This window comes from Rhizobium sp. CFBP 8752 (genome assembly GCF_014842035.1).
GTDB lineage: Bacteria > Pseudomonadota > Alphaproteobacteria > Rhizobiales > Rhizobiaceae > Neorhizobium > Neorhizobium soli.
The window spans coordinates 1-57,671 of the sequence record NZ_JACYUZ010000002.1; the positions used below are offsets into that span (position 1 = coordinate 1).

The 57,671-nt window shown below is 59.8% G+C and carries 43 protein-coding genes, 11 pseudogenes and 1 other annotated feature (1 of these 55 running past the window's edge); of the genes and pseudogenes, 29 read left to right on the top strand and 25 right to left on the bottom strand.

What is annotated here, in order from left to right; all coding sequences use genetic code 11:
• The first annotated feature begins 408 nt into the window (after window positions 1–408).
• On the top strand, window positions 409–579 hold the full coding sequence (locus tag IFT59_RS23115; RefSeq protein WP_249407590.1) for a hypothetical protein: 171 nt from the start codon (window positions 409–411) through the stop codon (window positions 577–579).
• Window positions 549–947, top strand: a pseudogene (locus tag IFT59_RS13255) (TRAP transporter large permease subunit); the annotation flags it as partial. The gene IFT59_RS23115 and the pseudogene IFT59_RS13255, both read left to right, overlap by 31 nt.
• Before the next feature lie 13 nt (window positions 948–960).
• On the opposite strand, the gene IFT59_RS13260 reads toward IFT59_RS13255, so the two are convergent.
• Together IFT59_RS13260 and IFT59_RS13265 are read right to left on the bottom strand one after the other, a co-directional pair.
• The gene (locus tag IFT59_RS13260) at window positions 961–1,872 is read right to left on the bottom strand and encodes a LysR substrate-binding domain-containing protein (RefSeq protein ID WP_192087174.1); all 912 of its coding nucleotides are present in this window, start codon (window positions 1,870–1,872) and stop codon (window positions 961–963) included.
• 886 nt (window positions 1,873–2,758) lie between these two features.
• Complete coding sequence (locus tag IFT59_RS13265) at window positions 2,759–4,354, bottom strand: FAD-binding oxidoreductase (RefSeq protein ID WP_197978106.1); 1,596 nt, start codon at window positions 4,352–4,354, stop codon at window positions 2,759–2,761.
• A gap of 272 nt (window positions 4,355–4,626) precedes the next feature.
• Between IFT59_RS13265 and IFT59_RS13270 the strand changes: the two genes are divergently transcribed.
• The 7 genes from IFT59_RS13270 to IFT59_RS13300 all read left to right on the top strand — a co-directional run bounded on the left by IFT59_RS13270 (window position 4,627) and on the right by IFT59_RS13300 (window position 11,941).
• Window positions 4,627–5,397 carry an IclR family transcriptional regulator gene (locus IFT59_RS13270; protein ID WP_192087175.1) on the top strand — a complete coding sequence of 257 codons (771 nt, stop codon included), beginning with the start codon at window positions 4,627–4,629 and terminating at the stop codon, window positions 5,395–5,397.
• 443 nt (window positions 5,398–5,840) lie between these two features.
• Window positions 5,841–7,010, top strand: coding sequence for an ABC transporter substrate-binding protein (locus IFT59_RS13275; protein WP_192087176.1), 1,170 nt, complete (start codon window positions 5,841–5,843; stop codon window positions 7,008–7,010).
• A 1-nt stretch (window position 7,011) separates the two neighbouring features.
• Complete coding sequence (locus tag IFT59_RS13280) at window positions 7,012–7,899, top strand: branched-chain amino acid ABC transporter permease (RefSeq protein WP_192087177.1); 888 nt, start codon at window positions 7,012–7,014, stop codon at window positions 7,897–7,899.
• Between the two features lie 2 nt (window positions 7,900–7,901).
• Complete coding sequence (locus IFT59_RS13285; protein WP_192087178.1) at window positions 7,902–8,786, top strand: branched-chain amino acid ABC transporter permease; 885 nt, start codon at window positions 7,902–7,904, stop codon at window positions 8,784–8,786.
• A complete protein-coding gene (locus IFT59_RS13290; protein ID WP_192087179.1) occupies window positions 8,779–9,588 on the top strand; it encodes an ABC transporter ATP-binding protein in 810 nt (269 codons plus the stop codon). Before IFT59_RS13285 ends, IFT59_RS13290 begins: the two co-directional genes overlap by 8 nt.
• Window positions 9,560–10,255 (top strand): ABC transporter ATP-binding protein, encoded by a 696-nt coding sequence (locus IFT59_RS13295; protein ID WP_192087180.1) that lies wholly within the window; start codon window positions 9,560–9,562, stop codon window positions 10,253–10,255. The genes IFT59_RS13290 and IFT59_RS13295 overlap by 29 nt, the downstream gene beginning before the upstream one ends.
• 57 nt (window positions 10,256–10,312) lie before the next feature.
• Entirely contained in the window at window positions 10,313–11,941 is a 1,629-nt protein-coding gene (locus tag IFT59_RS13300; protein ID WP_192087181.1) for an FAD-binding protein, read from the top strand.
• Window positions 11,942–12,004: 63 nt separating this feature from the next.
• Here the strand turns inward: IFT59_RS13300 and IFT59_RS13305 are convergent, their stop codons facing one another.
• The 5 genes from IFT59_RS13305 to IFT59_RS13325 form a co-directional block, all read right to left on the bottom strand.
• Window positions 12,005–13,600: an alpha/beta hydrolase gene (locus IFT59_RS13305; RefSeq protein ID WP_192087182.1), complete on the bottom strand. Its 1,596-nt coding sequence runs from the start codon at window positions 13,598–13,600 to the stop codon at window positions 12,005–12,007.
• A 119-nt stretch (window positions 13,601–13,719) separates the two neighbouring features.
• The gene (locus IFT59_RS13310; protein ID WP_192087183.1) at window positions 13,720–14,610 is read right to left on the bottom strand and encodes an isocitrate lyase/PEP mutase family protein; all 891 of its coding nucleotides are present in this window, start codon (window positions 14,608–14,610) and stop codon (window positions 13,720–13,722) included.
• Window positions 14,611–14,623: 13 nt separating this feature from the next.
• A complete protein-coding gene (locus tag IFT59_RS13315) occupies window positions 14,624–15,136 on the bottom strand; it encodes a 3-isopropylmalate dehydratase (RefSeq protein ID WP_192087184.1) in 513 nt (170 codons plus the stop codon).
• Between the two features lie 9 nt (window positions 15,137–15,145).
• Window positions 15,146–16,402 (bottom strand): aconitase family protein, encoded by a 1,257-nt coding sequence (locus IFT59_RS13320; protein WP_192087185.1) that lies wholly within the window; start codon window positions 16,400–16,402, stop codon window positions 15,146–15,148.
• 68 nt (window positions 16,403–16,470) lie between these two features.
• Window positions 16,471–17,394, bottom strand: a complete 924-nt coding sequence (locus tag IFT59_RS13325) for an MBL fold metallo-hydrolase (protein ID WP_192087186.1) — start codon at window positions 17,392–17,394, stop codon at window positions 16,471–16,473.
• Window positions 17,395–17,764: 370 nt separating this feature from the next.
• Between IFT59_RS13325 and IFT59_RS23430 the strand changes: the two are divergent.
• The 8 genes and pseudogenes from IFT59_RS23430 to IFT59_RS13365 form a co-directional block, all read left to right on the top strand.
• Window positions 17,765–17,980: pseudogene (locus IFT59_RS23430) on the top strand (AMP-binding protein); the annotation flags it as partial.
• A 14-nt stretch (window positions 17,981–17,994) separates the two neighbouring features.
• Window positions 17,995–18,662: pseudogene (locus IFT59_RS13335) on the top strand (carboxyl transferase domain-containing protein); the annotation flags it as partial.
• 143 nt (window positions 18,663–18,805) lie between these two features.
• A complete protein-coding gene (locus IFT59_RS13340; RefSeq protein ID WP_342366098.1) occupies window positions 18,806–20,401 on the top strand; it encodes a class I adenylate-forming enzyme family protein in 1,596 nt (531 codons plus the stop codon).
• Between the two features lie 47 nt (window positions 20,402–20,448).
• Window positions 20,449–21,225, top strand: a complete 777-nt coding sequence (locus IFT59_RS13345; RefSeq protein WP_192087187.1) for an SDR family oxidoreductase — start codon at window positions 20,449–20,451, stop codon at window positions 21,223–21,225.
• A 25-nt stretch (window positions 21,226–21,250) separates the two neighbouring features.
• Window positions 21,251–22,468 (top strand): acyl-CoA dehydrogenase family protein, encoded by a 1,218-nt coding sequence (locus tag IFT59_RS13350; protein WP_192087188.1) that lies wholly within the window; start codon window positions 21,251–21,253, stop codon window positions 22,466–22,468.
• The gene (locus IFT59_RS13355; protein WP_192087189.1) at window positions 22,465–23,541 is read left to right on the top strand and encodes a phosphotransferase; all 1,077 of its coding nucleotides are present in this window, start codon (window positions 22,465–22,467) and stop codon (window positions 23,539–23,541) included. The genes IFT59_RS13350 and IFT59_RS13355 overlap by 4 nt, the downstream gene beginning before the upstream one ends.
• Window positions 23,542–23,555: 14 nt before the next feature.
• A complete protein-coding gene (locus IFT59_RS13360; protein WP_192087190.1) occupies window positions 23,556–24,749 on the top strand; it encodes an acetyl-CoA C-acyltransferase family protein in 1,194 nt (397 codons plus the stop codon).
• A 40-nt stretch (window positions 24,750–24,789) separates the two neighbouring features.
• Window positions 24,790–26,565 carry an acyl-CoA dehydrogenase gene (locus tag IFT59_RS13365; RefSeq protein WP_192087191.1) on the top strand — a complete coding sequence of 592 codons (1,776 nt, stop codon included), beginning with the start codon at window positions 24,790–24,792 and terminating at the stop codon, window positions 26,563–26,565.
• Between the two features lie 368 nt (window positions 26,566–26,933).
• Here IFT59_RS13365 and IFT59_RS23435 read toward each other — a convergent pair.
• The 3 genes and pseudogenes from IFT59_RS23435 to istA all read right to left on the bottom strand — a co-directional run.
• Window positions 26,934–27,158, bottom strand: a pseudogene (locus IFT59_RS23435) (hypothetical protein); the annotation flags it as partial.
• A gap of 126 nt (window positions 27,159–27,284) precedes the next feature.
• Complete coding sequence (gene istB / locus IFT59_RS13370) at window positions 27,285–28,079, bottom strand: IS21-like element helper ATPase IstB (RefSeq protein ID WP_192087192.1); 795 nt, start codon at window positions 28,077–28,079, stop codon at window positions 27,285–27,287.
• Window positions 28,069–29,625, bottom strand: a pseudogene (istA, locus tag IFT59_RS13375) (IS21 family transposase). Before istA ends, istB (IFT59_RS13370) begins: the two are co-directional and overlap by 11 nt.
• A 113-nt stretch (window positions 29,626–29,738) precedes the next feature.
• On the opposite strand from istA, the pseudogene IFT59_RS13380 reads away from it, so the two are divergent.
• Window positions 29,739–30,179 (top strand): annotated as a pseudogene (locus IFT59_RS13380) (DUF1612 domain-containing protein); the annotation flags it as partial.
• Here IFT59_RS13380 and istB (IFT59_RS13385) read toward each other — a convergent pair.
• Window positions 30,115–30,968: pseudogene (gene istB / locus IFT59_RS13385) on the bottom strand (IS21-like element helper ATPase IstB). The pseudogenes IFT59_RS13380 and istB (IFT59_RS13385) sit on opposite strands and share 65 nt — an antisense overlap.
• Window positions 30,965–31,820: pseudogene (locus IFT59_RS13390) on the bottom strand (Mu transposase domain-containing protein). The pseudogenes istB (IFT59_RS13385) and IFT59_RS13390 overlap by 4 nt, the downstream one beginning before the upstream one ends.
• A 133-nt stretch (window positions 31,821–31,953) precedes the next feature.
• Here IFT59_RS13390 and IFT59_RS13395 point away from each other — a divergent pair.
• The 5 genes and pseudogenes from IFT59_RS13395 to IFT59_RS13415 form a co-directional block, all read left to right on the top strand.
• Window positions 31,954–32,377, top strand: a pseudogene (locus IFT59_RS13395) (integrase core domain-containing protein); the annotation flags it as partial.
• Between the two features lie 135 nt (window positions 32,378–32,512).
• Entirely contained in the window at window positions 32,513–34,042 is a 1,530-nt protein-coding gene (locus IFT59_RS13400) for a CDP-glycerol glycerophosphotransferase family protein (RefSeq protein ID WP_192087193.1), read from the top strand.
• Between the two features lies 1 nt (window position 34,043).
• Complete coding sequence (locus tag IFT59_RS13405; RefSeq protein ID WP_113167169.1) at window positions 34,044–34,724, top strand: HAD-IB family phosphatase; 681 nt, start codon at window positions 34,044–34,046, stop codon at window positions 34,722–34,724.
• Window positions 34,700–35,410, top strand: a complete 711-nt coding sequence (locus IFT59_RS13410; RefSeq protein ID WP_113167170.1) for a phosphocholine cytidylyltransferase family protein — start codon at window positions 34,700–34,702, stop codon at window positions 35,408–35,410. Before IFT59_RS13405 ends, IFT59_RS13410 begins: the two co-directional genes overlap by 25 nt.
• 13 nt (window positions 35,411–35,423) lie before the next feature.
• On the top strand, window positions 35,424–36,152 hold the full coding sequence (locus tag IFT59_RS13415) for a class I SAM-dependent methyltransferase (RefSeq protein ID WP_162734918.1): 729 nt from the start codon (window positions 35,424–35,426) through the stop codon (window positions 36,150–36,152).
• A 717-nt stretch (window positions 36,153–36,869) separates the two neighbouring features.
• Here IFT59_RS13415 and IFT59_RS13420 read toward each other — a convergent pair.
• The 8 genes and pseudogenes from IFT59_RS13420 to IFT59_RS13455 all read right to left on the bottom strand — a co-directional run bounded on the left by IFT59_RS13420 (window position 36,870) and on the right by IFT59_RS13455 (window position 44,760).
• Window positions 36,870–38,119: pseudogene (locus IFT59_RS13420) on the bottom strand (IS3 family transposase).
• Window positions 37,725–37,841: a sequence feature (AL1L pseudoknot), on the bottom strand. It overlaps the preceding pseudogene by 117 nt.
• A 180-nt stretch (window positions 38,120–38,299) precedes the next feature.
• Complete coding sequence (locus IFT59_RS13425) at window positions 38,300–39,313, bottom strand: acetamidase/formamidase family protein (protein WP_192087194.1); 1,014 nt, start codon at window positions 39,311–39,313, stop codon at window positions 38,300–38,302.
• 5 nt (window positions 39,314–39,318) lie between these two features.
• Entirely contained in the window at window positions 39,319–39,732 is a 414-nt protein-coding gene (locus tag IFT59_RS13430; protein WP_192087195.1) for a DUF3830 family protein, read from the bottom strand.
• A 67-nt stretch (window positions 39,733–39,799) separates the two neighbouring features.
• Window positions 39,800–40,576 (bottom strand): ABC transporter permease, encoded by a 777-nt coding sequence (locus IFT59_RS13435; RefSeq protein ID WP_192087196.1) that lies wholly within the window; start codon window positions 40,574–40,576, stop codon window positions 39,800–39,802.
• On the bottom strand, window positions 40,573–41,406 hold the full coding sequence (locus IFT59_RS13440) for an ABC transporter ATP-binding protein (RefSeq protein WP_113167175.1): 834 nt from the start codon (window positions 41,404–41,406) through the stop codon (window positions 40,573–40,575). The genes IFT59_RS13435 and IFT59_RS13440 overlap by 4 nt, the downstream gene beginning before the upstream one ends.
• A complete protein-coding gene (locus IFT59_RS13445; protein ID WP_192087197.1) occupies window positions 41,403–42,848 on the bottom strand; it encodes a dihydroorotase in 1,446 nt (481 codons plus the stop codon). Before IFT59_RS13445 ends, IFT59_RS13440 begins: the two co-directional genes overlap by 4 nt.
• A gap of 12 nt (window positions 42,849–42,860) precedes the next feature.
• Window positions 42,861–43,652 (bottom strand): SDR family NAD(P)-dependent oxidoreductase, encoded by a 792-nt coding sequence (locus IFT59_RS13450; protein WP_192087198.1) that lies wholly within the window; start codon window positions 43,650–43,652, stop codon window positions 42,861–42,863.
• A gap of 58 nt (window positions 43,653–43,710) precedes the next feature.
• Entirely contained in the window at window positions 43,711–44,760 is a 1,050-nt protein-coding gene (locus tag IFT59_RS13455; RefSeq protein WP_249407591.1) for an ABC transporter substrate-binding protein, read from the bottom strand.
• 148 nt (window positions 44,761–44,908) lie between these two features.
• Here IFT59_RS13455 and IFT59_RS13460 point away from each other — a divergent pair, with 148 nt between their 5' ends.
• Window positions 44,909–45,799: a LysR family transcriptional regulator gene (locus IFT59_RS13460; RefSeq protein WP_192087199.1), complete on the top strand. Its 891-nt coding sequence runs from the start codon at window positions 44,909–44,911 to the stop codon at window positions 45,797–45,799.
• Between the two features lie 22 nt (window positions 45,800–45,821).
• Here IFT59_RS13460 and IFT59_RS13465 read toward each other — a convergent pair whose 3' ends face one another.
• The 4 genes and pseudogenes from IFT59_RS13465 to IFT59_RS23365 form a co-directional block, all read right to left on the bottom strand.
• A complete protein-coding gene (locus IFT59_RS13465; RefSeq protein ID WP_192087200.1) occupies window positions 45,822–47,255 on the bottom strand; it encodes an amidohydrolase family protein in 1,434 nt (477 codons plus the stop codon).
• A gap of 57 nt (window positions 47,256–47,312) precedes the next feature.
• Window positions 47,313–48,257 carry an ABC transporter substrate-binding protein gene (locus tag IFT59_RS13470; protein WP_249407592.1) on the bottom strand — a complete coding sequence of 315 codons (945 nt, stop codon included), beginning with the start codon at window positions 48,255–48,257 and terminating at the stop codon, window positions 47,313–47,315.
• A gap of 406 nt (window positions 48,258–48,663) precedes the next feature.
• Window positions 48,664–48,935, bottom strand: a pseudogene (locus IFT59_RS23120) (allophanate hydrolase); the annotation flags it as partial.
• Window positions 48,936–49,445: 510 nt separating this feature from the next.
• Window positions 49,446–49,757 carry a gamma-glutamyltransferase gene (locus IFT59_RS23365; protein WP_342366099.1) on the bottom strand — a complete coding sequence of 104 codons (312 nt, stop codon included), beginning with the start codon at window positions 49,755–49,757 and terminating at the stop codon, window positions 49,446–49,448.
• A gap of 224 nt (window positions 49,758–49,981) precedes the next feature.
• On the opposite strand from IFT59_RS23365, the gene IFT59_RS13485 reads away from it, so the two are divergent.
• From IFT59_RS13485 to fhuB, 5 genes are all read left to right on the top strand, one after another.
• Complete coding sequence (locus IFT59_RS13485; RefSeq protein ID WP_192087202.1) at window positions 49,982–52,105, top strand: TonB-dependent siderophore receptor; 2,124 nt, start codon at window positions 49,982–49,984, stop codon at window positions 52,103–52,105.
• A 154-nt stretch (window positions 52,106–52,259) separates the two neighbouring features.
• The gene (locus IFT59_RS13490) at window positions 52,260–53,126 is read left to right on the top strand and encodes an alpha/beta hydrolase (RefSeq protein ID WP_192087203.1); all 867 of its coding nucleotides are present in this window, start codon (window positions 52,260–52,262) and stop codon (window positions 53,124–53,126) included.
• A 23-nt stretch (window positions 53,127–53,149) separates the two neighbouring features.
• Window positions 53,150–53,956 (top strand): ABC transporter ATP-binding protein, encoded by an 807-nt coding sequence (locus IFT59_RS13495; protein ID WP_446737837.1) that lies wholly within the window; start codon window positions 53,150–53,152, stop codon window positions 53,954–53,956.
• A 13-nt stretch (window positions 53,957–53,969) separates the two neighbouring features.
• Window positions 53,970–54,860: an ABC transporter substrate-binding protein gene (locus tag IFT59_RS13500; RefSeq protein ID WP_192087205.1), complete on the top strand. Its 891-nt coding sequence runs from the start codon at window positions 53,970–53,972 to the stop codon at window positions 54,858–54,860.
• A complete protein-coding gene (fhuB, locus tag IFT59_RS13505; protein ID WP_192087206.1) occupies window positions 54,857–56,827 on the top strand; it encodes a Fe(3+)-hydroxamate ABC transporter permease FhuB in 1,971 nt (656 codons plus the stop codon). The genes IFT59_RS13500 and fhuB overlap by 4 nt, the downstream gene beginning before the upstream one ends.
• 61 nt (window positions 56,828–56,888) lie before the next feature.
• Here the strand turns inward: fhuB and IFT59_RS13510 are convergent, their stop codons facing one another.
• A protein-coding gene (locus IFT59_RS13510) for a LacI family DNA-binding transcriptional regulator (protein ID WP_192087207.1) crosses the window boundary here: on the bottom strand, window positions 56,889–57,671 show its 3' portion. Its footprint extends 240 nt past the window's final position; the window shows 783 of its 1,023 coding nt (coding positions 241–1,023); its start codon lies off the right edge, out of view; the stop codon is at window positions 56,889–56,891.

Below are 57,671 nucleotides of genomic sequence, written 5' to 3' on the forward strand. Positions count from 1 at the left end.
GCAGCCCGGTAGCTCGTCAGGCTCATAACCTGAAGGCCGCAGGTTCAAATCCTGCCCCCGCAACCACTGAAACTTGTAACAGCATCCATTGCTGCTCACGCTCGGCCAGCAAGGCTGACGGCCGAAATGACAATTCATGGTCGCCTCGCCGCCATTCTGGCCACCCAGGAAGCCGGGCATGAAGTCCCCCGTGAACTGCGGAACCAACAATATTTGGAGTCCGAACAGCTGGGCCATCCACGCCATGGCGAACGCAACGTCCTCTATATACCGCTTCATTGCGATCACTGCGAGGCTTGCCGGGCCGGCGATACGCAGATGTGCCTCTAGGTCTCCAGTCTGATCGGCTGGAACCGGCCGGGCGGTTATGCCGAATATGTGCCGGTGCCGGAAAACTGCCTGCTCCCCGTGCCCGATGATATCGAAGACGACCTCCCGCCGCTGCTGCTCGATACGATCGGCACGTCCGCCCACGCAGTGCTGTTCGCCATGCCGCTCGTCCCGCCGGAAGAAAACGCGCCTATCCTGGTCATGGGGCAGCGCCGGTCGGCCTCGCGGTCGTCCTTGCGATGTTCCTGAATGCGATAAGCACGGGACCAACCATGGCGCTGGTGTTGATCTTCCTGTTCCTGATCGTGGTTGGCATGTTCATGGATGCCATCGCCGCGATGTTCATCCTGATACCTGTGCTTCTACCCCCGGCGGTTTCGATTGGTGTCGATCCCATCCATTTCTTGATCGTCATGGTCGTTACGCTGACGTTGGGTCAGGTCACGCCGCCGGTGGGTGTATGTCTCTTCGCCGTGGCGCAGGTTGCGAAGATGTCGATCGAAGACGTCATTAAGGGCTCGCTCGCGCCGATGTCGATCCTTGTGGGCGCTATCCTTGCGCTCGTGCTCTTCCCGCAGCTGACCTTGACGCCGATCCGGCTTCTGGGTCTCTACTGAGCGAACGGAAAGCTCAGGCCGTCATGGCACCGAGCGGGTGCGCCAATTGCCACGTTTCCCGCTCGGCCCGCAGCCAGTCGAGAAACAGTCGCACCTTCTTCTGGCGCAGATGATCGCGGGGGCAGACGATCCATTGCGTCACGATCCGGACCACCGGGGGTGAGGCGACCGGGCAGACAAGCCGTCCGCTTTTCAATTCCTCTCCCATCATCAGCGTGCTTTCGAGCGCGATCCCCATGCCGCGCACGGCAGCATCGATCGCCATATGGCTGCGATCGAAGAGCACCCTGCGCCAGCGTTCTTGCGGCGTGATCCCGGCCAACGGAAACCAGGTCGTCCACTGCGCCTGCGATTTGGCTGAATGGATGAGGCGCCGCTTCAGCAGATCGTCCGGCGCCTGGCTGCCAGCTTCCGCATAGTCGGGAGAGCAGACGGGATAGAACTGTTCTTCGGCGATCCCCTCGACAAAGAGACCCGGCCAGCGGCCGTCCCCATGGCGCAGCTCGAGATCGACCAGTTCCTGGTTGAAGTCGGTCGGTTCATTCGTGCCGTCCAAACGAATTTCCATATCGGGATGACGGTCGAGAAAATCACCCAGCCGCGGCAGCAGCCATTTGTTGGAAAGCGTCGGCGTGGCACGGATGGTCAGGGTCTCAACCGAGCGAAAGCCGCGGATCGTGCCAGTGGCCTCCTCAATATGCTCGATCTGGTCCGCGATCATAGAGAAATAGCGTTCGCCGGCCTCCGTCAGCGCAATGCCGCGGCCTGCCTTCGCGAGAAGACTGAAACCTAGCTGAACTTCAAGGACCTGGATCTGCTGGCTGACGGCGGATGACGTAACACTCAGTTCTGCAGCGGCGTGCGAAATACTGCCAGTGCGTGCCGCCGTGTGGAAGACCAGAATTGCCTTGATTGGAAGCTGCATACTCGTCCACTGCGGTTTGGCCCGGAACCAGATCTTTACCTGGACGAAACGAAACGATCACGTCAATATCCGAACCAGCGTGAACATTTCGTGGTGTCACTAAATGAGACGGACTATGAGCTCAACGGGTTGCAGTTGCCACTGAGTGGCCTGCCAACCTATCTCACACCCTTTCCTCGAAGAATAAGACAGACCATTGACGTTTTCGTGGCTGTAAGTCGCTGCTTCAGCCTCGGCCCTAGTCCTCAAGACTCAGGGATTGACTGATGGCCGATTTCTGCGTGGCAGGTTCATGCGGCTGACAGTCTGATCCCGATCCCCTCACGCGAATGAATTGCGCTATTCGCCTTCTTTTCCCCGCTGCCCGATAACCGTCACCATCAGACGGAGCGGAGGCGATGAAACGTTCTTACGGCCAATCGCTGCGATCGAGACGGGAGCAGAGCAAGCATTTCCTCGGAGGAGACGATTTTCATCCAAAAAGCGGTTGAACTAATGGTCGGCGGTTCGTATCCCATCAAGGCGGGGGAGTGACATGGTCCACACAGGCACTACGGCGGGCGGGACTTAGAACTCTGCCCTGGCGGCTTCCGCAAGGATCATCTTGTCCGGGTCAGATCAGAAACTGCCCCGTTGGGGCGAGCGTTCTCGGTTTCCAGCTCTTTCAGAAGCTTCACCGGATCGCCCTTCAAGCACCGTATTCTGCCCGCCAGTGCTAATATGTAACTTCCGTCACGCCTATCGACCGGATCGCCTCCGCATCGATTTACCCCTCGCATTCATGCGGTGGAGAAGCGGCCGCCGGCAGTCAGCTGGCAATGAGGGGGCGCTTTCTCAAACCGTCGCACCGGCGCCGTGATCGGGCGCCGGCCAGTTGCCTTGCGGTCTACCTTGCCAGGCCGAGCGAGCCCGGGTTCATCAGGCCCCTTGGATCGACCGCTTTCTTGATATCTTGCGCCAGTGACCAGGTCTCGGGCGTCAGGATGGTTTCGAACGGATAATCCCTTGCAACCTGCCAGCTCGTGCCGCCAAGCCCCGCATACAGTTCCTGGCAGCCGCGCCTGAGTTCGACCACAGCATTACGCGCTTCGGGGTTGGCCGGGCGGTCAAGCCATGGCTTGACGACGTCGGCACCAACGCTTGCCGCATGCAGCGGCGTGATCTCGTCGGTCCAATAAAAGGCGGGCTCGATAAAGAACTCGTTGCCGACGGTCATGCTCATCACGGAATAGAGGATGCCGTGCTTCTGCATGAATTCTGCCTTTTCGGCAAAATAGGCGTCGTTTGCTGCGACAACCTTCTGCGCGTCACTCAACGCGAAAACCGCATGGATCGGTACCCAGCGTTCGCCGTTAAGGCCAAGCATTCCGCGAACCGGCGAGAACGGCTTTGATCGCATCACTCTCGGGACGGTGTTTTCTATCTCCGTGCCATGCCGGTTTCCGATCGCCGTCAAGGTTGCCAACCCCGCCTTTAGCCCTTCAGGGGAACTTGCTTCGGTGACAATATGGAGCGTGAAATTGTGTGCTTTCAGGAAGGCCGTGCCGGCGGCGGCGACGTTTGCAGCGTCCTTGAGCCCCTGAAGCATCGATTTGCCGGCTCTCGCAACATTGCCAAGCGTCTTCAACCCGTCCGAAATGCGGTTGACGCTGGCGGAATGGCTGGCCTTGTTGCGGTCAATTCCGAAACCTTCCGACACCAGCCGCGTCCGAGCCATCTCGACCTGTGCTGCCGCCATCGCACCCATGGTCTTAAAACCGAACGAGAGAAAACCGGTCTCGGCCGGTCGTGGCGCAAGCCGCAGGGTGGCGCTGACCTTGATTCCGAACGCGCCGTTGTCGCCCAGGAACATGCCCGTCAGGTCCGGACCGCCGAAGCGGGTGAACGGCTTGGCGTTCTTGCGCCCGCCGGAACCCGTTGTCACCGTGCGGCCGTCGGCAAGCACCACCGTAACGCCCAGCACGCTGTCTGCAACCGTTCCGTTGAGCGCGGAGCCAAAGAAGGCGCTGTTTTGCGACAAGGCACCGCCAATGGTCGCGTTGACACCTGATAGCGGCCCCCAGTATCCGCTGCGCAGGCCCGTCTCTTCCAGAGCCTTGTTGAGCATGTCCCAGGTGCAGCCTGCCTCTACCGTGACATACAGATCGTCGGCATTGATCTCGACGATGCGGTTGATCTTCCGGGTATCGATGACGACGGAATCGGCGCGGTCCGGCAGATAGCCCTTGGTATAGGACATGCCGCCGCCGCGCGGAACGATGGCGAGGCCATGATCTGTCGCCAGCCGGACGGCCTGCGCAAGCTCCTCGCGGGTATGGGGAAGGACGACGGCGAGCGGCGGAATGCCCGGCTGCCAGAAAACATCGTTCGCGTAATAGTCGCGGGTGGCTGCGTCGGCCAGAACACGGTCGTCGCCGAGGCTGCGTTGCAGAGCATCGACGGCCAGCAAGTCGTCGGCGCGGACATGGGATGTCATGGTCATCTTGTTTTTCCCCCCAATCTTCATGTTGATAACGGAAAGGCTACGGCGCCGCTGGGCGGATCGCTGAGGCGGGTGCGAACACCCCGTCGTCTTCTCCAGAGCGTGTCGGCTGGACTGACGCAGTCAAAGGAAACACTGTTCATTGGTTATGTCAACGAACAACTTGAAGATCATCAGGTAACACGGTAGGCTTATAGAGCTGCGAAACAGTGGTTGCAAGTGCGCCGCGGTGCAGTCATAAGACGAGATCGATCGATACGGGCAGCGAAAGCATGACGGAAAAGACCAACACTACGCAAAACGTTCGCGCGGTAACCCGTGCGCTGGCTATCCTCAACTCTTTCGCCGGCAAGGGTCTGCAATCGCTCGCCGAGGTGACGCAGGGTACGGGCCTCGACAAGGGAACAACCCGAAGGCTGCTGCTGACGCTGATGGAAAGCGGCTTTATCGCGCAAGATCCAACAACTCAGCACTACCGGCTCGGGCGTGCCGTCCGCGATCTTGCCGCAAACGTAGCCGACGATCTCGATCTGCGTGGCATCGCGCTACCGGTGATGGCGGAGCTCGCCGCCGACCTGCACATCACCGCTTTCATTTCGGTTTATAACGAGGGCGATGTCGTCTGCGTCGAGCGCATCCACGACATGAAAGGCATCGAAGTGCACTGGTGGGCAGTTGGAGGCACCTTGCCCTACAATTGCGGCGGTGCGCCGAAACTGCTTCTGGCGTATCAGCCGGCCCAGGAGATCAACCGCGTGCTGAAGCGCGTGCCGGTGGCCATGACGCCAAAGAGCGTCACCGATGTCGAGGAGTTGAGAGACCAGCTCGAAAAAATCCGCAGACGCGGCTGGGAATGCGCCGTCGATGACGTCTCTCTGGGGCTGACGGCGCTGGCGGTGCCGGTGCGAGATCGCAACGGCGAAATCGTCTGCTGCATCAGCATGGCGGGCCTGACGCCGCAGATGATCAGCAGGGGGCGACCAGTGCATTTAGCGCGGCTTCAGTCCGCTGCCGAGCAGATCGAGCGCCGGCTGAAACGCTAGGGTTTTCTCCGGCGCGCATCGCTGTTGCCTGGCCTCCGCAGTCTCCCACTCCAGCCGAAACGGCTCGACCCAGAGGTTCATCTAATGAAATGCGTTTTGTGTATTGACAGCCCATTCATACTAGACCTAACTTGATTGTCAGGAGGAGCAGGCAAATCATCAGACCGTCGGAGGAGCTTCGGTCCTGGGTTTGGCCTGTCACATCACCTAACGTGTCTATCCGGTAACCGGCCGTGTAAACGTCCGGTGAGGCGGATCCGTGTCACCGATCCCGGAAAACGGGTGAGTGCTGATGGAGCTGCGGGGACCGTCTGGTCCGCAGAATAGACGTTGGAAGGTGATGGTGGGTTGCGGACGCAAGCGGCCTTTCATCAGGTTGCCCGTCAGCCCCGGCTTCAAACATATTCTGGTCAACGTGACAAATCCTGGGGAGGAAAAGCAAAATGAGACAGTGGACGACAGGCCCGAAGGCTATCCGGGAGACACTTCTTGCGCTGTCATGCAGCGCTATCGCCCTGGCTCCGGCCAGCGCCATGGCTGCACCCGCAGCGGGTGAATATTCCATCGGTTTCGTCACCGAAAGTACCGGCCCCCTTGCGGCGGCGGGCATTTCCTATCAGCGCGGCGCACAGTTCGCGGTCGAGGAAATTAACGGCAAGAGCTGGGTCGGCGAGGGGGTCAAGCTCAAGCTTTCCGAAAAGGAAAGCGGTTCTGACGCGGCCCGCGCCGTACAGGCGTTGACGCAGTTCTCCGCAGACCGCAACATCCTGGCTGTAACCTGTTGCATCCTTTCGCCAGTCGCGGGTGCCGTGCGCCCGGTGGCGACAAATTCCAAGATCCCGCTGGTCCTTTACGGCGCAACCATGCCGGGCCTGCCGCAACTGCCTTACGTGACCTCGATCGTCGCGCTTCCTGGACCGCAGGAAGTGAAGATGACGAAAATGATGGCCGAAAAGCTGAAGCCGAAGAGCGTCGCCTATTTCGTCAATGCCGATAACGAAGGTTTCCAAGGCCGCTTCAAGTCCGCTCAGAAGGTTATGGAAGAGGCTGGCATTAAGACGGCCGGCGTCGTCAGCATCCTCTCGGCCGATACCGATTTCACCGCGCCTGCGACCCAGGCGATGGGTCTCAAACCAGACATGATCATGGTGTGGACCACACAGACCCCTGCGGCCGGCATCATCGCCGCGCTGCGCAATCGCGGGTTCGAGGGCATGATCACGGCCTCCGACGTCATTTCGCCGGCACCGGTGTTCAAGAAGATCGGTGAACCTCTGGCAGGCGTTCCATTCCCTGTCGCGTTCGCGCCGGAAATCTCCGACACGCCGGAAGCCAAGAGCTTCATTGCCGGTTACCAGGCAAAGTTCAAGGACCTGCCAGATACCTACGCCGCGCAGGGCTACACAGCCGCCTACTACATCGCTCAGGGTCTGAAATCGCTGGAGGGCAAGCCCACCCGTCAGGACCTTGCCGAAGCCCTGGCTAAGATCACTAGCATCGAACCGAACATCTATGGCGGCCTGCCGATGGTCGCCGGGCAGGCGAATATCGAGAAGTCCCTGATCGCGAACTGGTCGAAGGACGGCAAGGTGGTCACCTGGGAGCAGAAGTGACATGCAGCTCTTTATCGAACAGCTGATCAACGGGTGGGCATTGGGTTCGCTCTATGCCCTCTTCGGGATCGGTTTCGGTCTGGTCTTCGCAACGCTCGGCATCCTCAACGCCGCGCACGGGACATATGCAAGCTGGGCCGCCATCATCGGCTACTATGCCGTTGAGCGGTTCGGCGTGCCTTTTCCGATTGCCATCCTTGCCGGCGTTGTCGGCGGGGGTCTGCTGGCAATGGCCGTTGACCAGATCGGCTTCCAGCCGCTGCGTTCACGCAAGGCGGGCATGCTGGGCGCTCTGATCACCAGCATTGCCTTTTGGATCATTCTCGACAGCCTGGCAGGCTTTGCAACGGAACATCAGAGCCTTGCCTTTCCGGCAGCGAGCTATCCCAGCAAGATGTTCGCCATCGGCCCGCTCAGGATCCCGCAGATGCAGGTGATCATCATCGCGTCGCTGCTGATCTGTACGGCAGGCATCTACCTGCTGATTCAGAAGACTAGGCTCGGCGCTGCCATGCGCGCCGTTGGCTGGAACGAAGTGGCGGCCGGGCTCGGTGGCGTCAACGCACGCGTCGTAATCCTTTTGACCGCGTTCCTGGCTGGCGCAACCTCTGGGCTGGCCGGCGTACTCGGCGGCATCGCCACCTCGAACGTGTCGTTCACGCTCGGCGAAGGGCTGATGCTGAAAGGGTTCGCTGCAGTCGTCGTCGGTGGTTATGACGACGTGCGCGGCACCGCCATCGCCGGCATCATGCTGGGGATCATCGAAGTTTTCGTTGCGCAATATATTTCGACCGAATTCCGCGACGGCTTCACCTACATTCTGCTTCTGGTCTTCCTGATCGCCCGCCCGCGCGGCCTGTTCGGCAGCACCAGCTTTATGCGAGCCTGATGATGGAAACAGTTCTTGACCTCTGGGCAGCGTATGGCAGCACCTTCATGTTCGCCATCGTCAACGCCTTCTTCGCACTGAGCACCTATGCGGTTTTGTCGACAGGCGTGCTGAGCTTCACCACGGTCGTTTTTGCGGCCGTGGGCGGATTTCTAGCAGCGCAGATGGTCACCCATCTCGGCATTTCCGTGTACCTGGCGTTTCCCTGCGCTGCCATCGGCGGCGGCATTGCCGCTGCGCTGGTCGCGGCCGCCTTCCTGCGGCTGGAAAGCCACTGGATGGCACTCGCAAGCCTGGCGCTGGTGCTGATCACCCGCGTCACCGCACTCAACGCCCCGGTGCTGACCGGCGGTGTCAACGGCATGGTCGTGCCGCTGACCGTTTCGCCACTCGACCTTTCGATCCTGCTTGCGATCGTCGCGCTGGTGTTCTTCCGCATGCACCGCTCCTGGTACGGTCTTGCATCGCGCGCCGTCCGCGAAGATGCGGCAGTCGCTTCGACCATGGGCATCAGCCCCTACAAGATCCAGTTCATCGCTTTCATCATCAGCGGCGTCGTCGGTGGCATCGGTGGCGCGGCTCTGGCTTTCACGCTGCAGTTCATCTCGCCGGAGACCTATTTCATCGGCATAGCCTTCACCATGATCGCCTCGGCCGTGCTCGGCGGATCATTCCACTGGGCCGGGCCGATCATCGGCGCTCTGGTGTTCACGGCCTTGCCGGTCGTTACCCAGGCCTTGGTCCCGGCTATCGAGGATGTCGCCAAGGGTGTGGTGTTGCTGCTCATCATGATCTTTGTTCCGCGCGGACTGATCGATCCGAGAGCGATAGGATTGCGCCGCGCCGCCAAGAAACGGCAGCAGACGGAGGAGGCGGCCAATGCCTGAACTAGCGGCTCCCGCGCCCATTCTTGAACTCAGGAACGTTGCCAAGCGGTTCGGTGGCGTCTCGGCCGTCGATGGTCTTTCGGCGCAGGTACGCCCGGGCAGCGTGCATGGTCTGATCGGTCCGAACGGTGCCGGCAAGACAACGCTGATCAACCTAATCACCGGCCTGTTTCATCCGACGGAAGGTGAGATCCATTTCGAGGGCAAGGCCCTTGAAAACATGGCTCCCCAGCAGATCGCGCATCTCGGCATCAGCCGTACCTACCAGAACGTCCGGCTGTTCAGCGGCATGACGGTTCTCGAACAGGTCATGACGGGCTGTTATCTCTCCCGCGAAGTCAGCATGTGGTCTTCCTTCCTCGGCCTTCCCTCTGCAAGAGCGGCGTGGAAGCGGACCCGCGAGAATGCACTCCAGCTGTTGAAGCGGGTGGCAATGGATCACCGCGCCGACGAGCTTGCCGAGACATTGTCCTATGGAGAACAGCGGCGCATCGAGATCGCCCGCGCGCTCGGCGCCAATCCGCGGCTTCTTCTTCTCGACGAGCCGACTGCCGGCATGAACCATTCCGAGGCCAGTGCCGTTGGGCGGCTGGTCCACGAATTGCGCGACAGTGGCCTGACCATCCTGATGGTCGAACACAATATGGGGCTCGTCACAGAATTCTGCGACACCTGTACCGTAGTCAATTTCGGCCGGTTGCTGGCGGAAGGTGATCCCAAAACGTGCATCGCCAATCCCGATGTACAGGAAGCTTATTTCGGACGGAAAAACGATGCTGAACGTATCCAAGCTCTCCGCTAGTTACGGCGCCATTCAGGCTGTCCGTTCAATCGATCTGGAGGTGAAACCAGGTTCGCTGTCGGTGATTCTCGGCGCAAACGGGGCTGGAAAGTCAACGACGCTGCGCTCTATTGCCGGACTGCACCGTCCGGTCAGCGGCTCGGTGACGCTGGGCGGCCGGGAAATCTCGAAGCTGCCGCTGCACAGCGTCGTGCGCGCCGGTCTCGCCTTCGTGCCTGAGGGCCGCATGGTGGTCGCGCCGCTGACCGTCGAGGAAAACCTCGAACTGAGCCGCTTTTCAGGGCGTACCGACGAGCAGGACCTTATCGACAGGATCTACGATCTGTTTCCACGGCTGAAGGAGCGCCGGCGCCAGCGGGCCGGCCTGATGAGTGGCGGCGAACAACAGATGCTGGCGATCGGCCGGGCGCTCATGACAAAGCCCCTGGTGTTGATCCTCGACGAGCCCTCGATGGGGCTTGCGCCTGCGATCGTCGATCTGGTGTTCCAGGCGATCGTGCAGTTGCACAAACAGGGACAGTCGATCCTGCTGGTAGAGCAGAACGCCGCCATTGCCCTGTCCGTCTGCGACTACGGCTACGTGATGAAACGCGGCAACATCGTCATCCAGGGCACGCCGGGTGAGCTGAAGCAGAACCCTGAAGTGCTTGATGCCTATCTCTCCTAGAGTCGCCTGAATTTCCGGCAAGTGTTACAGGCGCCGGATATACGTTCTGGAAGTGATATGGCAGATCCGTTGCAGCAACCCAATGACCGGCCGGCGATCGTCGATCTGATCTGCATCGGCGGTGGACTTGGGGGGATGGCTGCGGCCATCCGCGCCCATGATCGCGGCCTCAGCGTGATGATCCTCGAAAGCTCGGCCTATGTCGGGGGTGGGGCTGCCTATAGCGGCGGTCTTTGCTGGCTGCCGGGCATGATAGGTCAGGACAGCGCCGAGGCAGGCAATGACTATCTGACCCATGTCGAAGGCGAGAAGACGGGTTCCGATCCGCAGAAACGGCTGGCCATGATCGGCTCGATGGTCGAGGCAGCGCAGTACTTTCGCCAAGCCGGCATCAATCTCGATGTCGTCGCAGGCAATCCGGACGTGTTCTATCCGGCTGCAAAGGGCTCGGTAGGGTCGGGGCGGATGTTCGAGAGCGCGGTTTCCGCGTCGGCGCTCGGGGAATGGCGGGAGCGGCTGATGCCGAGCCCGCATTACCGAATCGGCCTCAGGCACCGCGAGTTGTACGACGACGCGCTCGGCCTGGATGAGAAGGAGCAGCTTTTTGCCCGGCGGCGCGTGGAGGACCTGCTGACGATGGGGACCGGGCTCTCCGGCTCCTTCGTTGCCGCCGCATTGATTGAGCGCGGCATACCCTGCCTCACTGGTCACCGCGTCAACCGGCTGATCGTTCGGGCCGGCAAGGTTGCCGGCGTCGAAGCGACCACGGTGGATGGAATGAGCCGGACATTTCTGGCGCGGCGCGGCGTGATCTTTGCGACCGGCGGTTACAGCTGGGCGAAAGACGTTGCCGATATAGAGGGGTTGCCGGATTTCGTTGATGCGGGTCCGCCGTCGAATGCAGGCGACCACCTGTCCATGGCGACGCTTCTGGGTGCGGCCGTCGTGCGTGGCTGCGGGCCGCAGTTTTCCATGGGCGGCGTCATCGACCGACGTGAAGTCCATCCGGGAAGCGAGCAGGTGGTTTGCCGGCAGCTGTTTGACGTGATGGGCCTGCCGCATACGCTGGTCATCAACCGGGATGGGAAAAGGTTCGGCGACGAAAGCTATTACGTCGGCATCAACGAGGCGCTGCGCGAATGGGATCCGATCGGCAAGCGCTGGGTCAATTTCCCGTGCTTTCTTATTTTCGACGAGCAGTACCGGCAGACCTATCCGCTGGCGGGGCTGTCGCCCTCAGGTGATTATCCCGACACCGTTGTGCAGGCGGAAAGCCTCGAGGCGCTGGCGCAAAAGCTCGGGATCGACGGTGCAGCACTTGTCGAGACGGCATACCGGTTCAGCGAAGCGGCAGAACGGGGCGAAGATCCTGACTTCGGCCGCGGCACGCTTGCCTTCGTGCGCCGACGCTACGGCGACTTGCGACATCAGCCGAACGCCAATCTGGGATCGGTGCAAAAGCCGCCCTTCTACGGACTGCAGCTGCGGCTGCTTGGTACCGGCATGTGCACGTTCGGGCTGAAGACGGATGCATGTGGTCGTGTCCAGCGCATGGACGACACGGCGATTGCCGGCCTTTTTGCAATCGGCAACGCTGCGGCGAGCAGCGAATTCCGGGCCTATGTAACCGGCTATGCCAACAGCCGCAATATCGGCATGGCCTACGCTGCCGCCAACGCCGTCTAGCGTCTCTCCCGACTTGGCGGCGAAATCTGAAAGCCGGACGGCAAGGCTCGATGCAGCCATCCGTCAGCGGTTGAAGAACTCTTCGTAGACCGCGTAAGTCTCTGCCGCGAGCGCGGCATCCGGATCCGGCCACCACACCGTGGTCGGCGTCAGCCGCGTCTCGACACCCGGCACGGCAAACTTTTCGGCCTCCTCCACGCCGTTGACCAGCATGTCGTTGGGGCCGGCGCAGATCAGCGCCGGACGTTTCAGCAAGGGCAGGCGGCTGGCCGTGTCGTATTTGAACGCCGAGCGATATGCCTGGTCGTAAGTCGAGCCGCTCTCCAGAATGCCGATCGCGTAAAGATGCAGCTGTTCCGCCGATGGCACGCCCAGCTGGCGCGCGACGCTGCGATCGACCTTGTACCAGGGCCAGTACATGAACATGTCGCGCCGCCAGTTCCAGATGAGCGGAATGTGCATGCCCCATTTGTCCGCCCGGATCGGCGGGAAGTAGTTGTCGAGGAGATCGCTCTGGAAATCCGGAGAGATGAAGACCGGTCCTTCGAGCACGGCGCGCCGCACCAGTTGCGGATAAAGGATGGCAAGCTCCAGGCCGACCAGCGAGCCAGTATGTGAGCCCCAGATGTCGATGGTCTCAAAGCCAAGTGCCTGGATCACTGCGGCCGCATCCTCGGCAAGCATGGCGACCGTCACGTCACGGTCGAGCCGGTCGGAAAGGCCGTTGCCGAAATAATCGATGGAGAAGGCCTGCCTGCCCTTCGACAGCGTGCGAACCACCGGCGAGAATTGCTCCGACGAGCCGCCGCCGGTCGGCAGCAGCAGAAGCGGAGGCCCAAGGCCGCCTGCGCGGCGAAGGTGTACGCGGCCACGATGGGTCTCGACATAGTCGTACCAGATCACGTCACCCGGCAGCGCGACCGTCTTCGGAAGCGGCATGTCGGACGGCTCCAGTGAAAGACCGCCAAGCGCGCCCTGCAAGCCGTCGAGGGCTGCGACATGGACGACCTCAGCGGAAGCATCGAGACCGGCCATTCCGTCGATCAGCATCTCCCAGACGCCGGCAAACTTCCGTGGAGCAACCGCCGAGGCGACAAAGCCCGCATCAAGCTCGGCGACACCCGGCAGCGGTTCGCCATCGGTTGCAGGCTGGCTCGGGTCCGATGGAACCAGAAGGTGGCTGTCGCGCAGATGATGCCAGAGAGCGGTCAGATGGGTACCGTCCTGACGCGGCTCGAGCGACGGCGGAAGGAGGCGCCTGTCGGCCCAGGCTTGGGCGCGGCTTGCGCCGATAGCGACGGTGCGGACAGGTCTGCGCACAAGCTTCTGCTGCAGGATCGGCAGTACCGCGGTTGCCAATTCGAAGGCGGCAAGGGCAAAAGATCGATACCCGAGCGCGGAAAGCCCCGCCGCGAGCGATGTCGCCACGCCGTCGAGGCTGTCTGCCGCCAACGTCGCCGAACCGCCGATTCCCGGTAATTCGAAGACCGTAACCCGGTATCCGCCAAGCGACCGGTGCAGCCGTTCGGCAAGCGGCTCGGCGCTGAGTGTCGGTCCGGCAAGCGCGACGAGATCGGGCCCCTTTCCGATCTGCCACAGCCGCAACTGGCCCGTCTCAAGGCTGAGATAATGCGGCTTTACCCCTGTGGTGTTCGTCATCCCGTTTTCCTTCCCAGTCTTCGACATGCCGGTCTTCAGATTGTCCGTTCTTGCAATACTGGCGCCTGAAACGAATACGGCGCCCAGCGGGGGCGCCGTAGAGCCGGACAAGCGTCTGCTCAGGCAGCGCGCCAGGTATTGGTCGGCTGGTTGCTGAGATATCTTAGCTGTTGGTCCTCGACCTCCTTGAAGCCGATGAAATCGAGGAAGGGCTCGTGCGCTTCGACTGGCCGCGGCAGGTTGCGGGTGGTCTTGTCCTTGACCAGCTGGGCAAGGTTTTCCTGCAGCGCCTTTGCAGCTGTCATCAGCGGGACAAGCGCGAAGGTCGCCATGCCGGCGACACTTTCGATTTCGGCCGGCGAAAGCTCCTTCTCAAGCCAGCCGAGGATCTGCAGAGAGAGGGGCACGCCCGCGGCCTGACGCATGGCACGCAGACCCTCGATCGACTTGAAGCATTTGCTGATCGGCTGGATTATATCGGCGCCGGCCGCGACATAGGCCTTGGCGCGGGTCATCGCCTCTTCCTGGGACGCCGCATCGGTCCGGGCGATGATCACCATGTCCGGATTGGTGCGCGCCTCGACAGAGGCCTTGATCTTGCCGACCGCTTCGTCGATCGGGATGATCTCTACACCGCCGACGCAGATCGGGCAGCGCTTCGGCGAGACCTGGTCTTCGATGATCACGGCCGCTACGCCGGCCGCCTGAAATTCCCGGGTGGTCCGGATGGCGTTGATCGCGTTGCCATAGGCGGTGTCGATATCGGCGATAACGGGAGACTTGACCGCATTGACGACGTTGCGGACAACGGCAAGGTTCTCCGACATCGTATAGAGTTCCGCGTCCGGCATGCCGAGGAAGGAGGCCGAGACCCCGAACCCGCTGGTCATCACCGCCTCGAAACCTGCCTGCTCGATATAGCGGGCCGACATGGCATCATAGGCACCGGCGACCCAGACGGTTTTCTGGTTGAGCAGGCGGTCACGAAAATCGCGTTTGCTGAGTGTCATTGGGACAATCCTTTCACATCGGGGCGACGGGGCGTTTCAGGTAGGGGACGAGACCGCCCGCATCAAGCATCTCGTGGTCTGCAAAAGACAGAGGTTCGATTGGCAGCGAGCGGTTTTTGGTGAAGTTTCGGACTTCGTTGGCCTGCCAGTCCACTTCGATCTCGTCCCAGCGATCGACGAGGCCGAGAATTCCGGGACAACTTGCCTGGGGGAAGCCCATGCTGATCTCGCCGCGCCAGTAGCCGGGCGAGAAGGATTCGGCGAGGACGCCGGTAATACCGAGATGGCGCATTGCGCGCATCGGCGGATAGTGGGGATGCCCGTAACCGAAATTCTCATTGCCGACGAGAATATCGCCGGGTCTGACATGGGTACGGAAGTCCGGATCATAAGACTGCATGGCCGCCTTGGCCAGTTCGTCGACATCGGTGATCTTAATATTTTTGACGCCGACGATCTGGTCGACGTCAAAATTGATCTCCGTGAAAATATAGGCAACGCGGCCGCGCAGGTTTTTCAGTGTCATGAGCGTCACTCACAGATATTTGCGGGGGTCGGCGATGGCCCCCTCGATCGCCGACGCGGCGACCGTGGCAGCATTGCAGAGGTAGATTTCCGAATCCGGGCTCCCCATGCGGCCGCGCACGTTGAGTGTCCCGGTAGACACCGCACGCTGGTTCGCCGTCATCGTGCCGATACGCCCGAAACAGTAGTCGCAGCTTGGCGACGACAGAAAGGCGCCGGCCTCGGCAAGGATGGACAACAGCCCTTCGCGCCCGGCCGCTGCCATGATTTCCTGGCTGGTCGGCACGACATTGAGCTGAAAACCCTGCTTCACCTGTCGCCCTTGCAGGATTTTTGCCGCGATGCGCAGATCCTCCAGGCGTCCCGACGCGCACGAGCCGAGATAGCCGGTCTGTATTTCAATGCCGAGGAATTCCGAAAGGTTGCGTGAATTGGCGGGTGTCGGCGGAATGACGACCAAGGGCTCGAGATTGTCGAGATCGATGTCGTAGACGCGCGAATATTCCGCATCCGGGTCACTATAGACCGGCTCGAGCTTCTTCTTGGCCCGGGAGAGCGCATATTCCAGGCGTTCGGCGTCGGGATTGACGATCGCCGTGACGGCGCCGGTGAACATGGCAAGGCCGGTGATCGTCTGCAGGCCTTCGGTCGAAAGTTGCGACAATGCCGGACCACCAAGTTCCAGCACCTGGAACCGACAGGAGGACGGCCCCATCTCACGCACGAGATGATGGAAGACGTCTCGGGCCATCACGCCTTTGCCAAGTGTTCCGCGCAGGTTGACCCGCACCGTATGTGGCACCTTGATGGAGATGCGTTCGCGCACGAAAGCTTCGAGCAGATTGCGGCGTATGCCTATGGCGAGTGTGCCGAACGTGCCGAGCTGGCTGATATGGCCATCGAAGTGAACGACGAATGCGCCCGGTACAGCATAGCCGACTTCGGCCGCCACCTGGTGGCCGATGCCGCGACGTTCATAGAGTGCCACGTTGTTTTCCGCGCACCATTTGCGCGTGCCGATATGCAGTTCCTCTTCCTTGGGAGAGGTTGCCGGTACCATATGGTCGATGAAAATCGCATAGCGATCCGGCTCGGCGACACGGTCGATGCCAAAGTCTTCCTTCATCTGCTTGAAGTAGACATCCGTATATCCGGGAAAATCGTAGGCAATGACATAGTCAGGCTTGGCCATGACCTCGTTGCCTGCCTTCACATGGTCCTTACCCGATACCCGGGCAAGGATTTTCTCAGCGATCGTGTATCCCACGTCACATCTCCTCAATTGATCAAGTTTGCGTCGGCGACGTCAGGCGCCATCGGTCCCGCAGGCTGGTGTCAGCCGGTTCGCGCAGATCGGATGGCGGGTGGGGTCGCAATTGCAGCGGGCTCGAAGCGAAAGCCGTCTTTGTCGCGGAGCACGTAGCCCCCGTGCGGCGGACCGAAATGCATCGGCAGCAGCAGGGCGTTGTTGTCGCAACAGTATTCGAGCAGTTTGCGGCGGGTCTGCCTTGCTGCCTCCTGGTTCTCGCAGAAACAGGAATTGAGTTCGGGCGCGTAGATCTGGATCGGCTGGTGGATGCAGTCGGCCGAGATCACGAAGGCTCCCTCCGGTGCCTCGTATTTCAGGATCAGCTGCGTTTCGGTATGGCCAGGCGCCGCTTCCACCCGAAGTCCGGGCAGGATCTCGTGGCCGTCGCTGACCAGTTCCATCATCCCCGCATCGGCGACCGGTGTGATGCTGTCAGCGATGACCTGGATGTTTTCCGGAAAGATTTCCGGCCCTTTGCCGGAGGTCCAGTGCTCGTACTCCTCGCGCCCGAAAATGTAGCGCGCATTGGGAAATGTCGGCACCCATGCATCGCCTTGCATGCGCGTATTCCAGCCGACGTGATCGACGTGCAGATGCGTGCAGAAGACGATATCGACGTCTTCGAGCGCGACGCCCACCTTGGCAAGGTTTTCGACAAACGGCAGGTCAAGCATGTGGAACCGCTGGAACAGCGGCAATGCCCTTGTCTTGCCATTGCCAGAACAGGTATCGACCAGAATGATCTTCCCGTCGATCCGCAGCAGCCACGAATGGATGCTCGACATTACCCTGTCGTCCTGCGCGTCATAAAAATTCGTCTGCGCCAGCAAAGGGTAGTGTTCGAAGAGAGACGGGTGGAAACCCGGCAGCAGCCATGACGGCTTAAAGCCCTTTTCCAGCACTTCCTCGATGCGTGTTATCGACGCCTTTCCGATAGTGAACGTAGTCACATCGCTCCTCCCAGCCTCGTTTTCCTCCCAAGGCATACTAAGCGATAACACTCCATCTGTGCTTTGCCAAGCAGCAAAATGCATGTCAGCAGATAACACGGTTTAGTTTAGGTCGACGTGCCTCATGCCATCGTCGGGCTTGCCTTTGTGTTGCTAAGCGAAATGATGGTTTGACTGTTGACACGATTTTCTGACCGTGCATTGATGGGCGAACATCAACGAAAACAGTTCCTGTCTGGGAGGAGGGGTCTATGTTTCGTGTCATCGCTAGTGGATTGCAGGCATGCTGATGCGGTATGCCGAACGGACTGCCTCACCGTCCTGCCGGGATCCGCGCATACCTTCGCCCGATGAATGCGTGTTGCGCTACATGCTGGAAAAGCGTGCCGCCGAGCAGCCGGATGACGTCTATGTCGTGTTCGGCACGGGCGAGGAATGGACCTATGCCGAAACGCTGCGGCAGACCCGTCAGGCCGCTGCCGGGCTGGAGTACCTGAATGTCTGCCAGGGTGACAAGGTTCTGTTGGCGCTGCCCAACGGACCGGATGCCCTGCGCTATTGGTTCGGCGCCAACTACATCGGGGCTGCTGCCGTAATCTCGACAGCGTGCTGGAACTTCGTGCTGCCTTCGCACCCGGCATGGTCACTGCACTGGCTCGGATCGAGGGAAGACCGGTCGGCATCCTTGCCAACAACTCGATGCATCTGGCCGGCGCAATCGATGCTGTCTGCGCCGACAAGGCGGCGCGTTTCATGCAACTTTGCGACGCGTTCGGGCTGCCGATCGTTTCGCTCTGCGACACGCCGGGTTTCATGGTCGGGCCGGAAGCGGAAAAGGCCGGCGTGGTGCGGCATGTCTCCCGGATGTTCGTCGTTGCCGGTGGGCTTTCAGTGCCGGTGCTGACCGTCGTTTTGCCAAAAGCCTATGGACTGGGTGCTATGGCAATGGCCGCCGGTTCGACGCATGTACGGCTTGCAACGATCGCATGGCCATCGGCGGAGTTCGGCGGCATGGGCCTCGAAGGCGCCGTCCGACTGGCCTATCGCACGGAACTGGAGGCTGTAGAAGATCCGGCCGAGCGCAAGGCGTTGTTCGACGAAAAGGTGCAGACCCTCTACCAGCACGGCAAGGCCTCAATGTCGCGACCTATCTCGAAGTCGACGACGTAGTCGATCCGGCTGAGACACGTCACTGGATCGCCCGCAGCCTGGAGACGGTGCCGGAGAGGCGCGAAGTCGGGCGCCGCCGGTTTATCGACACTTGGTGAGCGAAGGATTTCACTGTGCCTTGCGTGCGCAGGCTTGATCCAGCATCAAGTTTATGTCAATCTACGACATGCATTTCATGATATGAAATGATCTGCCGAGAAGCCCGCCGCAATGCGGGCTAAGGAGAGAGGAGGCTCCCTTGGTGTTCACTTGGAAACAACGTTTTGCCAAGCGTCGCGAGCTGTTGTTCGGTTCGCGCGTGGTGCCCTGTTACAGCGATCGGCCGCAGTCGATCAACGCGATGCTCAAGGCGGCGGTCGATCGGGCGCCTCAGTCGGAAGCGATCGTCGATGACGATCGCCGGGTGTCCTACGCCGAGCTCGATCGTCTGGTTCAAAAGGCCGCGTCCGGTCTCGCCGCCCGCGGCGTCGCGGAGGGCGACCGGGTCGCTATTCTGCTTGTCAACCGGGTGCAGTTCATCATCTCGCTCTTGGCGATCAGCAGGATCGGCGCCGTTTCGGTACCGGTCGGCACAAGGGAAGCTGCGCCGAACATCGCCTTCATTCTCAGCAATTGCCGGGCGAGTGTGCTGATCATGGAGGCGGAGCTTGCCGAGCGGGTTCCAGGAGCGGATCAGGTGCCAAGCCTGAAACTTCTGATCTCCGTCGGCGGCAGCCTTGCCGGTACGACGGATTTCGCCGAGCTTCTGGCCGACGTCCCGGCTTTCGATCCGGTGAACGTTTCCGAGGAAGCGGATGCCGTCATCCTTTATACGTCGGGAACGACCGGTCAGCCAAAGGGCGCCGTGCTCTCGCATGTCAACATCGTGCATTCCTCCATGCATTTCCAGGAATGCTGGGAGTTCGAGGATGGCGAGCGATCGATCCTTGCGGTGCCTGCATCGCATGTCACGGGTCTTGTGGCGATCATTATTGGCATGATCCAGGTGGCCGGCTGCGTGATCATGATGCGCTCCTTCGATGTCGCGGCCTATCTGGCCCTTGCGGCGCGCGAGAAGATGACGACGACGGTGCTCGTGCCGGCGATGTATAATCTCATTCTGCTGCGCGGCGACCTTGACGGGCTTGACCTGTCGGCCTGGCGGATCGGCGGTTTCGGTGGGGCGCCGATGCCGGAAGCAAGCATAGAGGCGATGGCAGAACGGCTGCCGGCGCTCCATCTTCTCAACGCCTACGGATCGACCGAATGTGCGACGATCATCAGCGTCGTGCCGATCGGCCATACGCGGCAATGTCTCGACGGCGTTGGCGTACCGGTTCCCTGTGCGGATGTGCGGGTTCTCGATGACAATGGCCGGGAAATGCCCGCTGGCGAAACGGGCGAGGTTTGGATCCGCGGTCCGATGACGATTAGGGGTTACTGGGAGCGTGACGAGGCGACGCGTGCCTCCTTCGTTGACGGTTACTGGCGCTCCGGCGATATCGGCTCGATCGATGCGGATGGCCTGCTCCGGCTTTTCGACCGCAAGAACGACGTGATCAACCGTGGCGGCTACAAGATCTACAGCGTCGAGGTGGAGAACGTGCTGTCGCGCCATCCCGACGTCGTAGAGGCGGCAGCTGTGTCGCATCCGGATCCGGTCCTCGGCGAAAAGCTGCATGTGTTCGTGCAGCGCAAGCTGTCGGATGTCGATGAGAAGGGTATCCGCGATTACTGCCGCAGCATGCTTGCCGATTACAAGGTGCCGGATTTCGTCACGTTCCTGACAGATGGCCTGCCGCGCAATTCCAACGGCAAGGTCCTAAAGCGCTCGCTGCGGGAAAAGATCAATCTCTAAGCGTCAAGCCTGAGGGGCATCAAGCCCTGCCAGATGGAGGCCAATTGGTGGAATCGAACGATAATTCACGCTTCTCGCTTGCCGGAAAGCGGGCTCTCGTCACCGGCGCGTCAAGCGGCATCGGCCGTCATCTCGCGCTGACGCTTGCATCCGCCGGTGCCGATATCGTCCTTGCCGCTCGCCGGCGCGACCGGCTGGAGGAAGTGCGGCGGGACATCGAAGCGATGGGGAGAAAGGCGCTTAGCATCGAGCTCGACGTCACGGATCGCGCCAGTGTAGAGAGGTGTTTCGAAACGGCGGAAAGCGACCTCGGTCCGATCGAGATCGTCATCAACAATGCCGGGGTCGCCGACACGGCGCCGTTTCTGGAGATGAGTGAAGAGGCTTGGTCGAATGTCGTCGAGACCAATCTGACGGGGGTCTGGCGGGTGGCACAGGTTGCTGCGCGTCGGATGGCCGGGCGCGGCAAGGGCTCGATCATCAATATTTCATCGGCTCTCGCGCTCGCGGTGCAGAGGAACCAGGCGAACTATGCCTCCGCCAAGGCTGGTGTGCTGCAGCTGACGCGCGCCATGGCGCTCGAACTCGGTCGCTCCGGCGTGCGCGTCAATGCCATCGCGCCGGGTTACTTCCAGACCGAAATCAATGCCGATTTCTTCGATAGCCAGCAAGGTCAGGGCTATGTCGAGAAGCTGTTCCCCCGACGTCTCGGGACGCTTGACGAGCTCGATGGCCCGATCCTGCTCCTGGCATCGGATGCCGGTAGTTTCATCACCGGCTCGGTGCTCGCCGTCGAAGGCGGCGCCCTGCTGAAGGGTTTCTAAACGTCTTAATTTCAGGAGATCTCCCGTGGATTTCACGCCCTCTCAGAAGACCACATCCATCGCCGACCGCCTCACGGCCTTCATGGACGAGAATGTCTATCCGGCCGAATCATCGTATCATCACCATGTCGAGACCGCTGTCGACCGCTGGACCATTCCGCCGGTGATGGAAGAGCTCAAGGCGAACGCGAAAGGCCAAGGGCTGTGGAACCTCTGGCTACCGCAATCCGACCACGGCGCCGGCCTCAGCAATCTCGAATATGCACCGCTCAGCGAGATCATGGGCCGCTCGCTGATCGGGCCGGAGGTGTTCAACTGCAACGCTCCCGACACCGGCAATATGGAAGTCTTCGTCCGTTATGCGACGGAGGAACAGAAGAAACGGTGGCTGGAGCCGCTGCTCGACGGCCGGATCCGCTCCGCGTTCTGCATGACCGAACCGGAAGTCGCCTCGTCGGACGCCACCAATGTCCGTTGTTCGATTGACCGCGATGGCGACGAATACGTCATCAACGGCCGCAAGTGGTGGGCGAGCGGCGCGCTCGATCCGCGTTGCGAGATCATGATCGTAATGGGCAAGACCGATCCGTCGGCTGAAAGCCACAAGCAGCAGTCGATGATCCTCGTCCCGACCAGGACAGCCGGCGTTACGCTGGTGCGGCCGATGCAGGTTTTCGGACATGACGACGCGCCGCACGGCCATGCGGAAATCGTGTTCAACAACGTCCGGGTACCGGCAGGCAACATGCTACTCGGCGAGGGGCGCGGCTTCGAGATTGCCCAGGGGCGGCTCGGCCCGGGCCGCATCCACCACTGCATGCGTCTGGTCGGCTGCGCCCAGCGTGCGCTGGAGATGATGTGCAAGAGAGCGCAGCAACGGGTCGCTTTCGGCAAACCCTTGTCGGAGCAGGGGAGCGTGCGCGAGGATATCGCCCGCAGCGCCTGCGAGATCGCCCAGGCCAGGCTTCTGACGCTTGCTGCCGCCGACAAGATGGACCGCGAGGGCAACAAGGCGGCGCGGGATATGATCGCGATGATCAAGATCACCGCGCCGATGATGGCCCAGACCGTGATCGACCGGGCGATCCAGCTTTATGGGGCCATGGGCGTCAGCCAAGACACGTTCCTCGCCGAAGCATGGAAATATGCCCGGACCATCCGTATCGCAGACGGTCCGGATGCCGTCCACCTCATGAGCCTAGGTCGTCAGCTCCTGAAGCAGCATGGAGCGGCAAAGTCATGAGTGGGAAGGCGGGGAGACAGGTATCGGACAGCGAGGGTGGCGCCCTGCTCGATCTCCACCGGCTTGTTCCCTACCTGGAAGAATGCCTTGGGGATTTCCGCGGCCCGGCAACCGCCCGGAAATTCCCCGGTGGTCAGTCCAATCCGACCTTCCTGATCGAGGCCGCTTCCGGCAGATACGTATTGCGCCGCAAGCCGCCCGGCGTACTTTTGCGTTCAGCGCATGCAGTCGAGCGCGAATACCGGGTGATGAAGGCGCTCGGTCAGACGGCCGTGCCTGTGCCTGGGATGGGCCTGCTGTGCGAGGATGAAACGATCGTCGGCACGCCCTTTTTCGTGATGGACTTCCTCGATGGGCGGATTTTCTGGGATCCGGCGCTGCCGGATCTGACGCCCGAAATGCGTGGGGACTATTACGGCGAGATCGCCCGGGTGCTTGGCGAGCTTGCGCGGCTCGACCCGGCGGCGGTGGGGCTTGCAGACTACGGTCGGTCCGGCAATTACGTCGGACGTCAGATCGCCCGCTGGGTCGAACAATACCGCGCCTCGGAGACCGTGACGGTACCCGACATGGAGGAACTGATTCGGCACCTGTCCGGCTGGCAGCCGACAGACGCGAAGGTTGCGCTGGTGCACGGCGATTTCCGACTCGACAATCTGGTCTTTCATCCGATCGAGCCGCGTATCATCGGCATTCTCGATTGGGAGCTTTCGACGCTCGGTACGCCGTTGGTCGATGTCGCCTATTTCTGCACGATGCTGCGCCTGCCGCGGAACGGCTACGTGAAGGGCCTCGGTTTGCTCGATCGCGACGAGATCGGCATCCCTGCGGAAACGGATTTCATCCGGGCATATGTGCAGTCAAGCGGGCTCACGCTACCCGACGACTGGAATATGTGGCTGGCGTTTCACGCCTTCCGTTTCGCTGCGATTACTCAAGGCGTCAAGAAACGCCATCTTGAAGGCAATGCCTCCAGCGCGGACGCCGCCCGGGCGGCAGCGATGATGGTAGTTGCCGCAGCGCTTGGCCGACAATTGGCCGAGGAGCATGTTTCCAACATACCTCATTCCTGAAAAGGCATTTGCAAATGACTTGCCCGCAGAAACAAATCTTCATCGTCAGCGGCACCCGCACGGCCATCGGCGCGTTCGGTGGGGCGCTGAAGAACCATCCCCCGACGGAACTTGCAGCGCTTTGCACCGCCGAGGCCGTCAGGCGCTCCGGCCTCGATCCGGCAGCGATCGGTCATGTCGTTTTCGGGCATGTGATCAACACAGAGGCGAAGGACATGTATCTGGCGCGCGTTGCGGCGCTGAAGGCCGGGTTGCCGATCGAGACCCCGGCGATGAACGTCAACCGTCTCTGTGGCTCCGGCCTGCAAGCGATCGTCAGCGCCGCGCAGGCAGTGGCGCTTGGAGATTGCGACGTGGCGGTGGCGGGTGGCGCCGAAGTGATGAGCCGCGCGCCATATCTCCTGCCATTCGCACGCTGGGGCCAGAAGATGGGCGATGCCCAAACGATCGACGCCCTGACCGGCGCGCTCAGTGATCCGTTCGGCCATGGCCATATGGGCGTCACTGCCGAAAACATTTCCCGACGCCGGCAGATTTCACGCCAGGATCAGGATGAGTTCGCGGCCGAAAGCCATGCGCGCGCCGCCCGGGCGATCGACGAAAAGCGTTTCGCCAGCCAGATCGTCTCCGTCTCGGTGAAGGAAGGCAAGACCGAGCGCGCCTTCGACGTGGACGAGAATGTGCGGCCCGGAACGACTGCTGAAAAGCTCGCAGGATTGAGACCCGTGTTCGAGAAAGACGGCACGGTGACGGCTGGCAATGCCTCGTCGATAAATGACGGGGCGGCGGCACTGGTGCTGGCGAGCGGCGAAGCCGTCGCCCGCTACGGGTTAAAGCCTATGGTGCGGATCATCGGCTGGGCGCATGCGGGCGTCGAGCCTGACGAGATGGGGCTCGGGCCGATCCCCGCGGTACGTAGGCTGCTCGACCGCACCGGACTGACGCTCGACGATTTCGATGTGATCGAATCCAACGAGGCATTCGCGTCTCAGGCGTGTGCGGTGGCGCGTGATTTGGGGCTTTCGGCGGCAAAGACCAATCCCAATGGCGGCGCCATCGCGCTTGGCCATCCGGTCGGTGCCAGTGGCGCGATCATCACTGTCAAGGCGATCTACGAGCTGGTGCGTGTTTCAGCAAGGCGGGCGCTGGTGACGATGTGCATCGGCGGCGGGCAGGGCATCGCGGTTGCGGTGGAGCGCGTCTCGTAATGCGAAACCAAGGAACATCCCCGACTCGAAAGACCCATCCATGAGCTATATCGCCCCCGTCGAAGACATCATGTTCACGCTCAACGAGGTCGCTGGGCTGGATAGAGCCATAACCAAGGGTTTGTATGTCGATATCTCCACCGATCTCGTGGCGCAGGTGCTCGAAGAGGCTGGACGATTCGCCAACGAGAAAATCGCGCCGATAAACCGTCAGGGTGATGAGGTCGGCGTTCGCCTGGAAAGCGATAACGTGGCCATGCCGCCCGGTTGGAAGACCATTTATCAGGCTTGGACGGAGGCAGGCTGGAACGGGCTCTCTTGCGATCCGGATTTCGGCGGCCAGGGCCTGCCGCATCTGGTTCAGGCAGCATGCACGGAGATCTGGAATTCGGCCTCGATGGCCTTTGCTTTGGGTCCGTTGCTGACATCGGGAGCGGTAGAAGCGATTGCAGCGCACGGGTCGTCGACGTTGAAGCAGCAATATCTTGTCAATCTCGTGTCCGGTGCGTGGATGGGGACGATGAACCTAACCGAGGCACATGCGGGCTCCGACCTTTCGACGATCAGGACCCGCGCCGAGCCACAAGGAGATGGAACCTACCGCGTCACCGGACAGAAGATCTTCATTACCTACGGTGAGCATGACCTGACGGACAACATCATCCATCTGGTGCTGGCGCGATTGCCTGGGGCGCCGGTAGGGACGAGAGGCATCTCGCTTTTTCTGGTGCCAAAAATCCTGCCGGACGGAGCACGAAATGATGTGCATTGCGGTGGTCTCGAACACAAGCTCGGTATCCACGCGTCTCCGACCTGCACGATGAATTTTGGCGACAAGGGCGGGGCGACCGGTTGGTTGATAGGCGAGGAGAATTGTGGCCTCGCTTGCATGTTCACGATGATGAACAATGCCCGTCTGGCGATGGGTCTGCAGGGCGTTGGCATTGCGGAGCGCGCCTTTCAGAAGGCTTTGGGTTTTGCGCGCGAGAGGCGGCAGGGACGTGTGGCGGGAAGCATGACGGCTGCGACTATTATCGAGCATCCGGATATCAGGCGGATGCTGCTGGTGATGAAATCCAAGATCCATGCCGCGCGCGGGATCTGCTATCTGACAGCGGCTGCGATCGATGCCGGTCATCTGGCGAGCGATGACGAGGCGAAACGACGGGCGAGCGAGAAGGCGTCGCTGCTGACGCCTGTTGCCAAGGCCTATGGCAGCGATATTGGCTGCGAGGTGGCATCGCTCGGGCTGCAAGTGCATGGCGGGATGGGTTTCATCGAGGAGACAGGCGCAGCGCAGCATATGCGCGATGCGCGTATCGCGCCGATATACGAAGGGACGAATGGCATTCAGGCGATCGATTTGGTGATGCGCAAGCTGTCTCTGTCAGGCGGAGAGGCGGTGGCTGGCATCATCACCGAGATTAGGTTAAATGCCTCGGCCCTCGCGGCGAGCAATAGCACAGATCTTGTCACAATCGGTCTGGGTCTGCAGGATGCCTGCCTGACCTTCGAAGAGACGACGAACTTTCTGCTCCTTGCCGCAGCGAGCAAAGCCACCGACGATGCGTTGTCCGGCGCCACGGCCTATCTCACGATGTTCGGCCATACGCTGGGTTTGTCGACGCTTGGTACTTCCGCCCTTGCGGCACACGCCGAGATCCGGCGCGGCGCCGATCCCGCGAGACATCAGGGCAGGATCGCGCTGGCACGGTTCTTCGCGGACCAGATCGCGGTCGAAGTGGACGGCCTTGGCCGTGCCATCGTCACCGCTTCCGATGCGCAGCAGGGAGCGGAATTCGCGCTCGCCAGCTGATTTGTCCGTCAAGCATCATCCACCTCACTGCCTGAGGTTAACGACAATAACCGATACGTCGATATTGGCGTCTTCCATAGCCAACTCTGGTCGCCTCATGGCAAATAGACCACGGCAGCATCGAGGCGCTGCGAAATCAATCCTTCACTTAGGCTTTCAGGGGTGCCGGCTTCGACGTGCAGCGCGATACTACTCGCATGTTGCTTCATCCACTGGCTCCAGTAAAGGGTTAGCCAGCCATTCAAAGCAACAGCACCTCCGAGCCGAATTACTCCTTCATATCCATTTGGCAGCGAGAGACTACGTCTTGCCTGCTTCCACAGAGTTAAAATTTGCTCTGCCTGCGGTCGAAATTGTTGCCCCGCAAGCGTCAGCTCGACGTCTGTACGACTTCTATTGAACAGTCGGACACCAAGGTTTTCCTCAAGGGAGCGGATACGGACAAGTCTCTGGGAGTGTAGAGACCTGCTGAATACTGTCTGGAGACGATGGCTGGGGAGAAGTGGATGCGCTGTGATCGGCGGCTTCTGAGGGATCAAGACGGTACACCTTGCCGCGTCGTGGGCGTCGTGATCTATTTCACACAGGAACATCTGCGTCTCCGCCGCCGAACGCAACTCCGAAATCGATTCGCTCACTGGGTTGTTTGTTGGTTTTCACGCGGAACTGAGCCGGTTTTTCCACCGAGAAGTGAGCCACCTCTGAGTATGGTTTTCTGGTCAAGGTTTGGTCAAGGGATTGGGTTTTTCTCCCCTCTTGTGTGCTGCGGCAGCCGAGCTGGCTTTGAAGCGGAAGCTGTCGTTCCCGGTTTCCAGGATATGGCAACGATGGGTCAAACGATCGAGCAGGGCGGTTGTCATCTTGGCGTCGCCGAAGACGGTTGCCCATTCGCTGAATCTGAGGTTGGTGGTGATCACCACGCTGGTCCGCTCATAGAGCTTGCTCAACAGGTGGGAGAGCAGCGCCCCGCCGGACGCGCTGAAGGGAAGATATCCCAGTTCGTCCAGGATCAGCAGATCGAGGCGAACCAGCGTCTCGGCGATCTGGCCTGCTTTGCCTTTGGCCTTCGCCTGTTCGAGAGCATTGACCAGTTCGAAGGTCGAGAAGAAGCGGACCTTTCGGCGATGATGCTCGATGGCCTGGATTCCAAGAGCGGTCGCGACATGCGTTTTGCCAGTGCCAGGGCCACCGATAAGTACAACATTCTGCGCCCCATCCATGAACTCGCATCGGTGCAGTTGGCGCACGGTGACCTCGTTGATCTCGCTGGCGGCGAAGTCGAAGCCTGAGATGTCTTTGTACGCAGGAAAGCGGGCAGCCTTCATATGATAGGCGATGGAGCGGACCTCGCGCTCGGCCATCTCGGCCTTCAGCAACTGGGACAGGATGGGCACGGCCGCATCAAAAGCGGGAGCGCCCTGCTCGATAAGGTCGGTGACGGCTTGGACCATGCCATACATCTTCAGGCTCCGCAGCATGATGACGACGGCAGCACTTGCGGGGTCATGACGCATTGCGGCCTCCTGCGATCCGGGCGCGTAGGTCATCATAGCGTTCGACATTTGCTTTGGGTTCACGCAGCAAGATCAGAGCCTGTGGCGTATCGATGTCGGGACCATCGATTGTCTTGCCGTCGATCAGCCGATGTAGCAGGTTCAGCACATGCGTCTTGGTCGCCACCCCCGCATCCAAGGCCAGTTCCACAGCCCTGAAGACGACCTGTTCTTCGTGATGAAGGACAAGGGCAAGGATATCGGCCATCCCTTGCCCGGCAGGTGATGCAAGCATCACCGAAAGGGTCACGATCACCACCGGGGCGGCGGAGCATCTGATCTTGCAACTGTCTGAAGGCCAGCGGCAATTCCAGGAATGGTGCACCATTGCGCAGGTTACCGGGTTTGCGCTGGATGACGGCAAGGTAATGTCGCCAGTCGTAAATCGTTCGCGGCGGCTTGTCGTGGCTGCGCTCAATGATCCGCTCATGCTCGCATAGGACATTGCCCTCGGCCGCATCCACCAGTCTCTCGGGATATATCCGCAGGCTGACGGGCCGGTTCGCAAACGATGCTGGCACGCTGTAACGATTACGCTCAAAGGTGATCAGGCATGTCGGCGAGACGGCTTGCTCTGCTCGACGAAGCCGTCAAACATGGCGGGGAGCGACATCAATGCTGCCCGCGCATCAGCCCAGACATCCGCGATCGTGCCGGACAAGGTTCCATGCGCCGTCTCCCGCCATAGGTCCTGGCAATGCTGTTCCAGCCAGTCATTCAACGCCGCCAAATCGGGAAAGTCCGGCATCTGTTGCCACAAGCGTGGTCGGGCATCCTGGACGTTCTTCTCGACCTGACCTTTCTCCCAACCTGCCGCTGGATTGCAGAACTCGGGCGCAAAGACATAATGGTTCGTCATCGCCAGGAAGCGGATGTTGACCTGCTGCTCCTTGCCCCGGCCTACGCGATCGACCGCGGTCTTCATGTTATCGTAGATGCCGCGGCCAGGTACGCCGCCGAACACACGGAAGCCGTGCCAGTGGACGTCGAACAGCATCTCGTGCGTTTGCAGCAGGTAGGCCCTGACCAGAAACGCGCGACTGTGTGATAGCTTGATATGTGCTACCTGAAGCTTCGTGCGCTCGCCGCCTGCCACGGCATAATCTTCACTCCAATCGAATTGGAATGCTTCGCCCGGGCGAAAGGATAGCGGAACGAATATGCCGCGGCCCGCTTTCTGCTGCTCAGCCCGCCAGTCACGGGCGAATGCGGCGACCCGACCATAGGAGCCGGCAAAGCCGAGAACCACCAGGTCCGCATGAAGCTGCTTCAGCGTTCGGCGCTGCTTGCGCGACCTCCCGGCCTCGGTCTTCAGCCAGCCAGCAAGTTTGTCGGCATAGGGATCAAGCTTGCTCAGTCGTTCCGGTACGGTGAACGTCGGCTCGATCGTACCAGCGCTCGAATACTTCGCGATCGTGTTGCGTGACAGCCCGGTGCGCCGGCTGAACTCCCGGATTGACTGCTTCTCGCGAAGCGCCATCCGACGGATGATGCTTAAAAGTCCCATGTGGATCACGCCGTTGCCCCCGTCGCTCACCGCGTTGGGAGAAGGTTCACATGGCTCAATTCTCAATGGAAATTATGCGCCTAACCGGCTCAGTTCTGCGGGGAAACCAGCAGATGGTCTATGATCTCGACTGGGACGAGGATGCCCGGCTCGAGGAATGGCGCGGCGTGCTACGCCGGGCCGAACACCTTCGGGCGGCGCTGCAGGCAATCATCGCCCTCGACGCCTGGAACGAACTTTCCGTCCTTCAGCATGCGCCCTGGCTTGGCCAGCTATTTACCGCCTCCATCCTGCGCCAGGCCGGCGTTGCCAACGGCGCCCATCTTGCCGCCATCAACTTCGGACTGAAAACAGTTCCCGTTGATCGGCGCCGGCATCCCGATCGACAGACCCGGCTACTCGCCATTACTCACGGGCTTTTAGCGGCCGCCGAGATCGGCATGAAAGAACATGACCGGCTGACGCTGGCGACGTGGACGGCAGAGAGAATTAAGGATCTTTCGGCGGCCGCCCGCGTGGCTTTTGAGGAGGAGCGAATGCCGGAGGCGCGATGAGGGCTTTGGAACGGACATGCTCCGGCATCAGTTCGGCGTGCTGCCGGAGGCGATAGCTGGATCCTTCGATCTGCACGACGACGGCGTGGTGAAGCAGTCTGTCGAGTAGCGCCGTTGCGACAATGGATCGCCGAAGACATCGCCCCATTCAGCAAAGCCGCCGTTTGACGTCAGGATCATAGCTCCTCGCGCGTATCGCGCACTGAAGAGCTGGAAGAACGAATTGCCACTGCCATGGACGACCGGCAGATACCCGATCTCATCGACGATGAGCAGGCTCGGCCTGCAGAAGAAGCGAATGCGTTCTTGCAGCTTGCCTTCCCGTTCTGAACGGGCAAGCGAACCGATCAGATCGGCAAGGGTCGTGAAGTAGACGCTCTTTCCGGCCTTCACGGCTGCGTTGCCGAGCGCCGTGGCGAGATGGCTCTTTCCTGTTCCCGGTGGGCCGAGGAAATGAACCGCTTTGTCACGGTCAACGAAGCCGAGCTGCGCCAGGGTGACGATGCGATCCCGGTCGAGCGAGGGCTGGAAGGTAAAGTCGAAAGCGGCGAGCGTCTTGATCGTTGCAAGCCTGCCCATGCGCAGCGCCGTCTTGATGCGGCTGTTCTCGCGCAGGGTGAGTTCCTCCGGCAGGAGGATATCGATGGCCTCGAGTGCAGATAGCTCACCGTGCTCGAGGCGGCGCACGACATGATCGAGCGCTTCCAGTGCGCGCCGCATCTTTAGGCCGACGAGATCATGACGGATACGATCGATCATGGACGGAATGGCATTGAGGGTTGCGCTCATGGCCGGTTCTCCTGTGCCAGGACCTTGCCGACAGCATCATAGAAAGCAAGCGATCGCTGCAACACGGTGTCGACGGCAGGTTTGACGACATGAGATTCAACCCGCGTCCTAGGCCGGTGTTGCGGCGTCATCGATCGTCGGTGATCGGGGATGAACCCGGCGTTGTTTGCTGCCCTCCAGAACGGGATGAGCTGCTACCAGCATGCCGTTCTCGAAGATGCGGGCCTCGTCAGCGAGAGAGTGGACCTCAACCATTCGGCTTCGCGTGGCATCCGGAACGCTGTAGGCTTTGCCACCAACGCTGACCATGCCCTCCCGCGACACGCGGCGCTCTAGCTTCAGAACGGATCTGAACGGCGCCAGCGGTAACGGTCGCAGGTGCGGCCGCTCCTCGGCGAAGGCTTCATTGACGAAGCGAAGGGTTGTTGCATGCTTCCTCGGATTGGCGACAGCGTCCAGCCAATGCCGAAGCTGGGCGTTCAAGTCGTCGAGATTGCGGAACGAGCGGGCCAGGAAGAAGTCCTCGCGGATGTACCGGAACGGCCGTTCCACCTTGCCCTTCGTTTTCGCGCGCTAAGGTTTTGCATGCGCTTGGGTGGAAGCCGTAATGGCGCGCCAGGTCGAGCCTCGCTCCCGCAGCAGTCGACTGCCGGTAAGGCTCCGATAGGTCTTCACCCGTTCCCGCAGGTGGAAGGCGAACGGATCGATCACCGTCGTTCGTGGCTTCCGTGGACCATAGGCCGGAGCTTCCAAGCCTCGCTCTATGTATTTGCGCACCGTCTTGTCGTCGATGCCCGTTTCTCTGGAAATGGCCGACACTGTCAGCCCCTGCTGATGCAGATCGAGGATCATGATCGTCTCCCTCAGCTTGATCACACCCCCCTTCCGACCATCGAAAGGAGTATCGGCGATGACGGGCCGGCGGCCGCAGCACCTGGGGAAGATTCAAACGGCACTATTGGGCAGTATTGCTCCGGTACTGACAGTTCTCGACCGCGAGGCCATTGTCCATGTTGCCACCACCGAAGGCATCAAGAGCGAAGATGTTCAGGACCTTGTCATCACCGCCGTCGAGAACCGCTTCGGTCGCACCAATCCCTTCCCGAGCCCATTGTGTGGCTGACCGAAAATGGATCCTGCTTTATTGTGGCAGACACTAGATCGCTCCTGCGGGGATATCGGGATGGAGCCTTGCACGACGCCGGTCCGCAGCCCTCAGTCCAACGGAATGGCCGAAGCATTCGTCAAAACATTCCAGCTCGACTACGTCTCGGTCAACTCCACTCCGGACGCCGAAACCGTCATCTCCCAGCTGCCATTGTGGTTCGAGCATTACAACACTCTTCACCCGAAAAAGGCTTTGGGATATCGGTGACCGCGAGTTCCTAAACCGTCAAACAGAAATCTGATCCTGTCCGGTTTTTATGGGGCAAGTCCAGCTGACGCGCAAGGTTCGCTAAAGCTGATGTAAATAGCTTTGTCTCCAGACATAAGTGAGACAAGCGTTTCGTGGGCTCACCCGACACAATATTGAGAGGTTTCCGATGGACATCAGCGTCTCTTCAACGATTGCCGAACGAGTAGAAAAGCTTTCTGCCAGATTCGACGCGATTGAGGAAAAGCTCAGCGCGGTGACCGAAACTCAATCTTTGCATGGCGAAGTTCAACTACAAGTAGCCAAGCTGTTACAGAATATACATACGCACCAGCAGCTTACTTTGGATCGGCTCGGCTCGATCGCCGGATTGGCACCCAACGGCGAAAATCCTGTGTCAAAAAAGGACCTAGACGAGCTCGAAGCCGCAATAAAGCTTGAGGGGCAGAAGCGTGCGGTGGAAAACCACGTACTAAAGCAATCGGCGCACCTCGCTCTTCGCAATTCGATGCCCGTAGAGATGCCTATCCGTTGCGTCTTTCTTGTGCATTCAATCCCTATGTGGGACGCACTGTCAGATATTTATGGAAGGATGCTGGAGGATGAACGGTTCGATCCGATCGTAATCTCGGTGAATTCGAGGCCACTTGGACGCGGCGTCTTCGAAGGCGAGGACAAGGTGAGCGCCGCCTTTGATGCGATGGGCGTAGCCCACCTTCGCTTCAACATGAGCGAATCTTATTCGGCCCTGGACATATTAAAGGCTCTCCGGCCCGCCGCTGTTTTCCGCCAGCAGCAATGGGATGGGAACCTGCCGCCGGCGTTCGCTACGTCGGAGCTGACATTCACCCGCATCTGCGTCGTTCCCTACGGAATGAATATCCTATCACGCTTCGACGGCGAAGATTCGGGCCCGGAAGTCTCGCCACTTGCTTTCGACCAGGTCTACCATCGCGCAGCCTGGAGAATCTTCTGCGAGACCGAAATGACGCAGTCATACTATCGTTCGTTTGCTCATTCCGATCCGTCAAAGTTCCGTCTCAGTGGATACCCAAAGCTTAGCAGCCTGCTGAAGTGCAAAGGGAAAGGGAAGTGGCCCTTGCCCGAGCCGAAAGGGAAGGCCTATCGCGTTGTCTGGGCCCCGCATTACTCGCTTGGAAAGGGGGGGGTCGGCTTCGGTGTATTCAACCTCATCTTCAACAGCATGGTCGACTGGGCCAGGGAGCAAAAGGACATTCAGTTCGTTCTGAAGCCGCATCCGGCTCTTTTCTCTGACGCGCTCGGCGCCGAGCAGACTGCAGCGATCAAAAAAATCTGGAACGCAATGGCTAACTGCGCTATCGAAGAGCAGCTATACGGGGAATTGTTTGACGCATCAGACATCATGGTGACGGACGGAGTCTCCTTCCTGACGGAGTATCATCTGTTCAACAAGCCACTGATCTTCTTTGACTCCGGCCACCACGTACGCTTCAATCCCCTTGGCAAGGTCGCTGAGGCGTGTGCCCATAAGGTCCGAACATTCGCAGAGCTGAGGAAAACCGTTATCGCCTACAAAAACGGGAAATCTTGGGACAAGGAGAAGGAGGTGAGCAAACTGCTGGACATCCTCGTGCCCAATTCTGACGACCCGGCAACAACCATCCTGAATACTATAGCCATGGATATTGTTAATGAGGGTGGCAAGCATAGTGCGTGAAATGGCTTCTCATTCACATTGCCTGGACGATTACAGGCTTCAGGACCTCGAGCACAGCGATGTTGCGGCCGAGAGCAGTCCGTCGGGAACATGCTTCGCTTTCGATCTTGATGGCACGATTACGTCGGAAGAGTTGCTGCCCCTGATCGCTTCAGAGCTGAATCTCGAGGCCGAGATGTCACTCCTGACGCGATTGACGATGGACGGCGTAATACCGTTCGAGGATTCTTTTCGCCTGCGCTTTGCAATCCTACGTGCAGCTGGTCTGGAGCGTGTCCAATCGATCGTATCAGAAGTCCGGTTGGATCCCTATATCGTCGATTTTATTCGCGAGAATCGAAGTAGATCTTTCGTCGTAACAGGCAACCTTGATTTATGGATCGCACCCCTAGCTGACAAGCTTGGATGCGAATTCTTTGCATCCACAGCCGTCATGCAAGCGGGAAAGATCGCTGGCATCCATCAAATCATGCGCAAAAGCGCGCCTGCTTTGAAGCTCAAAGACCAATTTGAGCGCCTGGTAGTGGTCGGTGACGGTTTCAATGATATTCCGATGTTCGATGTTGCCGACGTCGGGGTCGCCTATCAGGGCGTGCATACCGCTCCCGATGCGTTGATCTCAGTATCCAATTATGTTGCTTTGGACGGGAAATCACTATGCCGACTGTTAAGAACGCTGTGATCGCTGCTGCTGGCCTCGGCTCCCGGTTGGGGCACGGCAAGCCCAAGTGCTTGGTCGAGATTGACGGGGTGACCATAATCTCCCACCTCCTCTCGCTGCTCAGCGACGTGGAGGATGTCCGCGTAGTGATCGGGTTTGAAGAGAGAGCGGTCATCTCAGAGATCAAACGCATTCGCCCGGACGTGATCGCAGTTCGCAATCCGGATTTTAGATCAACAACGACTCTACACAGCTATGCCGCCGGTGCTCGGTACATGAAGGGCGACTGCCTATTTATGGACGGCGACATTCTTTTTGAACCCGACAGCTTCAAGAGATTTGCCGCCACCTGCGAGCCCAACAGGCCGCTTCTTGCAATTACGAAGACCAAGACGAAAGATGCGGTGTTCCTTGATCTTGATGGTGACATGGTAACGCGACTGCGCCGGGGCCGGCCATCCGAGTACGAATGGGCAAATGTTGCGTGGTTGCCGATCAGCTTCTTCCAGCACCTAGAGAATACGCCGGTGTTTGAGCATCTGGCGCAATTTATGCCTATCGAGGCTGGAATATTAACCTCTTACGAGATCGATACCGAGACCGATCTTCTTCAAGCTCAGCAAAATCGTCATCTGTTCCGCCTGGGAACCGCCAGCACTGTGGCGCCCTTACACAGTGACGATGCCTTTTGGCGCGTCCAAGACTAAAGCGGTGGTGCAGATGTCCAGAATTTACAGCGAAATAGCCGCAATCGACACAAGTTCGGTGAAGTCTTTCTTTAATCGGCGGGCCAGTGTGGAGAGCAATCCCATCAATGCAGTCATGCTTCAAAAGGAAGGCTCCACTATAGCGATTGAGCGGGATAGATACGAAAGGGAACATCTGGTTCCTTCCGTTGACCCTGGTGGGAAAGTTCTCGAGCTGGGATGCGGTGCGGGTCGCCTTGCGTCGCATTATAACAAAGATGGCAACGTTTACCTTGGACTGGACTTCTCTGAAAACCTGATCGGCATTGCCAATGCCGCTTTCGCGGGACAGGAGAAGGTTCGATTCCAAGTGGCCGAGATCCCCTGGATAATACAGGAAAAATTGCCGATCCAGCCGCCATTCGATCTAGTTATCGTCACTGGACTTTTGATCTACCTGAACGACGAAGCTGTAGCAAAAACGTTCGAGCTGATCAATTCGATTTCAGCGAGAAATGCGAAATTGTATCTTCGCGAGACAATTTCCATCCGCGATGATCGTCTAACTTTGAGAGACTTCTATTCCGAAGAACTTAAGGAGAGCTACAGCGCTGTCTATCGCACCCGTGCTGAAATCGTGGCACATATCGATATGTACCTCACAAAGTTCGGTTTTACATTGACGTCGGAGGGGGTGGCGTTCCCTGCCAGTCTGCAAACTCGGGCGGAGACCAATCAGCACTACTTCAATATCGAGCGATGAGCCCAGTCCGCGACACGCCGCCCCCTTCGCCTTCCACGGTCGTTCATTGAAGGTCTCGTTGATGGCGCAGATTAGAGGCTAGGTCGACACTGTTGACAACGCGGCGGTGCCAACGCCAGGACCGACGACGGGTCACCCAGTGGACGCGGCCAGGAAGACGGGCCTGTCTCATCTAACTCGGTAGTGACTCGATCGTATTTGAAGGGGAGAAAGAGTCGTGGGTTATGAATGGCGCTGTCGTCCGTCCCCTCTGCCGAGCGTGAAGTGTCGGGACGATATTAGCGAAGGCGAATAGGCTTTGCGGGGTGTTGGCGGAACTGGCCGCTTCCAGATAGCCTCTAGCCCGCTCAATGTGGCTGATGAGATGGCAGTTTAATAGTCCTCACCTGGAGGGGAGGGCGCTATCGCCCGCCACCGCCGGCACGGAAACCTCACCGCCAAAGGTAATTGTCGACAACACCATCTTCGGCGAGCTAGTAATGTCCGCGGCAGGTGAACTAAGGACCGCTGACCTCCGCAACAAACAGGCTGGGCAAACAGTTCACTATAACGCAATCTTTCCGGCAAGCCCTTCATAAGGATTGTCAGTTCGCCCGATAGTGGCATGACTCTCTCTATATAAGAGAGGATCGATGCCAACAATTTTACCCACCAAATCAGAAAAATGAAGATGAAGTACTGAACTGCACCGGGTTGCCGGAGGCCATTCCGTTTAAGTTATGCGGCCATGGCTGCTGCGTCCAGCCTGTCGTAATACAGCTCTTCAGCTTCGGCTGGCGGTATGTTTCCAATGGGTTCCAAGAGGCTTCGGTGGTTGAACCAGTCTACCCATTCCAGTGTAGCGAACTCGAACGCTTCGAAGCTCCTCCATGGTCCACGCCGATGGGTTGATTTCAGCCTTGTAGAGACCGTTGATCGTTTCGGCGAGGGCGTTGTCGTAACTGTCGCCGACGCTTCCGACGGAAGGCACGATTCCAGCTTCTGCCAACCGCTCGGAATACCGGATGGATACATATTGGACGCCGCGATCCGAGTGGTGCACGAGGCCGCCACCATGAGCGGGACGCCGATCATGAAGAGCCTGCTCCAGGGCATGGAGGACAAAGCCAGCATATGCCGTCCGGCTCGCACGCCATCCAACGATGCGACGAGCAAAGGCGTTGATGACATCCGCGCAAATGCACAGCATTTGTCACGTGTCCACGTAGACAAAACCCTGCCATGTGGCGACGTAGGTGAAGTTTGTAACCCAGCCTGTTTGGTACTGGGGCTTTGAACTGGCGGTTCACCCGATCAAGCAGGCTTGGAGCCGTCTTGTCTGAGAAAGTCGTCCGGATCGGCTTTCCTCGAATGATGCCTTGCAGGCTCATCGACCTCATAAGCATGGCGATACTGCAGCGGGCGACGTCAAAGCCTTCACGCTTCAATTGCCCCCAGACCTTACGAACGCCATAGACGCGGAAGTTCTGTTCGAAGACACGACGTATCTCGATCTTCAGGCCGATACGCTGCGGCGCGGATCGACAGGCGATCCAAGTCCAGGCGTTTGGCGACATTCTTGTAGTAGGTTGAAGGGGCGATCGGCAGCAGTCTGCAGATCGGCTCGATCCCGAACACACCACGGTGTTCGTCAATAAACGAGATCATCGCTTGAAGGGGCGGTTGAGCTACGCCATGGCGAAATAGGCCGAAGCTTTGCGCAGAATTCGTTGGCCTGACGAAGCTCGCGGTTCTCCCGCTCAGAGCCTTATCTTCTCAGCGACGTCGCTCGGCATTCCTGCTCTTTTACCCCTATCGACCTCGGTCTTCTTGACCCATTCGTGCAGGTTGGCTGGCGAGCAGCCAATCTTGGCAGCAATAGGTGAAACGGCAGCCCAGCGTGATGGCTGTTCGGCCTCGTGGTCCAGCACCATACGTATGGCACAGCTACGGACTTCAGGTGAAAAATTGTTCGTTGTCTTGATCATGATGGCTCTACTTTCTCAGAAGTTGGAGCCTCCCGCAAACCCGGTGCGGTTCACTCTTCATCAGCGCCAGTTGCCAGGTTTGCTCAGCATCGTTTTTCGACCCGCGAGCCCTCCAGCAGCGGCGTCTTTCGTAGAACGGTCTTGAGATTCTTGACTCGAGAATGAAGGAGCGTTGCTCCATTAGGCGTCTATTGCCGAGGAAGCGCTTGAGACTGTCCGCGGGATTGCCCCCAGTATGTCGGCCTTAAAGGGTTTCCGGCTCAGGAGAGTTTTCGGTATCAGGACGTGGATGCCCTTCCTGATGTTGACGACCTGCGTGATGCGGACATCTGCTGCCATGCTGCAAAGGCTGTAGGACTGCACAGGCGTTAGTTCGGTTCTGTCCGTGATCATGTGTATGGCGGCGCGGAGGGCGGCCTGCATCGCCGCTTCCATGTTTTCGTCGAAACCCATGGCGATCAGGTGATCTGGTGTTTCGGCATATGGACCCAGATCCCTTTTGCCCTTGAGGACATCGATCCGGAGCGTTCCGGTCAACCCCGTCTCGACGGCTGTCAGGCAGACTTCGCCGTCACCTTGCGTAGCATGGCCGTCGCCCGCCGAGAACAGTGCGCCTTCTACAGAAACAGGCAGATACAGGACGGAGCCGGCAACCAGTTCCCGGTTGTCCAAATTGCCGCCGAAATATCCCGGAACGATCGAGTTGAGGCAGCCGTCATCTGGCCGCGGCGCCGTCGTCATGATGCCGAAGAAGGGTTTTGCCCGTAGTTCAATACCCCAAGGTGTCATGATTGTTCCGGCCTCGCGATCAATGGTGAGGTGGATAAGTTGATCCTCGACAAAGTCATCCGGAAGAGCGCCTTTTCCCGGCCTGATGACATTGAACCCCCAATCATCGCGAAGCTTCACATCGAGGATCTCGATCCGCAGGGTGTCGCCGGGCGTGGCGCCGCGCACGAAGACTGGGCCGGTCAGGATGTGCGGCCCAGGGGACGGAGAAAGCGTTTCGTGAATGTCTCGCAGTTCTGGCCGGACGAAATGCGCAGGATCAGTGGAGGCCTCTCCGGCTGACCCGCTGACACTGTGAAGGGTCACGATGTCACCCGGCTCGATTTCGAGTACGGGCGCGAGGCTGGCATCGAGGGAGCCCCAGTGCACGCTCTTGGGTGTCGGGAAGATTTCGTGGTGGGCCATGGCGATCAGACCAGTTCAAAACGGATATTCTGGGCACCTTCCCATAGCGTCATGGTGCCAAGCTTTTGAAGGTTCTCGAGCCCTGACGTCAGAGTGATGAAATGATTGCCGGCAAGCTGCCCCATTTTCGAGGAGAAATCGACGCCTCCATAGGCGAGCAGGATTTCCGTTTCGCTGATGCCGCCGGGATAAAGGATGATGTGGCCTGGAGCAGGGTGGCTGGTGTGGTTTTCGTAGGTGACGCCGAAGTCTTCTTCGCCGAGCGGGACCCATACGCCCTCACCGCTCCAGCGGACATGTACGATCTTGCTCTCGTAGGGCAAGCGCTTGAGGAAGGCGGCGCAGGTCTTCGGTGCGTTTCCGGTTTCTAGACGTGCGTCGAAAGTGAACGGTCCAGCTGTAATCTTGAGCTTGGTCATGAGCATATCCTTTTGATTTGCCCCCTCAGGAAAAGAGTAGGCGGGTTAAATTCTGATTTGATTGGAGTCAGCCGTTGGCGGCAAAACTGTCGCTGCGCACGGCCCAGCCGGTCACCCTTGCTTCGACAAGCGAGAAGATGACGTAGAGGGCAACGCCGAGACCCGCGAGAATGAACAGGCCAGCGAAGACCAGAGGCACGTCGAAGCTAGAACTCGCAATCATCATTAGGTTGCCGATACCGCGGTTGGAGGCGACAGTTTCCGCTATCACGGTCCCGACGAAGGCAAGCGTTGCGGCAACCTTCAGCGATGCGAAGAAATAGGGCATCGTCCGTGGCAGTCCGATATTCCAGAGAATTTCGAGTTTCGTCGCCTTCAGGGTGCGCATCACATCCTGCAGTTCCGGTTCTGTGGATGCGAGACCTGTCGCCACGTTGACCACGATCGGGAAGATGCACATCACCATGGCGGTGAGGATCGCGGGCACAGTTCCGGCACCGAACCACAGGACGAGGATCGGCACGACCGCGACCTTCGGGATTGACGAGAAGCCGACGAGCATCGGATAGGCGACGTCATAGGCAAGCCTCGAAGAGCCGATCAGCATTCCCAGGAGAACGCCGATGACGATGCCCAGCCCAAGGCCGACCAGCGTCGTGTATATGGTCTGGAATGCATGCGGCCAGATGGCGGGAAACTGGGTGACGAGGGTCGAGATCGCCTGGCTCGGTCGTGGGAGAACCATGTCGGAGACGCCGAAAACGAGGCAGATCACTTCCCATGAAAGGAAAAATCCGAAAATGCAGCAGGCGGATAAAACGCGACGCTTGGTATCCGGCTTCATGACTGGCTCTCCTTAACTGCTCTTGCCGCGACAATGCGTTCCCGGAGCCGCTGCGTAAGGGACACGAATTCGGGTTCGAACGATACGTCAATCGTGCGCGGCCGGGCGAAGGGGACGAGGCTGTCTTCGATGATACGGCCCGGGCGAGCCTGCATGACGCAGATCCGCGAGGCGAGATAGGCCGCCTCCTTCAGGTCGTGCGTAACAAGCAGAACCGTCGGCTTTTTCTCTATCCAGAGGTTCTGCATGATCTCCCACAATTCCTCGCGGGTGAACTGGTCGAGCGCGCCGAAGGGCTCGTCGAGCAAAAGCAAAGTTGGATCGTGAATGAGCGCGCGGCAGAGGGAGGCGCGTTGCTGCATGCCGCCTGAAAGCTGCCAGGGAAACTTCTCACCAAAGCCTGACAATCCAACCTGCTTCAGCAATGTTTCCGCACGGTCGCGGTACTCGCCCTTCTTGTTCCGGGCGTAGGATTGCTTGAAGGGCGCGACGATCTTGAGTGGCATCATCACGTTGTCGAGGATGTTGAGCCAGGGAAGCAGGGTCGGGTTCTGGAACGCCATGCCGATGCGCACATCGTTTGCGCCGATTTCCCGACCGGTCACGAAGATGTGGCCCTGTGACGGTGCCAGCGTGCCTGCGACGAGCTTGAGGATTGTCGACTTACCGCAGCCGGATGGTCCGACCAACGCGACGAATTCGCCGTTCATGATCCTGAGCGAGGTCTCTGTGAGGGCCACGGTCTGGTTCTTCTCGCTACCAAATGTGACATTCACCCTTTCAAGATCGATAATCGGATTGCGGGCATCGGTAGCGAGAGGTGTCGTCATGTCGTGGCGCTCCTACGTGCAGATGTAACCGCTTCCATCGTCTGATCGCTGTTGCGCACCTCCGCCGGCGGCATCACCTGGATGTCGTGAACCGAGCGGCCCCAGCCCCTGGCATCTTCCTGCAGCTTGCGATCCTTCATCGCGAACTTGCCGCGGACGATCGTGTGGATCGGCAGTGCCGTTGCCTCCATGCCGTGCCAGGGAGAAATCCGGGCCGTCGACTGTGTCAGGGCATCGTCGATCGTCCAGGTAAGGTTCGTGTCGACAATGGCGATATCGGCATCGGACCCGACCATCAGCGCGCCTTTTCTCGGGAACAGTCCCCAGCGTTTGGCCGGGCTTTCGGCACTCCAGCGCACATAGTCCGAAAGGCTTGCACCGCGCCGTGCGATTTCGGTGAGCATCAGCGGCATCTGGGTTTCGACACCCGGAAAACCGCAGTCTACGGTCCAGATGTCCTCGCGGGTCTTTTCTTCGATGGAGTGTGGCGCATGATCGGTGGCGATCATGTCGATCGTGCCATCCACGAGTGCCTGCCAGATCGGATCGTTGTTTTCGGCTTCACGGACGGGAGGGTTCACGCGGATCACGCCGCGCTTCGCCTCGTAGTCGTCGGCAGACAGGAGAAGATACTGGGGGCACGTCTCGCCGGTGATATCCACGCCGCGGTCTTTGGCATCGGCGAGCGGTCGCAGCTCCGCGGTAGACGATATGTGCAGAATGTGGATGCGTGCGCCGGTCCATTCGGCAAGTGTCGCGGCGCGTTCGACTGCCTCAACGGCAACGACTGCCGGACGGGCCGCAAGGTGAGCGAGCGGATCGGTTCGGCCCATCCGGCGAAGGCGCGCTTCACGACGCTCCATGATGGAATTCGTCTCGGCATGCAGCGAGATGCGCTTGCCGGTCGGGGCTACGATTTCGAAGAGTTCCAGCATCGCCCCTGTCGTCGGCGAAGGGATACGCCCGAAGGTGTTTCCCATGTAGCACTTGAAGCCGATGATCCCCCCGTCGATCAGTTCGCCGATGTTGGTGAGGCTTTCCTCGCCGAGAACGGCATATAGGCCATAATCCACATGCGCCTTGGTGCTGGCGATCTCGTGCTTCTCCCTGAGGGACTTGGCATCGGAGATTGCCGGCAGCGTGTTGGGCATATCAAAGACGGTCGTCACGCCCCCGAAGGCCGCAGCCGCCGTACCGCTCGCAAAGTCTTCCTTCTGCGGGTAGCCGGGATCGCGAAAATGGACATGTACGTCAATTGCACCGGGCAGGATATGCAGCCCCGTTGCATCTAGGTAGTCGCTCGCCTGCGGCATGGCTTGCCTCTTGCCGATCGCGAGGATCATTCCGTCCTTGATGGCGACGCTTGCCTGGTATTCGGCGTCGGGTGAAACGATGGTGCCGCCATGGATGACGAGATCTGCGATGACTTCGGAAGTGGTCATAAGTTCAATCCTTCAAAGAGCCGCCCAGCCACCATCGACGGGCAAGTCGACGCCGGTGATCTGGCGCGACACGTCGCTGGCCAGGAAGAGGCAGGCATTGGCGACGTCGTCGTCGACGGTAATTCGCTTGAGAGCATAATCCGCGGCGTGGCGTTCGGCGGCTTCGGTTTCCGAGATCCCGAGTTTCTCGGCCATTGTCCTGCAAACCTTGTCGCGAAAACGCGGACCGTCGACCATGCCGGGCGCGACACAATTGACATTGATGTTGTGCTGTCCGACCTCGAGAGCGAAGCTTTTGGTGATGCCGCGCAGCCCCCATTTGGATGCCGAATAGGCAAGGCGTCCGGCCCGACCCTTCATGCCAAAGGTGCCGCCGACATTGACCACCTTGCCGTAACGCTGGTCGATCATTGCGGGCAGGACGCTGCGGATCGTGTGGAAGCAGCCATTCATGTTGAGAGTGACGATGTCATCGAATTCTTCCGGCGTCGTTTCGACACCCGTCTTGCCCATCGGCCCGGAACCACCGGCCACGTTAACGAGTACGTCGAGGCGGCCGAAGGCTTCGAGCGTCCGGGCCGCAGCTGCATCGCATTGACCCGCATCGGTGAGATCGCATCCGATCACGACGACCGAACTACCGCGGGCCTCCAGTTCCTTGGCAATTGGCTCGATCGCACCCGTGTCGCGTCCGATGAGGGAAAGCTTGCAGCCTTCTTCGGCGAAGGCCCGCGTGATTGCAGCACCCATTCCCTTGGCCGGGCCAGTGATGACCACGACCTTTTCTGTGAGCTTCAGGTCCATGATTTTTCCGTTCGTTTTATCTGTAGAAAGACGGAGACGGCGCTCGATGCGCCGGCCCTTACTTGACCGAGGTCAGGAGCTCGGTCTTGGCCGGTAGGAAGCTGCGATCGAAGACTTCGGCGACTGCCGGCGTGCGCTGAAGCTTGTTCGCCTGGACAAGGATGTCGATCGATTTTGCAAGGCGTGCCTCGTCGATGTCGCCGAGACCGACATTGGCAATCTCGGGATGGTTCATCTCGTCGGCCACCGTCGCGTCGAAGCGCTCTCGTTCGACATCGGTCTTGATCAGGGGCTCCCGTGCCTTGACTGAGGCGACGGCGGCCTCGGGGTCCCTGATTGCATCCTTGATGCTCCTGTTCAGCGCATGCAGGAAGCCTTTCACTGCTTCCGGGTTTTCCTTGATGAAGGGCTTCGAGACGATGATCGCGTTCGAATACAGGTCCAAGCCGTAGTCGCCGTAATTGATGAAGCGGAGGTCCTTGTCCGGATCGGCCCCGATCAGCTTGGCGCTGAAGCGTATGGTGTTGACGTAGCCGAACACGCCATCGACCTGGCCCTTCATCAGCATCTGCTCGCGCAGGTTCGGCTGCATGTTGGTGACTTCGACCTTCGTGCAATCGGTCTTGGAGATAGAGCACAGAGCCGGGAAGAGCTTCAAGGCGCCGTCGTTTGCCGCGCCTCCAAGGGTATGGCCGGGAAAATCGGCCGGAGACTTGATCGGGCTGTCAGCCTTGACGGCGATGGTGAAGGGCGGCTGGTTGTACATCATGAAGACGCCGACCGGGGCATTTTCGGGCTTCTTCGACGCAAGCTCAATCAGCGCGTTGATATCGCCGAAACCCATGTCATAGGCGCCATTCGCGACGAGGGGAACCGCGGCACCCGAGCCATTGCCCTGGTCCATGGTGACGTTGAGCCCTTCTTCCTTGAAGTAGCCCTTGTCCTCGGCAAGAAACAGCAGTCCCTGCGGGCCCTGATATTTCCAGTTCAGAACCAGTTTGATGTCGGTTTCAGCCTGCGCCGCGGCAGCGACGCCAAGCGTTGAGAGTGCGGTCATCGCAGCCAATGCCGCCATGCGGGCACGGGTCTTCATCTGGTGATTAGCCATTGTCTGTTCCCTTGTCTGGTTGGTCGAGGCCGCCGTTTATCGTGGCTCGTTATTCGTGTTGCAATGCGAGAGTACACAGTCCAGTGTGTATCTCAACCGCAATTATCGTGCATTTGCGGTGCTGAAAAAGCCTCACTCGGAGCAGGCTATGCGACACCTCAAATTGCTGCACCAGGTTTCGGAAATCGCAAAGGCCGGTTCGATCCGGCAGGCAGCTGAACGGATGAACATCACCGCCTCGGCCATGAACCGCAAGATACAGGATCTCGAAGTCGAGATAGGAACGCCGATCTTCGAGAGGCGGGCGCGGGGTGTGAAGCTGACGGCCGCTGGCGAGATGTTCGTTCGCTATGCGCGCAGCCAGATTGCGGATGCAGAACGTCTCAGTTCGCAGGTCGAGGACTTGCGCGGGCTGAAACGCGGGCCCGTCAAGATCGCCTGCAGCCAGGCGCTGGCCCTGGATTTCCTGCCGTCCCAGATCGGAGAATTTAGAAAGGATAATCCTCGCCTCGTTTTCGATCTGAAGGTCATGGACCACAACGCTGCGATCAACGCCCTTATCGAATACGATGTCGATCTTGCGATCGTTTACCGTGCAGTCATACGGCCTGCAGTTCGCATACTGAACTCGGTGCCGCAAAGGCTGGTGGCGATCATGCGCGGCGATCATCCTCTTGCCGCAAAGGATGTGATCAGGCTGTCGGACTGCGTGGGCTATCCGCTTGCATTGCCCGATCAGAGCCTCGGCGGAAGGCAGGTTCTCGATGAAGTGATCGCCCGGCGCGACTTCCGTTTCGACATCATGGCGGAATCCAACTCGTTCGAAATGCTGAGAGGGCTCGCTCTTCGTGGAAACATGATCTCGTTCCAGATCGATATCGGCGCACCGCGGGAGGATTTTGGAATGGGCGTCATCGGCCGACCAATCGACGAGCGCGACATTCCGAAGTCGGACCTCGTTTTGTGTCAGCTCCGTGGACGCGTTTTGCCGATCGCCGCAGCAAGTTTTGCGGACCGGCTCATGACGGCAATGAAATAGGCCGGTTGCAGGATCGGGCGCCTCAGCAACAGCCTCGATAGTGTTCGCCGATCAGAGGCTCAAGTGCAGCGAAGGCTTCGCGGATACGTCGCGTCGACCCTATCGCTTCGCGGTACTGCTGACGAAGGGCCTCTTCCGTCGCGTCCAGATCCAGACCAAGGACATGTCCGGTTCTGACAATTGTCCGCCCGCCAGTGATGACCTCGACGATGTGCTGTTGCGTGGCACGGGCAAACAGATAGTGGCGCGGATCAACGTCCATTATCCGGTCCCGGTCGAGCCGGTCGAGATCAAGCAGGACAAGATCCGCGGGCATTCCTATCTCGATGCGTCCGCCAGCGGCAAGACCGATGATTTCGCGACCGGTCACGCAGGCGGCTTCCATTGCATCGGTGGGCGTGATCTCTTCGAACGCAACCCCAGCATTGAGAAGCCGGAAAAGGCGAAGTTCGCGCAGCGCGTCGTCATCCTCGTCGAAGGCACATCCATCAAGACCGAGGCCCACATGCACGCCTGCGGCCTTCATGCGACCGACATGCGCGATGCCTGAGCCCAGATGCAGGTTCGACGATGGATTGACCGCAATCCTTACTCCGTGCCTTGCCATCGTTAGGAGCTCATCCGGTCTGGCCCAGACGCAGTGAGCCACGGTCAGGCGAGGAGAGAGAAGGCCGATCTCTTCAAGGCGCTGGACGATCCCGCCTGGATAGGTGCGGTCCGCCCATTTGCGCTGCTCGCGAGTTTCGAGGAGATGCATATGGACGCGCCGCCCCGTCTCCGCCGACGCGCCAGCGATCGCCTCCAGCAGGCGGTCCGAACACCATTGAACGCCATTAGGGCCGAACTGCACATCGACATGGGCTTGATCTTCAATCTCCGCCGCCACGTCACTCACCCGTTTGACCTGATCTTCGGGCGACATGGTTTCCGTTCGCCAGATGTCATCGATCGCGAACCGGTCCGAAAGTTTTGCAGCGAGCGCAGAATGGTCGCCGTAAACGATCGGATTGCGGTCACGCATGGCGACTGCAAAACCGATCGAAACACCGACGTCGGATGCTGCCCGGGCGTAGTCGTGCACCTCGCTGGTCAGCGCTTCGCGGCCCATGGGCCTGATCAGGTGGACCATGACGCCGACGCAGCCGCCGCGGGCGGATCGGCCGAATGACGCGGCCGCCGCCAGGTAAGGATCAACCGCGGGGATGCCGGCAAGTGACGGGAGCCAGCTTTCAAGCGGCTTCATACCGGACCCGAAGGAGGTCGGCGAAAGGGGCCGCGCGTGATTATGCCCGTCGACCAGCGCGGAGATCGCCAAGATCCTCGGTTCCTCAGCGCTATCTTGTGCGGGGTGAATGGCAACGATACGTCCCGCCTCGATGCTGATCGCGACAGGTCCTGAAGGTTGATAGTCATTGCCGACCAGGGCCTGAGCAACGGTTATTCGACGGTTGGTCATGATCGTTCCGTCATCGGAGAGGGGCAGGCCCCGGGCAAGTCCGGGGCCTCGAGACGCTTATTCAATGGTACGTTCCGGGAGAGGCGGCAGATAGTCAGCTGAGAAGACACGCTCAGGTGCGATATCGCCTTCGAGCCCGTAGGCTGCCTTGATGGTGGCGATCGATCGAAGAAGACGTGCCTCATCTATTCCCCCCAGTCCGACCTTGCCGGTCTCTTCCGACACGATCAGGTTCTTCACGGCAAAGTCGATGCGGCGTTTCTCGAGGGCCTCGTTGATGAGTGGCTCGGTCGACTTGATGATCGCGGCGCCCGCGGCCGGGTCATTGATGACTTCGACCATTGCGCGATTGACCGCTTTGACCAGGCCTCGCACCGCCTGCGGGTGTTCGTCGAGCAGTTTGCGGGAAACCATCAGGCCGTTCGAGTAGATGTCGACGCCGCTGTCGCCGTAGTTGTACCAGTTAAAGTCCTTGTCGGGATCCAGGCCGAGACCAATAATGTTCAGGTAGCTGGTCAAGTTGAAGACGAGGCTCGCATCGACATTGCCGCGGATCAACATCTGTTCCTGGAGATTTGGCGCGACATTGACGATCTCGACAGTAGAGGGATCGATGCCGGCAGCGGAAGTGAGCGCGGGAAAGAGGCGACCCGCAGCCGAACCGGCCGGGCTTCCGACCTTTTTTCCGGCGAGCCCCTTGAGGTCTCCGACCGGGCCATCCTTCTTGACCAGCACAGAGGAAGGCGGCTGATTGTAGATTTGGTAAACCATCACCGGTGCCAGCTCTGGTTTCGACAGTGCATTCTGGATTACGGCGTTCATGTCACCGAAGCCGGCGTCGTAAGCGCCGGACATGATGCGCGTCACGGTCACGGCAGAGCCTTCGCCCTGATCGATTTGAACGTCCAGCCCTTCCTGCGAGAAGTAGCCTTTCTCCTTGGCCATATAGAACCAGGAGTGGATGCCCTGGATCTTCCAGTCGAGCGTCAGCTTGATCGGCAAGTCAGCAGCCTTCGCGTGCGAAGCAAACAGCAATGTAGGTATTATCAGCAAGCGTATCAGTTTTTTCATTGTGTTCCCATTCTCGAAAATCGTCGCTCGAAATAGCGTCGCATAGGCACGGACCTGCCTTAGGAGGCGCCGGACGCGGCAACCCGTCTAGGCACGCAAGCGACCTGTGTTTGGCAGAACCTTGATGGAATGCGCGCTGCTGCGGGCATGTCGGATCGAGTGTTGACAGGTTGAAAGCAGGTCGAGACCGTGATACGGGCTATTGCTGTTTTCGTGTGCGCGCGGTGCCAAAATGGTTTCGCTCCTTGCCCGAGCACACCGCCAGCGATAAGCGGTTCTCGCAATAGGCGCGCCAGCCGAGGCGTGAATTCTCACGGATCAGTTCGGCCTGCAACTATACGACCGTAAAATGGCGCGGGGCCGTGGACACGCAGAGGAGATCGACTGAATCGATGACCGGCGCGAGTTTCTCTTCAGTGCCTGCAGCGCGTATAAGCTTTTAAATGCACCGGCTGCCGAGCGCGCTTTGGCTCCTCCGTAAATGCTTCATGTAACGGGATAGAACTTGTCCTCACGCGCATCGAAGGAATTCTTCACCGCTGCATAGCGTTCTGCGACCCATGCGCCTTCGTAAAGCAGGTAGGCTACCTCGTAGAAATCGGAGAAAGGGCAGGCGGCGGTGGTCGGCATGCACGTCACATCGATATCGTCTTTCACAGCGCCGCTGTTGGCCCTGTCCTGTCCATACTGAAGTACATGTAGGAGCGATCAGATCTTCAAAGGCATAGACGCAGAAACTTACTCATCGCATCGAGGCGATGGGACGCGGCCAGAGTTAACAGCAGATGAGGCCCATCTACTTGCGATCATCGCGCGACTGCGTAGCTCTGCATATGTCGGGGGGCGCCCCAGCGTAAAATAGTCCCCTCGCCGCTCCACGGCGCAGACGCGTCCGAGCGACCAGCTTTCCATGACGTATATTATATGGTCGAGGGCACGTAGGTCGTTGATAACTGCCCCGCTGAAGCGATCTTCGATTTGGAGCCGTCCGAGCTCGTACTCACGCGGATAGAACGATCCCGGCCAGTGACGGCTGTGGAACATCGGCGCGTCGATTGCTCGCTGAAGTCCGTGGCCGTGCAGCACGTGGTGCAAGAAGACGGTAAGCGGCCACTGATCCTACTGGTCGCCTCCTGGCGTACCGATCGCCAGAAGACCTTCGCCGTCGCGGGTAACAAGCGTCGGTGTCAGCGTTGTGCGCGGTCGCGTGCCGGGGCGGAGTGTAGAGGGCAAGCCTTCGTCAAGCCAGAACATCTGGGCGCGGGTGGAGATCGGAAAGCCGAGGCCGGACACGACCGGAGACCTCTGCAACCATCCGCCGCTCGGCGTGGCGGAGACCATGTTGCCGAAACGGTCAACAATATCGAGATGCACTGTATCACCTTCGATTTCCAGACCGGCCGCAAACGGAACATCGCCGCCACCGGGCACCTGCGGGATTTGCTGCCTGACGCAATACGATCTGCGGAGGCCTGTTGCAATTTTGACAACGATCTCACAATACATGACAAAATTCCTCCACATTTATTGATTGCGCGAGATCTGGCTTTTATAGGTGGCCCCCGTGGCAGCGTAATGCTGTCTTCGCGACACCTTCGAATCCGCAACCTCTTGGGTCGCCGCGATATTTTTGTTTTTAGACAAAGGGTCAGGCAATGACGTTCTTGTTCACTCGGCATCCTTTTTGCCGCATGCTCCAACACTCCACTGCCTTTGTCGGTTTGGTGGTTGTTTGCGCGCCGAGTGCGGCAATTGCGCAAGAGGCTCCTGTCAATACGACCCTCGCCCCAATTGTCATTACAGGCGCTGGGCAAACCATCGGCGAAGACAACGATACGATCGTACCGACGCGTGCGATCACTGCCTTGAAGACAGATACGCCGATCGTCGAAACGCCGCGCTCGATTTCGGTGGTGACCCGCGAGGAAATCGAACAGCGCGGCGCAACCGATCTCATCCAGGCAACGCGCTACAGTTCCGGCGTAAACACGGGTGGCTTCGGTTTCGACCCGCGGTTCGATCAGGTCAATATCCGTGGCATCGAGACCACCACGAGCGGCGATTTCCGTGACGGCCTGCGCCAGCCGGTGATGACCTACGGCACGTTCACAACCGAAATCTATACGCTCGATCGAGTAGAAGTGCTCAAAGGTCCGGTATCCGTCATGTATGGAGCGGCAAGCGCGGCGGGCATCGTCAACAAGATTTCCAAATTGCCGCTTGAGGAAGCCCATCACGAGGTCGAGGTGCAATACGGCACGGTTGGTCGCAAGCAAGCCGCCTTCGATTTTGGCGGTCCGGTTGGCGAAAGTGACGATCTGTTCTACCGCGTCGTTGGGCTGGCGCGTGAGGGAGAAACCAATAATGAAATCGCGGACGACCGCTACCTGCTCCAGCCGTCCTTTTCCTGGGCGCCAACCGACAGCACGAAGCTGACGGTTTACGGACTGGCGCAGAAAAGCGAGGGAGAGGCCAGTGCCTGGACCTTCAAAAACGACGGCAAGATCTTCCGCGTAAGCGATCCGGATTACGATTATCAAAAGGTTCGCCAGTACCAGCTTGGCTACCAGTTTGAACATGAGTTCGAAAACGGTCTGACGTTTCGGCAGAACGCACGCGTGAGCGACCTCGACCTCGAAGCGCGCTATGTTGACCGTACGACGATGTTCAGCGCGCCGGCCGCGCCTTGGGGCACCGCCGCGGTGACTGAAGATGTGCGGGCCTACCAAATCGACAACCAACTACAGGCCAAGTTCGACACTGGTCCTGTGTCCCATACTGTTCTTGGGGGACTGGATTACACGGGCGTCACTTCCGACTTTGCCGATGGATATGGATCCACGCTACCGGCGAATATAACCAGCGCACCGTCTCCGGCTCTGACCGGCTTTACCGGCAACGACCTTCGCCAGACAGGGATCTACGCGCAGGAGCAAGCCGAGATCGGAAACTGGCGCTTCGTGGGAGGTCTGCGTTACGACTGGCTGCATCAGGAGACCACGGACAAAGTGGCGGGTACGGGTGCCGAGAAAAGTGAAGGTGCACTGTCCGGCCAGGTCGGGCTCCTTTATCTCTTCGACAATGGTCTTGCCCCTTACGTGAGCTACGGAACTTCCTTTGTGCCCTCGACCCAGCGCTCCGCCGGGGGTGGTGTGCTTGATCCGACGGAAGGCCGCCAGGTCGAAGCCGGTATAAAATACCAGCCGGACGGCGGGAATTTCTCGCTCAGCAGCGCTGTCTATCACCTCGTTGAAACCGGCCAACCCCAGTATGCCGGCGTCTCCGGCCCGCTCTATGTCTACGAGAACTCGGGCGAAAATACCTATACCGGGTTCGAGGTCGAGGGCCGGAGGGCGTTCGACAATGGTATCAGCGTGATTGCCGCCTACACGTATAGCCACGGGGAAATCACCGACAATCTCGATGGTTCGCTCATCGGCAACACGCCGACGACAACACCGCGGCATACGGCCTCGCTTTGGGTGAATTATGATGTGCCGGAAGATTCCGTCATCGGCGGCCTCAGCATCGGCGGGGGTGTTCGTGCCGTCAGTACGTCTTACACCGACGACTACAACACGGCTAAGAATGGGGGCGTTGGCTACCTGGATGCTTCACTTTCTTACGACTTCGGTGCCAAGTCGCCGGACCTGAAGGGGCTCTCGCTCATGGTCAGCGCAACGAACCTTGCCAACCGCGAGGAGCAGGTGTGCAATGGCGGTTATTGCTACTTCGGTCAGGGGCGAACGGTGGTGGGTTCGTTGAAGTACAAATGGTGATCGGCGTCAGATACGACCCGACCAAACCGCTCAGGGTCTCCTCGTTGCTCTCGAGAGGTCAGGGCAGCCTGCGCGGGTCGGTCCGCCGACTATCCGTCAGAGCCGAGCAATGCGTTCCCCGGCCTGCAAGCGTCATACAATTTGCGAGATTAGCATGACTGAACAGGCCTATTGCCTGCCCGGCACGACTTATTTCGACCTGGCGCCAGAGACCGGCGGCGATCCTTATCGCATTTTCCTGTTCAGGCCGGCTGTCGAGGCGCCCGTCGGGGGCTGGCCGCTTCTGGTCATGACCGACGGCAACGCAAACTTTCCCTTCGCTTTTGCAAGCCTGGTGACGCAGGCGCCTTATCCATCGGGCACCGGGGTCGACTGGGGCGTCATCGCGGCGATCGGTTATCCGACCGACGACCCCTATGATGCCATGCGACGGGCGTGGGATCTTGGGCCCCCGCCGGTCAAATCCTATCCGCCCTATGTCGAGGGGGGACCTCCTGTGCGCATCGGCGGATCAGGTGAGTTGCTTGCTTTCATCGACAAGCAATTGCTGCCGCGGCTCGCCGAACTGGTTCTGCTCGATGCGACACGGCGGTCGCTCTTCGGGCATTCCTTCGGCGGCCTCTTCACGCTCTACGCCCTGTTTGAAAAGCCGGACCTGTTTGCCACCTGGATTGCAGCGAGCCCGACCATTTACTGGGAAGGCAGCGAGATCCTCAAAAACGAGGCGCTCCGCCAAACGGTCGCTGGCAACGAGGTGATGCTGCATCTTTCCGCGGGAGAATATGAGGGGGAGGAACTCGCGCCGTTCCAGTATTTGAACGAGGATGCCGCCGTCCGCCTGGTTCGGAAGAAAGCCGAAAGAACGGTCGCGCTGGCGCAGGAAATGGCCGATCGGCTGGATGGAGCGGCGGACGGCATCCGGACGCAATTCGAGCTTTTCGCCGGCGAGACCCATATGTCCGTGGTCGGACCCGCGGTCAACCGCGCCATTGGCATCGCCTTCCGGCGTCCGAATTCGTGACAAGAGGAACAGGCGAGATGGTCATGATAGAAAGCGCGCAGGACGCGCCTGATACGCAGAAAGCCTTCGCAGTCGACGGGGTCACTCTTGTAATCGACGGCAATGCCATCCTCTCGGATGTAAGCCTCGATTTCCCGGAAGGCGAAGTGGTGGCCCTTGTCGGCCACAATGGTTCAGGCAAATCCAGTCTCCTCAAAATACTTGCGCGGCAGCTGACGCCAACTACCGGATCTGTCGCCTATGCCGGCCGCGACGTTTGGCGCTATCACGGTCATGAATTTCCGCGTTGCGTCGCTTACCTGCCGCAGGATCTGGGCACCGGGTCGGATATGACTATCCGCGAACTGGTCGCATGCGGACGGTACCCGTGGCACGGCGCGCTCGGTCGCTTTTCTGCCGTCGACCGCGAGAAGGTGGAGGGAGCGATCGCTGCCACGCATATCGACAAATTTGCCGATCGCATGGTGGGAACGCTTTCCGGCGGAGAACGGCAGCGGGCCTGGATCGCCATGCTGATCGCTCAGGACGCACGCTGCCTGCTACTCGACGAGCCGACCGCGGCACTCGATATCGCGCATCAGATCGAGGTGTTGTCGCTGGTGCGACGTCTCGCGCGTGAGAACGGTCGCAGCGTCGTCATCGTTTTGCACGACATCAACATGGCCGCACGCTTTTGCGACCGCATCCATGCCCTGAAAGGTGGACGGTTGGTCGCAAGCGGAACCCCCGCCCAAATCCTAGTGCCCGAACTGCTCTATACCATTTACGGGATTAAGATGGAGGTAATTTCCGCTCCCCACCTGTCGCATCCGCTTGCCTATGCCTGCTGAGGTTCGCAACGGGATGCAGATCTCAAGGCGCTCATTGCTGAATGGTGCAGCGGCGGCGGCCGCAGCGGTCTCGATGCCGGCACAGCTGCTGGCGGATGCCGGCGGCCAGAGGATCATAAGCCTCGACTATGGGCTGGCGTCCACATTGCTGTCGCTCGGGGTGCAGCCAGTCGGCATTTCCGATCTCGCCGACTGGAACAAATGGGTCGTCGAGCCCGAAATGCCGAGCTCGGTCGTGGATATCGGAAGCTCGCACGAGGTCGATCTCGAAATCCTCATCCAGCTGAAGCCGGACATCATCTTAACGACGCCCTATCTTGACCAACTTCTGCCAAGGCTCCAGCCGATCGCGAAAATCCTGCGGCTCGAGATCTTCACGCCCAACGGCGGTCCCGTCTTGCCGGCGGCGATTTCGGCGACGCGCACGCTGGCCTCAGGGCTCGGCCGCGAGAAGGAGGCGGAGCAATTCCTGACGCGGTCGGATGCATTCTTCGAGACCTGCCGCGCACGTTTGGCGGGGAGAACCCTTCCACCGGTTGCACTGGCGTCGTTTATGGATGCCCGGCACGCCCGCATCTACTCCGCTCCCGGCCTGTTCCACAACGCGCTGGAGCGCATCGGCATACGCAACGCCTGGACGCGCCAATCGAACTACTGGGGCTTCGAGACGATTGGCATCGAGGAGCTTTCGACCATTACAGACAGGAACGCCCGCCTGATCATCTTTGAGCCTGTGCCGCCCGATGTGTTGCCAAAACTTGCGGAAAGCCCGCTGTGGCAGACGCTGCCGTTTTCCCGGCCCGGACACGTGTCGGTCGTTCCGCCGGCGCTGATGTTCGGCATGGTCAACGAGGCGATGCGGTTTGCCGGTCTGGTGACCGATGTTCTGGACCATGACGCATGACCGCCCTCCGTCGCGATAATCTCGGGCCTGGCCTTGTCGTTTTCCTGCTGATTTGCGGAGGATGCGTTGCATCCTGGTTTCTCGTTCAGCCGGCGCTCTCGGGAACGGTAGCGCCGGGCTACGACATCGAGCGGATGGTGCTCTATTATTCTACCTTGCCGCGGCTGGCCACGGCACTGCTGGCGGGCGCGGCGCTGGCTTTGTCGGGCGCGCTGTTCCAGCAGGTGCTGCGAAACCCGCTGGCCGACCCGACGACGCTCGGCGTGTCGGCGGGCGCCAATCTTGCGCTGGTCGTGGCCTCACTTTTCATGCCGGTACTGTTGGGCGCCGGCCGCGATCTCGTTGCCCTGGTGGGAAGTGCGGCGGCTGCCGCCATCGTCATCGGCTTAGGTGCTCGACGAGGTTTTTCGCCGTATTCCCTGGTGCTTTCGGGCCTCGTGCTCAGCCTCTGGTGCGGCGGCCTCTCGGCAATCCTCATCTATTTGAACCAGCGATACCTCGCGAGCCTGTTCATTTGGGGCGCAGGATCGCTGGCGCAGCAGAGCTGGGTCATTCCGGTCTCGCTTATCTGGAAAATTGTCCCCGTCGCAATCGTCTGCGTCCTGGTCATCCGGCCGCTGTCGCTGCTCGATCTGGGGGAAAGCAGTTCGTCGTCGCTCGGGGTCAAACTTGCGCGCCTTCGTATCGTCGCCGTCGCCTGCGCGGTGTTGCTTGCGGCCTTCGTCACCAGCGCCGTGGGCGTCATCGGCTTTATCGGGTTGGTCGCGCCGACGCTGGCGCGGCTTTCGGGCGCGCGCCGGCCGGTGCAGTTGATATTGTGGCCTCCGCTCATCGGGGCATCACTTCTCTTCCTCGCCGACTCCGTGCTGCAACTCGTGGCGGGCGGTCTCGGAGACTTTCTTCCGACCGGCGCAGTCACCGCAATCTTCGGATCGCCCCTGCTCCTGGCGCTGCTACCTTGGCTGAAGGTGCGTCACCGGGTCCAGCACGCGGTGACGGTGCGCGAGCGGCAGCGCCGATGGGGCGTAGGCAAACCGGCAACGGTCGCTCTTGCTAGCGTCGTGGTTATTGTTGCGCTTGGCCTTTTTGTCGGGCGCGGACCTGGCGGCGTCTGGTCTGTGCTTTCCGGCGAGTTTTTCAACGACATCCTCGCTATCCGCGCACCCAAGGTGTTTGCAGCGCTCGCATCCGGCGCGATGCTGGGTGTTGCGGGAACGATCCTGCAAAGGTTGACCGGCAACGAAATGGCAAGCCCAGAGGTTTTAGGGATTAGCGCCGGTGCCACCTTTGGCGTCGCCATCGCATTATTCGCCGTTGCGCCTGGCTTTGTCGGGCAGTTCGCTTTTGCAGCCGTCGGCGCGATCACGGTACTCGCTGTCATTCTGCTGAGTTCGAGGCGGTCGAACTTCGCGCCGGAGCGGGTCCTGCTGGCGGGCATAGCGCTTAGTGCAATGGTGGATGCTGTGGTCGGCGTGCTGAGCTCCACTGGCGATCCGAGAGCGGTGCTGTTGCTGCGCTGGATAAGCGGCTCCACCTATCTGGTTGACGCCGGAACAGCAGCCACGGAAATAGCAATCGGAGCAGTGCTGATTGGTATTGCTCTGTCAGCACGTCGTTGGCTCGATATCCTGCCCCTTGGGCCGGCTCCGTCATCGGCAGTCGGCATCCAGCTGGCGCGTTCGAGACTGGCGCTGTTCGGTCTAGCCGGCCTGATGACTGCGGCTGCGACCCTCACAGTTGGTCCGCTGTCCTTCGTCGGCCTTATGGGACCGCACCTGGCGCGGGAGGCCGGGTTGAAGCGCGCTCTGCCGCAGATGATGGGCGCCGTCTTTATTGGCGGGGGACTGATGGTTTTAGCAGACCTGATTGGTCGCACGGCTGTAGCACCTTACCAAATCCCGGCTGGGCTCGTCTCAGCTCTCATAGGCGCTCCGTGCTTGATGATTTTGTTGGGTAAAGGGAGATAGATTTTCTCGTGGCGGGATGCAGGTCGTAGGTTCGAACCCGCTCAAGGCGAAATAGGTTAACCTACGCTATTGGGGCCGCCGTGGATTCGCGGATAATCAGTGAATAGTCCACCTCGTAGTGGTTTGGGATGCGATGTCCCTCCAGCCGAGCAAGAAGATATTCACCGGCTCCTTTCCACGTCAGATCTGTCGGGATGTGCAAAGTTGTTAGGGCGGGCCGCAAATGACGGCTCCAATCAAGGTCATCGAACCCGATCACCGAGAGGTCTGTCGGGACGCCAAGTCCTCGACGCTCAGCTTCAAGCATGACGCCATAAGCAAGCACGTCATTGCCGCAGGCGATCGCCGTTGGACGATCGGACCCGGTCAGAATCTGACGTGCGGCTTCGCGGGCATCGTCCAATGTATAGCGCACTTCCAGATGCCATTCGGCTGGAAGCGCTAGACCGTTTTCGCCCAGAGCGCGACGAAATCCTCTTATTCGGGCACTTGCCCGATCGTTGTTGCGTTGCAAGGCACTCACGACGCCAATCCTTTTATGGCCGAGCGAAACCAGATGCATCATCGCGCGGTATGCAGCCATTTCATTGTCGACGCCGATACTGGGCGCGCTGCCGCTCGGGTTGTAGACACCGACATTGATGAATGGGAGGTCCCGAGCGACGAGCAAATCCCGCAGCGCCTGATGATGACAGTCACCGCGCAGGATCAAACCGTCGATGCCGCGGCTGACGAGGTTGCGTGCCTGCTCCAGCTCAACATCGATGTCATAGCCGTTGGTGGCCAGAATGAGCATGTAGCCACGCGACGACAGGTATTTCTGTAGGGACTCAATGCCGCGAGC

Bases quoted from the DNA above. Each gene is read 5' to 3' on its own strand.
- IFT59_RS13260 (WP_192087174.1), bottom strand. From the start codon at position 1,872: ATGCAGCTTCCAATCAAGGCAATTCTGGTCTTCCACACGGCGGCACGC.
- IFT59_RS13265 (WP_197978106.1), bottom strand. From the start codon at position 4,354: ATGACCATGACATCCCATGTCCGCGCCGACGACTTGCTGGCCGTCGAT.
- IFT59_RS13270 (WP_192087175.1), top strand. From the start codon at position 4,627: ATGACGGAAAAGACCAACACTACGCAAAACGTTCGCGCGGTAACCCGT.
- IFT59_RS13275 (WP_192087176.1), top strand. From the start codon at position 5,841: ATGAGACAGTGGACGACAGGCCCGAAGGCTATCCGGGAGACACTTCTT.
- IFT59_RS13280 (WP_192087177.1), top strand. From the start codon at position 7,012: ATGCAGCTCTTTATCGAACAGCTGATCAACGGGTGGGCATTGGGTTCG.
- IFT59_RS13285 (WP_192087178.1), top strand. From the start codon at position 7,902: ATGGAAACAGTTCTTGACCTCTGGGCAGCGTATGGCAGCACCTTCATG.
- IFT59_RS13290 (WP_192087179.1), top strand. From the start codon at position 8,779: ATGCCTGAACTAGCGGCTCCCGCGCCCATTCTTGAACTCAGGAACGTT.
- IFT59_RS13295 (WP_192087180.1), top strand. From the start codon at position 9,560: ATGCTGAACGTATCCAAGCTCTCCGCTAGTTACGGCGCCATTCAGGCT.
- IFT59_RS13300 (WP_192087181.1), top strand. From the start codon at position 10,313: ATGGCAGATCCGTTGCAGCAACCCAATGACCGGCCGGCGATCGTCGAT.
- IFT59_RS13305 (WP_192087182.1), bottom strand. From the start codon at position 13,600: ATGACGAACACCACAGGGGTAAAGCCGCATTATCTCAGCCTTGAGACG.
- IFT59_RS13310 (WP_192087183.1), bottom strand. From the start codon at position 14,610: ATGACACTCAGCAAACGCGATTTTCGTGACCGCCTGCTCAACCAGAAA.
- IFT59_RS13315 (WP_192087184.1), bottom strand. From the start codon at position 15,136: ATGACACTGAAAAACCTGCGCGGCCGCGTTGCCTATATTTTCACGGAG.
- IFT59_RS13355 (WP_192087189.1), top strand. From the start codon at position 22,465: ATGAGTGGGAAGGCGGGGAGACAGGTATCGGACAGCGAGGGTGGCGCC.
- IFT59_RS13360 (WP_192087190.1), top strand. From the start codon at position 23,556: ATGACTTGCCCGCAGAAACAAATCTTCATCGTCAGCGGCACCCGCACG.
- IFT59_RS13365 (WP_192087191.1), top strand. From the start codon at position 24,790: ATGAGCTATATCGCCCCCGTCGAAGACATCATGTTCACGCTCAACGAG.
- istB (WP_192087192.1), bottom strand. From the start codon at position 28,079: ATGCGTCATGACCCCGCAAGTGCTGCCGTCGTCATCATGCTGCGGAGC.
- IFT59_RS13400 (WP_192087193.1), top strand. From the start codon at position 32,513: ATGGACATCAGCGTCTCTTCAACGATTGCCGAACGAGTAGAAAAGCTT.
- IFT59_RS13405 (WP_113167169.1), top strand. From the start codon at position 34,044: ATGGCTTCTCATTCACATTGCCTGGACGATTACAGGCTTCAGGACCTC.
- IFT59_RS13410 (WP_113167170.1), top strand. From the start codon at position 34,700: ATGCCGACTGTTAAGAACGCTGTGATCGCTGCTGCTGGCCTCGGCTCC.
- IFT59_RS13415 (WP_162734918.1), top strand. From the start codon at position 35,424: ATGTCCAGAATTTACAGCGAAATAGCCGCAATCGACACAAGTTCGGTG.
- IFT59_RS13425 (WP_192087194.1), bottom strand. From the start codon at position 39,313: ATGGCCCACCACGAAATCTTCCCGACACCCAAGAGCGTGCACTGGGGC.
- IFT59_RS13430 (WP_192087195.1), bottom strand. From the start codon at position 39,732: ATGACCAAGCTCAAGATTACAGCTGGACCGTTCACTTTCGACGCACGT.
- IFT59_RS13435 (WP_192087196.1), bottom strand. From the start codon at position 40,576: ATGAAGCCGGATACCAAGCGTCGCGTTTTATCCGCCTGCTGCATTTTC.
- IFT59_RS13440 (WP_113167175.1), bottom strand. From the start codon at position 41,406: ATGACGACACCTCTCGCTACCGATGCCCGCAATCCGATTATCGATCTT.
- IFT59_RS13445 (WP_192087197.1), bottom strand. From the start codon at position 42,848: ATGACCACTTCCGAAGTCATCGCAGATCTCGTCATCCATGGCGGCACC.
- IFT59_RS13450 (WP_192087198.1), bottom strand. From the start codon at position 43,652: ATGGACCTGAAGCTCACAGAAAAGGTCGTGGTCATCACTGGCCCGGCC.
- IFT59_RS13455 (WP_249407591.1), bottom strand. From the start codon at position 44,760: ATGGCTAATCACCAGATGAAGACCCGTGCCCGCATGGCGGCATTGGCT.
- IFT59_RS13460 (WP_192087199.1), top strand. From the start codon at position 44,909: ATGCGACACCTCAAATTGCTGCACCAGGTTTCGGAAATCGCAAAGGCC.
- IFT59_RS13465 (WP_192087200.1), bottom strand. From the start codon at position 47,255: ATGACCAACCGTCGAATAACCGTTGCTCAGGCCCTGGTCGGCAATGAC.
- IFT59_RS13485 (WP_192087202.1), top strand. From the start codon at position 49,982: ATGACGTTCTTGTTCACTCGGCATCCTTTTTGCCGCATGCTCCAACAC.
- IFT59_RS13490 (WP_192087203.1), top strand. From the start codon at position 52,260: ATGACTGAACAGGCCTATTGCCTGCCCGGCACGACTTATTTCGACCTG.
- IFT59_RS13495 (WP_446737837.1), top strand. From the start codon at position 53,150: ATGATAGAAAGCGCGCAGGACGCGCCTGATACGCAGAAAGCCTTCGCA.
- IFT59_RS13500 (WP_192087205.1), top strand. From the start codon at position 53,970: ATGCAGATCTCAAGGCGCTCATTGCTGAATGGTGCAGCGGCGGCGGCC.
- fhuB (WP_192087206.1), top strand. From the start codon at position 54,857: ATGACCGCCCTCCGTCGCGATAATCTCGGGCCTGGCCTTGTCGTTTTC.